This window comes from Flavobacterium sp. N1736 (assembly GCF_025947065.1).
GTDB lineage: Bacteria > Bacteroidota > Bacteroidia > Flavobacteriales > Flavobacteriaceae > Flavobacterium.
The window spans coordinates 57,672-115,342 of sequence record NZ_CP109994.1; the positions used below are offsets into that span (position 1 = coordinate 57,672).

37 protein-coding genes (1 of these 37 only partly in view) are annotated in these 57,671 nt (G+C 33.9%); 15 read left to right on the forward strand and 22 right to left on the reverse strand.

Annotation, left to right across the window (positions count from 1 at the left end; genetic code table 11):
• The 9 genes from OLM54_RS00220 to OLM54_RS00260 all read left to right on the forward strand — a co-directional run.
• Positions 1-407, forward strand: the final stretch of a protein-coding gene (locus OLM54_RS00220; RefSeq protein WP_264536614.1) for a glycoside hydrolase family 20 protein. 1,915 nt of this gene lie to the left of the window's left edge; 407 of the gene's 2,322 nt are visible here — the last part of the coding sequence; its start codon lies off the left edge, out of view; its stop codon occupies positions 405-407.
• Between the two features lie 41 nt (positions 408-448).
• Positions 449-1,933 carry an alpha-L-fucosidase gene (locus OLM54_RS00225; protein ID WP_264536615.1) on the forward strand — a complete coding sequence of 495 codons (1,485 nt, stop codon included), beginning with the start codon at positions 449-451 and terminating at the stop codon, positions 1,931-1,933.
• Between the two features lie 7 nt (positions 1,934-1,940).
• Positions 1,941-4,181 carry a GH92 family glycosyl hydrolase gene (locus tag OLM54_RS00230; RefSeq protein WP_264536616.1) on the forward strand — a complete coding sequence of 747 codons (2,241 nt, stop codon included), beginning with the start codon at positions 1,941-1,943 and terminating at the stop codon, positions 4,179-4,181.
• A 13-nt stretch (positions 4,182-4,194) separates the two neighbouring features.
• Entirely contained in the window at positions 4,195-6,855 is a 2,661-nt protein-coding gene (locus OLM54_RS00235) for a glycoside hydrolase family 3 protein (RefSeq protein ID WP_264536617.1), read from the forward strand.
• A gap of 253 nt (positions 6,856-7,108) precedes the next feature.
• Positions 7,109-10,204 carry a SusC/RagA family TonB-linked outer membrane protein gene (locus OLM54_RS00240; protein ID WP_264536618.1) on the forward strand — a complete coding sequence of 1,032 codons (3,096 nt, stop codon included), beginning with the start codon at positions 7,109-7,111 and terminating at the stop codon, positions 10,202-10,204.
• Between the two features lie 27 nt (positions 10,205-10,231).
• Positions 10,232-11,833, forward strand: a complete 1,602-nt coding sequence (locus tag OLM54_RS00245) for a SusD/RagB family nutrient-binding outer membrane lipoprotein (protein WP_264536619.1) — start codon at positions 10,232-10,234, stop codon at positions 11,831-11,833.
• Between the two features lie 129 nt (positions 11,834-11,962).
• Positions 11,963-13,300 carry a sugar MFS transporter gene (locus OLM54_RS00250; RefSeq protein WP_264536620.1) on the forward strand — a complete coding sequence of 446 codons (1,338 nt, stop codon included), beginning with the start codon at positions 11,963-11,965 and terminating at the stop codon, positions 13,298-13,300.
• A gap of 76 nt (positions 13,301-13,376) precedes the next feature.
• Positions 13,377-14,420 carry a sialidase family protein gene (locus OLM54_RS00255; RefSeq protein WP_264536621.1) on the forward strand — a complete coding sequence of 348 codons (1,044 nt, stop codon included), beginning with the start codon at positions 13,377-13,379 and terminating at the stop codon, positions 14,418-14,420.
• Between the two features lie 390 nt (positions 14,421-14,810).
• Positions 14,811-15,788: a M20/M25/M40 family metallo-hydrolase gene (locus OLM54_RS00260; protein ID WP_264536622.1), complete on the forward strand. Its 978-nt coding sequence runs from the start codon at positions 14,811-14,813 to the stop codon at positions 15,786-15,788.
• Positions 15,789-15,943: 155 nt separating this feature from the next.
• Here the strand turns inward: OLM54_RS00260 and OLM54_RS00265 are convergent, their stop codons facing one another.
• The 6 genes from OLM54_RS00265 to OLM54_RS00290 form a co-directional block, all read right to left on the reverse strand.
• Positions 15,944-16,453 carry a hypothetical protein gene (locus OLM54_RS00265; RefSeq protein WP_264536623.1) on the reverse strand — a complete coding sequence of 170 codons (510 nt, stop codon included), beginning with the start codon at positions 16,451-16,453 and terminating at the stop codon, positions 15,944-15,946.
• Positions 16,454-16,459: 6 nt separating this feature from the next.
• Entirely contained in the window at positions 16,460-21,136 is a 4,677-nt protein-coding gene (locus tag OLM54_RS00270) for an RHS repeat domain-containing protein (RefSeq protein WP_264536624.1), read from the reverse strand.
• Between the two features lie 50 nt (positions 21,137-21,186).
• Positions 21,187-26,436, reverse strand: coding sequence for an RHS repeat domain-containing protein (locus OLM54_RS00275; RefSeq protein WP_264536625.1), 5,250 nt, complete (start codon positions 26,434-26,436; stop codon positions 21,187-21,189).
• A gap of 16 nt (positions 26,437-26,452) precedes the next feature.
• Positions 26,453-26,974, reverse strand: a complete 522-nt coding sequence (locus OLM54_RS00280; RefSeq protein WP_264536626.1) for a hypothetical protein — start codon at positions 26,972-26,974, stop codon at positions 26,453-26,455.
• 67 nt (positions 26,975-27,041) lie between these two features.
• Positions 27,042-27,575, reverse strand: a complete 534-nt coding sequence (locus OLM54_RS00285; protein WP_264536627.1) for an OmpH family outer membrane protein — start codon at positions 27,573-27,575, stop codon at positions 27,042-27,044.
• 252 nt (positions 27,576-27,827) lie between these two features.
• The gene (locus OLM54_RS00290; protein WP_264536628.1) at positions 27,828-28,277 is read right to left on the reverse strand and encodes a DUF1810 domain-containing protein; all 450 of its coding nucleotides are present in this window, start codon (positions 28,275-28,277) and stop codon (positions 27,828-27,830) included.
• A 361-nt stretch (positions 28,278-28,638) separates the two neighbouring features.
• On the opposite strand from OLM54_RS00290, the gene OLM54_RS00295 reads away from it, so the two are divergent.
• Complete coding sequence (locus tag OLM54_RS00295) at positions 28,639-28,794, forward strand: hypothetical protein (protein WP_264536629.1); 156 nt, start codon at positions 28,639-28,641, stop codon at positions 28,792-28,794.
• On the opposite strand, the gene mug is transcribed toward OLM54_RS00295, so the two are convergent.
• The 9 genes from mug to OLM54_RS00340 all read right to left on the reverse strand — a co-directional run bounded on the left by mug (position 28,773) and on the right by OLM54_RS00340 (position 39,095).
• Positions 28,773-29,276: a G/U mismatch-specific DNA glycosylase gene (gene mug, locus OLM54_RS00300; protein ID WP_264536630.1), complete on the reverse strand. Its 504-nt coding sequence runs from the start codon at positions 29,274-29,276 to the stop codon at positions 28,773-28,775. The two genes, OLM54_RS00295 and mug, sit on opposite strands and share 22 nt — an antisense overlap.
• Positions 29,277-29,406: 130 nt before the next feature.
• Positions 29,407-30,015: a DNA-3-methyladenine glycosylase gene (locus OLM54_RS00305; RefSeq protein WP_264536631.1), complete on the reverse strand. Its 609-nt coding sequence runs from the start codon at positions 30,013-30,015 to the stop codon at positions 29,407-29,409.
• A 243-nt stretch (positions 30,016-30,258) separates the two neighbouring features.
• Positions 30,259-30,612, reverse strand: coding sequence for a helix-turn-helix domain-containing protein (locus tag OLM54_RS00310; RefSeq protein WP_264536632.1), 354 nt, complete (start codon positions 30,610-30,612; stop codon positions 30,259-30,261).
• Positions 30,613-30,690: 78 nt separating this feature from the next.
• A complete protein-coding gene (locus tag OLM54_RS00315; protein ID WP_264536633.1) occupies positions 30,691-31,452 on the reverse strand; it encodes a phosphatase PAP2 family protein in 762 nt (253 codons plus the stop codon).
• A gap of 309 nt (positions 31,453-31,761) precedes the next feature.
• Positions 31,762-32,640 carry a diacylglycerol/lipid kinase family protein gene (locus tag OLM54_RS00320; protein WP_264536634.1) on the reverse strand — a complete coding sequence of 293 codons (879 nt, stop codon included), beginning with the start codon at positions 32,638-32,640 and terminating at the stop codon, positions 31,762-31,764.
• Positions 32,641-32,643: 3 nt separating this feature from the next.
• Positions 32,644-34,602: an LTA synthase family protein gene (locus OLM54_RS00325; RefSeq protein ID WP_264536635.1), complete on the reverse strand. Its 1,959-nt coding sequence runs from the start codon at positions 34,600-34,602 to the stop codon at positions 32,644-32,646.
• Between the two features lie 75 nt (positions 34,603-34,677).
• A complete protein-coding gene (locus OLM54_RS00330) occupies positions 34,678-37,068 on the reverse strand; it encodes a TonB-dependent receptor domain-containing protein (protein WP_264536636.1) in 2,391 nt (796 codons plus the stop codon).
• 91 nt (positions 37,069-37,159) lie between these two features.
• Complete coding sequence (locus tag OLM54_RS00335; RefSeq protein ID WP_264536637.1) at positions 37,160-38,425, reverse strand: sensor histidine kinase; 1,266 nt, start codon at positions 38,423-38,425, stop codon at positions 37,160-37,162.
• Positions 38,418-39,095 carry a response regulator transcription factor gene (locus OLM54_RS00340; protein WP_264536638.1) on the reverse strand — a complete coding sequence of 226 codons (678 nt, stop codon included), beginning with the start codon at positions 39,093-39,095 and terminating at the stop codon, positions 38,418-38,420. The genes OLM54_RS00335 and OLM54_RS00340 overlap by 8 nt, the downstream gene beginning before the upstream one ends.
• Before the next feature lie 340 nt (positions 39,096-39,435).
• Between OLM54_RS00340 and OLM54_RS00345 the strand changes: the two genes are divergently transcribed.
• The 4 genes from OLM54_RS00345 (at position 39,436) to OLM54_RS00360 (ending at position 45,642) form a co-directional block, all read left to right on the forward strand.
• On the forward strand, positions 39,436-40,671 hold the full coding sequence (locus OLM54_RS00345; RefSeq protein WP_264536639.1) for a DUF4856 domain-containing protein: 1,236 nt from the start codon (positions 39,436-39,438) through the stop codon (positions 40,669-40,671).
• 69 nt (positions 40,672-40,740) lie between these two features.
• Entirely contained in the window at positions 40,741-41,862 is a 1,122-nt protein-coding gene (locus OLM54_RS00350; protein WP_264536640.1) for an imelysin family protein, read from the forward strand.
• Positions 41,863-41,864: 2 nt separating this feature from the next.
• On the forward strand, positions 41,865-43,232 hold the full coding sequence (locus tag OLM54_RS00355; RefSeq protein WP_264536641.1) for an HTTM domain-containing protein: 1,368 nt from the start codon (positions 41,865-41,867) through the stop codon (positions 43,230-43,232).
• Entirely contained in the window at positions 43,171-45,642 is a 2,472-nt protein-coding gene (locus OLM54_RS00360; RefSeq protein ID WP_319802300.1) for a TonB-dependent receptor domain-containing protein, read from the forward strand. The genes OLM54_RS00355 and OLM54_RS00360 overlap by 62 nt, the downstream gene beginning before the upstream one ends.
• 135 nt (positions 45,643-45,777) lie before the next feature.
• Here the strand turns inward: OLM54_RS00360 and OLM54_RS00365 are convergent, their stop codons facing one another.
• The 7 genes from OLM54_RS00365 to OLM54_RS00395 all read right to left on the reverse strand — a co-directional run bounded on the left by OLM54_RS00365 (position 45,778) and on the right by OLM54_RS00395 (position 56,306).
• On the reverse strand, positions 45,778-47,187 hold the full coding sequence (locus tag OLM54_RS00365) for a di-heme oxidoredictase family protein (RefSeq protein ID WP_264536642.1): 1,410 nt from the start codon (positions 47,185-47,187) through the stop codon (positions 45,778-45,780).
• A gap of 71 nt (positions 47,188-47,258) precedes the next feature.
• Positions 47,259-48,437: an imelysin family protein gene (locus OLM54_RS00370; RefSeq protein ID WP_264536643.1), complete on the reverse strand. Its 1,179-nt coding sequence runs from the start codon at positions 48,435-48,437 to the stop codon at positions 47,259-47,261.
• 363 nt (positions 48,438-48,800) lie between these two features.
• Positions 48,801-50,297: a hypothetical protein gene (locus OLM54_RS00375; RefSeq protein WP_264536644.1), complete on the reverse strand. Its 1,497-nt coding sequence runs from the start codon at positions 50,295-50,297 to the stop codon at positions 48,801-48,803.
• 71 nt (positions 50,298-50,368) lie between these two features.
• The gene (locus OLM54_RS00380) at positions 50,369-52,180 is read right to left on the reverse strand and encodes a T9SS type A sorting domain-containing protein (protein ID WP_264536645.1); all 1,812 of its coding nucleotides are present in this window, start codon (positions 52,178-52,180) and stop codon (positions 50,369-50,371) included.
• 488 nt (positions 52,181-52,668) lie between these two features.
• Positions 52,669-53,082 carry a two-component system response regulator gene (locus tag OLM54_RS00385; protein ID WP_264536646.1) on the reverse strand — a complete coding sequence of 138 codons (414 nt, stop codon included), beginning with the start codon at positions 53,080-53,082 and terminating at the stop codon, positions 52,669-52,671.
• The gene (locus OLM54_RS00390; protein ID WP_264536647.1) at positions 53,079-55,466 is read right to left on the reverse strand and encodes a PAS domain S-box protein; all 2,388 of its coding nucleotides are present in this window, start codon (positions 55,464-55,466) and stop codon (positions 53,079-53,081) included. The genes OLM54_RS00385 and OLM54_RS00390 overlap by 4 nt, the downstream gene beginning before the upstream one ends.
• A 51-nt stretch (positions 55,467-55,517) precedes the next feature.
• A complete protein-coding gene (locus tag OLM54_RS00395) occupies positions 55,518-56,306 on the reverse strand; it encodes a LytR/AlgR family response regulator transcription factor (RefSeq protein ID WP_264536648.1) in 789 nt (262 codons plus the stop codon).
• A gap of 514 nt (positions 56,307-56,820) precedes the next feature.
• Here OLM54_RS00395 and OLM54_RS00400 point away from each other — a divergent pair.
• Positions 56,821-57,084, forward strand: coding sequence for a hypothetical protein (locus OLM54_RS00400; RefSeq protein WP_264536649.1), 264 nt, complete (start codon positions 56,821-56,823; stop codon positions 57,082-57,084).
• The last annotated feature ends 587 nt before the right edge of the window (positions 57,085-57,671 follow it).

Below are 57,671 nucleotides of genomic sequence, written 5' to 3' on the forward strand. Positions count from 1 at the left end.
ATAAGGGTGATGGAAAATTTACAATGGTCAATACGATTCGAGGTTCAAAGAATTTTCATGACGGACAATGGCAAGCCTGGTTGGTAAACGATATGGAACTTGTGGTTGATCTTGAAAAACAGGAAAGCATTCAGGAAGTGATCATTGGAACTTTGGAAAGTCAGGGCGCAGGAGTTAATTTCCCGACGCAGGTAAAAGTTTTGGTTTCAAATGATGGATTGACCTATAAAGAAGTTGGAAAAATAACACGTCCGTATGCTGCAAATGTGAGCCCGGAATTGAAAGATTTTAAAATAAGTTTTGAAAAACGCAATGCAAGATTTGTAAAAGTAATCGCTTATAACCTGAAAAAAAGCCCAAAAGGCGAATCTTCATGGTTGTTTGTTGATGAAATTGTCGTGAATTAAACAAAAAATCAAAAAAATAATAAACAATAAACAGATTAAAGATGAAAAGAGGAATATTCATAATCGCAATTTTATTTTCGGTTCAAATGTTTTCGCAAGCCATTTACGAAGATGAGCGCTATGTACCGGAAACGGATCCGCTGGTGTTGAAAAACTTAGATGAATGGCAAGGCAAAAAATTCGGATTATTAATGCACTGGGGAACATACAGTGAATGGGGAATTGTAGAATCATGGTCTATTTGTCCTGAAGATTATGGATGGTGTGAGCGTAAAAAAGGAAGTAATCCGGGCAATTATAATGAATATGTAAAAGAATATGAGGGATTGAAAAAAACATTTAATCCGGTGAAATTTGATCCTGCAAAATGGGCAAAAGCCGCTAAATATGCGGGAATGAAATACATGGTTTTTACCACAAAACACCATGACGGATTTAATATGTACGATACTAAATATTCTGATTATAAAGTAACTGACAAAGAATGTGCTTTTAGTACAAACCCGAAAGCCAATATTGCGAAAGAAATTTTTAATGCTTTTAGAGCCGAAAATATTTCAACGGGAGCTTATTTCTCTAAACCGGACTGGCATAACGAAAATTACTGGGATCCGTATTTTCCTCCTTTTGACAGAAACGTAAATTATGATCCGTCTTTATATCCTGAAAAGTGGCAGAAATATGTTGATTTCACGCACAATCAAATCTTAGAATTATTATCTGATTACGGAAAAATCGATATTTTATGGTTAGATGGCGGATGGGTTAGAAAAAGAGACCAACAAAACTTAAAAGAAAACTATGATGAAAAGTTTGCTGAAAACGAATCAAAAAATGGTTTTATCAAACACAGAGTTGTAGATCAGGATCCTAAAATGGACGAATTGGTTGTAAAAGCACGCCAGAAACAACCGGGATTAATTGTTGTGGACAGAGCGGTTCACGGAAAAAACCAAAATTATTTAACTCCGGAAGGTCGTGTTCCGGCTAAAACGCTGCCTTATCCTTGGGAGTCTTGTATTACTTCCGGCGGAGGCTGGTCTTATTCTCCAAATGCGACTTACTTAACAGGAAGACAAGGAATTCATATGTTGGTTGACATTGTAGCAAAAGGCGGAAATTTATTACTGAACGTTGCTCCAAGTCCGGAAGGAGAATGGCAGCAGGGCGCTTATGATTTATTGACAGCTTATGGCGACTGGATGAAAGTAAACAGTACGGCGATTTACAACACAAAACCGATTGAACCTTTTAAAGAAGAAAATATTTGTATGACGCAAAACAAAACCGGAAACGTATTCTTGTTTTATTTGGCGAAAGACGGAGAAGCTAAAATTCCTGCAGAAGTGACAGTGAAATCGATCAATCCAAAAAAAGGAACAAAAATTACTATGTTAGGTTCTAATACTTCCTTGAAATGGACCAAAGAAGCAGCAGGATTTAAAGTTGTAATTCCGGAAAGTTTAAGAAACAATTTGCCTTGTAAAGAAGCATGGACCTTAAAAATCGAAGCTATTAACAGATAGAAAAAATATGTTTTCAATAAAAAAAATATTCCCAAAAACAGCATGTACTTTTTGCATGCTGTTTTTTAGCATAATCATTTTTGCACAAGAACCCGCAGATTTTGTAAACCCATTTATTGGAACTTCTAATTACGGAGCCACTTTTCCGGGACCAATTGCGCCAAGAGGAATGGCGAGTATTAGTCCGTTTAATGTTGCTGGCAAACAAAATAAATTAGAAAAAGACAGTCAGTGGCTTTCTAATCCGTATGTAAATGAAAATAATTTTTTAACCGGATTTAGTCAGGTTAATATAAGCGGCGTTGGCTGTCCTGAACTGGGTGTTTTATTATTAATGCCAACAACGGGAGCTGTAGAAACCAATCATTTAAAATACGGTTCAACGTACAAAAACGAAGTTGCAAAAGCAGCGTATTACAGCGTAGATATTGATAAATACAATGTAAAAGCAGAGTTTACAGCATCAAAAAGAGTGGGTGTAAGCAAATTTACTTTCCCAAAAGGGCAATCCAATATTTTACTGAATCTTGGTTTAGGTTTAACCAATGAAGAAGGCGCGATGGTAAAAGTGGTTTCGTCGACAGAAATTGAAGGAATGCGTTCTGTAGGTTCGTTTTGTTATAACAGTCCCGAAGATGCATATCCGGTTTATTTTGTAGCTAAATTTTCGAAACCGGCGAATAAATTCGGCGTTTGGAAAAAAACATCAAAATATGAAGGTGTCGAAGCGCAATGGATGGGATATAACGGCAAAACCAGAATGATGGATAATACCATTAAAACGGTTGTTGGCGACAGTATTGGAACGTATTTTACATATCAGTTTGATAAAAAAGAAAGCGTTGAGGTAAAAATTGGAGTTTCGTACGTAAGCATTGCAAACGCCCGTGAAAATCTGGAAAAAGAAACCGGAAACAAATCGTTTGAAGCCGTTTATAAAGACACTTACAACGAATGGAACGAAGAGCTTTCGAAGATTATGGTTGAAGGCGGTTCAAAAGATGAGAAAACAATTTTTTACACGGCATTATATCACACCTTAATTCATCCTAATATTTTAAATGATGTCAATGGAGAATATCCGGTAATAAAAAGAAGCAAGATTGAAAAAACCGAAGGCACGCGTTATACCGTATTTTCTTTGTGGGATACGTATCGAAACATGCATCCGTTAACGTCTTTAGTATATCCAAAACAACAATCGGATATGATAAAAAGCATGTTGGAAATGTATGATGAAAACGGCTGGCTGCCAAAATGGGAATTAAATTCAACAGAAACATTCACCATGGTTGGCGACCCCGCAAGTATTGTTATAGTCGATGCGTGCTTAAAGGGAATTCAGGATTTTGATATTTACAAAGCGTACTATGCGATGTTAAAAGGAGCAGATCAAATGGAAGAAAATCCGTTGCGTCCGGGACTAAAAGAATATGTCGAAAAAGGGTATTTGTCGACTAATTACCGTGGTCCCGTTTCTACAACTTTAGAATATAATACGTCAGATTATGCGATTTCACTTTTGGCAAATGCTTTGGGTAAAAAAGACGATTACAAGCGTTTTACGAAACGTTCATTATCCTACCAAAAATTATTTGATAAAGATTTAAAATTGCTTCGGCCAAGAACCGCTAACGGAAAATGGTATGAACCTTTTGATCCTGACTCAGGCGCAAATTTTCAGGAAAATGTTGGTTTTATAGAAGGCAATGCGTGGCAATATGCTTTTATGGTGCCGCATGATATAAAGGGATTAATGAAATTAATGGGCGGCGAAAAAGCGTTCTCTGATCAATTACAAAAAGTTTTTGACAGCAAACAATTTGATATGGCAAACGAGCCGGATATTGCTTATCCTTATTTATTTAATTATGTAAAAGGAGAGGAATGGAAAGCACAGGAAATGGTTAAAAAACTGGTGAACGAATATTTTCAAAACAAACCAAACGGATTACCCGGAAATGACGATACAGGAACAATGTCTGCCTGGTTGGTTTATTCCATGATGGGAATTTACCCCATATCGCCGGGAGACCCAATTTATACCATTACAGCACCAATGTTTCATAGAGTAACGATCAAATTAGATCCAAAATATTATAAAAAAGAAAGTATTGTAATTGAAAGACAAATCAATAATGATGGAAAAATCAATTCGATAGAACTAAACGGGAAACCACTTAACAGCTTCTTTATTTCGCATGATGATTTTGTAAATGGAACAATGCTAAAAGTGATTCAAAATTAAAAACAACACAACTATGTTACAAGTAAGAATTAAAAAAACAGCCATTATTCTCGTAATGGCTGTTGGTTTTTTTAACCAAAGCTATGCGCAGAAAAAATATCCTTATCAAGATGCAAAATTACCTGTTGAAGATAGGGTAAAAGACTTGTTAAGCCGAATGAGTCTGGAGGAAAAAGCACGCCAGATGGATATGTACAAAGGAGAATTTTTTAAGGAAAAAGAAGATTTCTCTAAATCAAAATCAGATGCCAAAATTGGAAATTTAGGAATTGGAGCGATTCATGATCTTTATCCGCGTTCGGCAAAAATGATCAATGATCTTCAAAGTGAGGTTATTAAAAATAACAAATGGGGAATTCCTGCGCTTATTATGTGCGAGATGCTGCACGGATATCTGGATGACGGAAGCACGGCTTTCCCAATGAATATTGGTTTAGGCGCAACCTGGGATACGGGCATAATGGACAAAGTAGGTAAAGTAATTGCTACTGAAGCCAGAGCACACGGCGTTCATTTTGGTTTAGGACCAAATTTAGATCTTGGTCGCGAACCACGTTGGGGAAGGGTTGCTGAAACTTTTGGCGAAGATGCTTATTTAAACAGTGAAATTGGTTTGGCAATGATTAAGGGAATGCAGGGCGATGATTTAAAATCAGATCGTACTATCATTTCAGAACCAAAACACTTTGCCGTTCACGGGATTCCGCAAGCGGGAGGAAATTCGTCTCCAATTTTGGTGGGAGAACGTTCGGCTCGTGAAGATCATCTTCCATCATTTGAAAAAGCATTTAGAAAAGGCGGTGCGTTAGGAACTATGTGCGCTTATTCTGAATTAGACGGTATTCCGTGTGCAGCAAATCATTGGTTACTGACTGATGTTTTAAGAAAAGAATGGGGTTTTAAAGGAATTGTAGTTTCAGATTTAGGGGCGATAAAATACCTGCAAACAACGCATTATGTAACTAATTCTCCAAAAGAAAGTGTGAGAACTGCAATTGCTGCGGGAGTTGACATGCAGTTTTATGATTTTACAAATGAGTTTTGGCAACAAAGTATCATTGAATTGGTAAACGAAAAAAAACTGACAATGGAGCAAATTGATCGTGCTGCCGGCGGTGTTTTAAGACTTAAATTTTTATTGGGATTATTTGAAAATCCGTACACAGATAAAAACTTAATTAAAGAACGTTTTCATACAAAAGAAAATCAGGATATCGCTTTAGAAGCGGGTCGTAAATCTATTATTTTATTGAAAAATGATAACAATATTCTGCCTTTAAGCAAAGATATAAAAACAGTTGCTGTTATCGGACCAAATGCTGATGCGTCAAGATTAGGCGGATATGCGGTAAAAAATAAAGTAGGAACTACGGTTCTGGAAGGTATTAAACAAGTTGCAGGTGCAAAAACAAATATACTTTATGAAGAAGGTGTTCCTTTAATTGTAAAAGGACAAATTATTCCGTCGAAATATTTATTTACGCCCGATGGATCTCAAAACGGGTTAAAAGGAGAATATTTTAATAACAGAAATGTTGAAGGAAATCCGGTATTGACGCGTATTGACAGTCAGTTAGAATTTGACTGGCCGTGGTCTCCGGGCGATGGCGTTACAGATGATGATTTTTCTATTCGCTGGACGGGTTATATTCAATCAGAAAAAGCATTTGACGGCTGGTTGGGTTTAAGTTCTGATGACGGAATCAGAATGTGGGTTGATGATCAGTTGGTTATTGACAACTGGACGAAAGGTGCTACAAGTATGGTTACGACTCCAAAAAATATCGAAGCCGGAAAAAAATACAAAGTCCGCATAGAAATGTGGGAAGGCGGCTGGGGAGCCAGAGCGCACTTGCGTTGGAATCTTGAAAAAGTAAACTTTCAGCCGGCGATCGATATTGCTAAAAAAGCAGATGTTGCGATTGTGGTTTTGGGAGAATCAAATGAATTGGTGGAAGAAAACAGAGATGTTGCAAGTTTAGATTTACACGGAATGCAGCAGGAACTGATCGAAGCGATTCAAAAAACAGGAACTCCGGTAGTTTGCGTGTTGTTAAACGGACGTCCGCTTTCGACAAACTGGATCAGCGAAAATATTCCGGCTCTTGTAGAAGCGTGGTTTCCGGGTGAAGCAGGAGGAAGAGCTGTTGCCGATGTTTTGTTTGGAGATTATAATCCGGGTGGAAGATTACCCATTACAGTTCCAAAATCTGTTGGGCAGCTACCTATATATTATAACCAAAAACCATCTGCGATTCACAGATATGTTTCAGAGAGTGAAAACCCGCTTTACACATTTGGTTACGGTTTAAGTTATACCAAGTTCGAATATTCAAATTTCGCCATCAATACCAAAGAAATTAAAACTGATGGTGAATTAAAAATAAGTGTTGATGTTAAAAATACAGGAAACTACGACGGCGATGAGGTTGTACAATTGTATATCAATGATGTTTACAGCAGCGTAACAACTCCAAAGAAAACATTAAAAGGTTTCAAAAGAATTTTTATCAAAAAAGGAGCAACGCAACATGTAGAATTTACATTGACTTCTGACGAATTATCGATTTGGAACAGGGAAATGAAAAGGGTTGTTGAACCTGGAGACTTTGAAGTTATGATTGGTGGAAATTCTACTGATTTACAAAAGTTAAATTTTAATGTAATCGATTAACTTTTCGATGAGCGGTACCGAAAAATATTTAGTGTTTTAAGTGTTTTGATTAGAATTCTTTTATGAAATTAACAAAACACAAAGATTAATAACATGTAACCCAAGAAAACGTAAGGATTTTAATAGTAAAATAAGGTGTTTTAAGCAAAAGTTTGACCAACACCTTTTCAAAGCTGTCATTTGTCGAAATAATGATTTAGTTAACAACCGGATCCTTAAATTTAACATGTTATTAACTCAAAAAACAACCTATATGATTAAAGACGTACTAAAATTATTGTTGGTAGTTTGCTTGTTTGGATTCCAAACTATTCAGGCACAAACTTCAACAGTAAAGGGAATGATAACAGATGCTTCAAGCGGAATTCCGATCCCTGGAGCAAATGTTGTCGTTAAAGGGACAAAAACAAGTGTATCTACAGATTTTGATGGTAAATACAGTATCAATGTTCCAAATCAATCAGCAGTTTTGATTTTCTCTTATGTTGGTTCAGCATCAAAAGAGATTCCGGTTTCAGGACAAACTACTCTTAATGTAACTTTAGGTGCAGATACGCATCAGTTGGGCGAGGTAGTAGTAACTGCTCTTGGTATTAAAAGAGAGAAAAAAGCGGTTACTTATTCGGCTCAGAACATTGACGTAGCCGAGGTTTCTCAGGCAAGGTCTTTAAACGTTGCCAATTCACTTTCAGGTAAAGTTGCGGGACTTAACTATTCTACTACTTCAAATGGTGTAGGTTCTTCATCAAGAATTACTTTAAGAGGTAACAGGTCTCTTAACGGTAACAACCAGCCTTTATATGTAGTAGATGGTGTGCCAATTAGTAACGGAACTACAACTGGTAATCCTGATATTGATACAGGAGGAACAACTCAGCCAGACGGTATTTCGAATATTAACCCTGAAGATATTGCTTCGATGACTGTTCTTAAAGGACCATCTGCAGCTGCACTTTACGGAAACAGAGCGAGTAATGGTGTTATCATTATTACTACTAAATCAGGAAAAGCAGGTAAAACTTCAGTTTCGTTGTCATCTAATTTTATGGCTTCTACGGCTTACAATTTAACAAATTTCCAAAACGAGTATGGTCAGGGAAATGGAGGCGTTTACAATCCTATTTCTGTATCAAGCTGGGGAGGAAAGTTAGACGGAAGTCAGGTTTCGGCATGGCAATTAGCTCGTAATCCTAATTATGCAGGACCAGCGACTACAAGTTATTCTCCGCAGCCAAACAACGTTATTGACTTTTACAAAACAGGTTATAACTTAGCAAATACATTGTCTATTACTACAGGAAACGAAAAAGCGCAAGGGTATTTCTCTTACACAAACACTCGTGCTGAAGGTATAGTTCAGGGTAATGCTTTAGACAGACACAATCTTAACTTGAGATTGACAAGTAAATTATCTGATAAATTCTCTTTGGATGTAAAAACAAACTACATCGTTCAAAACATTGATAATTTATTAAGAACTGGTGAAGAATCTATTGGTACATCTGCTTATTTATTACCTCGTAGTATTAAATTTAATGAGTACAGAGATTTTGAATATACAGATCCTTCAGGTCAATTACAAACCAATTATTTTATTGACGAAGCCGGTTCTCCGGGTGGAAACCCTTACTGGTCTGCATTACGTGATGATTCGCGCGATGATAAAAGAAACAGATTTATTGGTCTTGCCTCTCTTAAATATGATATTACAAGTACTTTAAGTTTACAGGTAAGAGGTGGTTTAGATCAAATGACGAACAAAAATGTTAGAAACAGATATGCTACAAGAGCATTTAACAACAACTTAGGTTCTTATAGCGAATCTACAGAATTGGTAAGTGAATTTAATACGGATGCATTACTTTCTTACAAAGAGAAATTTGGAGATTTTACAATTGGTTTGAATGCCGGTGCCAACATGTTGAAACAGTCTAGTTCTGCATTAACATCTGGTGGAGTTTTAAGCAAAAGAAACTATTTTTCTTTAATCAATGTTTCGACTGTTACATCTACTTCAACAATGTCAGAGAAACAAGTTAACTCTGTTTACGGATTCTCTCAAATTGGTTTCAGAAACTATTTATTCTTAGATATCACAGCCAGAAATGACTGGTCATCTGCATTGCCTGAGCAAAACAGATCTTTCTTTTATCCATCAGCAGGTCTTTCAGCAGTAATCTCTGACATGGCTACATTGCCGGAAGTTATTAGCTTTGCTAAAGTAAGAGCTTCTTACGCAAAAGTGGGTAACGATACAGATCCTTACCAAACAAGTTCTCAATTATCATACATTGGTGGTAATGGCGGTATGTTATATTCTCAAACTACAGCTGCAAACCCGAACCTGAAACCAGAGATGTCAAGTTCATCAGAGTTTGGTGCAGATGTTAGATTCTTTAAAAATCGTTTAGGATTAGATTTCACGTATTTCCAGACAAAAACGTCAGATCAGATTTTCTACATCAACACGCCGGAATCTTCTTCAACATCAAGAGCGGTATTAAACGGAGGAGATATTCAAAACAAAGGTATTGAGCTTACGCTTACTGCAACTCCTGTTCAAACAGAGAATTTCTCTTGGGATATTATGGCGAATTATGCCTCTTATAAATCAAAAATCACATCTATCTATGATAACAGACAAGAATTGGTTATTGGTGATGGAAGGTTAGTTAGAAGCAAAGTAGTTTTGGGTGGAGAATATGGTGATTTATACATCAAAGGATTCCAAAGAACTGCAGACGGACAAATGATTGTAAACTCTGCGGGTATTCCTTTAGCTACAGATGATTTTAGTGTTCGTGCGGGTAACTTTAACCCGGACTGGACTGCAGGTTTTAAAAATAATTTCAAATACAAAGATTTTTCACTAAGTTTCCTTGTTGATTTTAGAATTGGTGGAGAAGTTATTTCTTATACACAAGCCAGAGAAGCAGGTTTAGGTGTAAGTGATGTGACTTTAGCAGGCAGAGAAGGCGGAATTGTTGTTCCCGGGGTTGTTGCAAGCGGCGGAACGTATGTTCCTAATACGACAAGTATTACTGCAGAACAATACTGGACAGCAATTGGACAAAGAACTCCTGTGGCAGAACCTTTTATTTATGATGCTACAAACATCAGATTAAGAGAACTTGTTTTCGGATATTCATTACCAAAACGTATGTTGCTAAATACCGGATTTGCAAGTATTGATTTTTCAGTAGTAGGAAGAAATTTATTCTTTTTCCTTAACGAAGCTAAATACTTTGATCCTGAAGCAGGAGCAGGTACAGGAAACTTGCAGGGTATTGAATCTTTCAATATTCCTTCAACAAGAGAGTATGGTGTTAACGTAAGGTTTGGATTTTAATTTTAATTTAAAAAAGAGAGATATAATATGAAAAATTATAAAATTAAAACAATAGGAGTTGTCATGTCGATGCTCGCTGTTTTTTCAAGCTGTACACAGGATTTTAATGATATAAATACCAATAAAAATACCTTAACAGAAGATCAGTTAGACCAGACTCTTGCAGGTCCGGCGTTTGCATCAGCATTATACGCCGGAATTCACAACGGTTCTTATTCTTCTCCCGGAGTTGATGATCAGGGAACCTGGGGTATTGCAACAGGTATTTTGCCATCAACGTTTACACAATATCTTAGTTGTGGATACGGTACAGAAAGAAATGCTTTCGTAAATGGTTATGAAGGTCGCGGATGGTTACGTTTTTACACCGTTGCTGTACCGGCATTAAACAATGCTATTAAAGCAGCTGAAGGAAATGCTGAAGCACTTGCCGTATTAAAAATATGGAAAGTATTCATGTTCAATCAAATGGTAGATGCTTACGGTCCAATTCCTTATACAGAAGCTGGAAACAAAAAAGAAAAAGTACCTTATGATAGTGTACAATTTATCTACACAGACTTTTTTAAATTGTTAGACGAAGCAAATGCTACACTTAACAGTACAACTGCAACTACAGTTTCTATATTACAGCCAAATGACAGAGTATATGGTGGAAATGTTGCAAACTGGAAAAGATTTGGAAACAGTATGAGATTGCGTTTAGCATTAAGAATTTCAGACATTGATCCTGCAAAAGGAAAAACTCAGGCAGAAGCTGCAGTAGCAGCGGGAGTTATAGAAACTAATGAGCAAAGTGCTACTTTTAAAGTTAGTAATATTACACCAAACAACATGAACATGATTGTTAATGCCTGGGGTTACTACATGACAGCTTCTATGGAAAGTTTACTTGTAGGATATGATGATCCTAGATTAGCAAAATGGTTTGCACCGGTTAATCCTACAGCTTTACCGGCAGATCAAATATATAGAGGCCGACCAGTTGGAGGTTTAGACGGACAATTTGGTACAACAACTTTCTCTATGTTTAATAACGATGTATTAGGAAGCGGTTCTAACGGAACTCTTAGCGAAACTAAAAACATTGAAATCTTCATGGCATCTGAAAATTATTTAAGCAGAGCCGAAGGAGCATTGAACGGATGGAATATGAACGGTACTGCACAAGGTTTATACGAGCAGGGTATTGCATTGTCATTGAGACAATGGGGCGTTACAGATGCAAATGCAATTGCTGATTATATTGCAGGAACATCTACACCGGCTATACCAAATGCTGCAACTATTTACCCAACTTTAGGTTTACAAACAGTTCCGGTTACACTTCCTGTAGCATGGGATGCTTCTGTAGCAAACCAACGTACGCAAATTGCAGTTCAAAAATATTTAGCAATATTCCCTGAATCTTGGGAAGCATGGGCTGACTTACGCAGAAGTGATGCAAAAGTAATCTATCCGGTACTTAACACAGATAATGTTGATCCAGGAGTAGGGAAAAGCTTAATGAAACGTGTAATCTTTGTTACAAACGAATATTCTTCAAACAGAGACGCCGTTACAGATGCGATCACAAAACTTGGAGGTCCGGACTCTGGAGGAACAAAACTTTGGTGGGACATCAAATAAATAAAAATTAAGTAAAGATAAAGAGATTCGTTACTTATAGATAAAAGGAGAGGTAACTCTCCTTTTGTTTTATACGTCTATTTCTAAAATAGACAAACACAAACAATAAGAACAAAAAATAATACATAAATGAGTATCTCAAAAACAACATCCTCATCAAACCAAACCAACACATTAATACCAATACTAATTATTGCCGGACTATTTTTCATTTTTGGATTTGTAACCTGGATTAATGGCGCATTAATCCCGTTTATGAAAACGATAAACGAATTAACATCTGCACAATCACTTTTAGTAGCATCGGCATCTTATATTTCATTTGTTGTTATGGCTTTGCCGGCATCTTATATTCTCACAAAAATTGGATATAAAAAAGGAATGTCGTTAGGATTATTTGTCATGGCAGCGGGAGCTTTAATATTTATTCCCGCTGCAGAAGCAAGAACATACTGGATGTTTTTGACAGGAATTTTTATTCAGGGAACCGGAATGACATTATTGCAAACGGCATCAAATCCATATATTACCATTCTTGGCCCAATTGACAGCGCCGCAAAAAGAATCGCTATTATGGGAATTTCGAATAAAATTGCAGGAGCTTTAGGTTCCCTTATTTTTGGCGCCATTTTATTATCAGGAATAGACGAAATTCAACAAAAAATAAGCGTTGTAAGTGCCACAGAAAAAGGACAATTATTAAACACAATGGCAGACAGCGTTGTAACTCCATACCTGATAATGGCTGTCGTTTTAGTTATTCTTGGAATATTAATAAGAAAAGCACCGTTGCCGGATGTTGAAGCCGCACCAATTGAAGAACCAAAAGAAGGCGAAACCACAAAAACAAGTATTTTTCAATTTCCGCATTTATGGCTCGGTGTATTAACCTTGTTTATGTATGTGGGTGTTGAGGTTATTGCAGGCGATACGATTATTGCTTATGGTATTTCGTTAGGATTTCCTGCTGCCGATGCTAAATTTTTTACAACATTTACATTAATGGCAATGGTAGGAACTTATATTTTGGGTGTATTTTTAATTCCCAGATTTATCACTCAGGCATTAGCTTTAAGAGTAAGTGCCATTTTAGGAATTGTATTTTGCTTTTGCATTGTTTTTACCGAAGGTTTTATCTCCATACTTTTTGTAGCTGCATTAGGAATTGCAAATGCACTTGTTTGGCCCGCAATATGGCCGTTAACGTTAAAAGGTTTAGGGAAATTTACCAAAACAGCTTCGGCATTATTAATTATGGCAATTTCCGGAGGCGCAATAATTCCGCCTTTATACGGTAAAATAGTAGATTTAAATAAAGCCGACATGATCGCTTTTGGAATCAATGATACTTTTGCAACCGCTCATGCAGCTACAGACGGATACTGGATTTTATTTCCATGTTATGTCATCATTTTATATTATGCCGTTTGGGGACATAAGTTGGGCTTAACAAAAAACAAAGCGTAGTAATTAAAATTAAAAATGAAATCTGAACTACATAATTATTCAGATTTCACCACTTTAATAACTTTTATAATACACAATGATTTCAAAAATTAATTCGATATTAATATTTCTTTTAGCATGCGTTTCCTGTACTTCGGTAAAACAGAAACCGCAAGCATATAATATCACAAATACCTTTATAACAGAAAAACCGGTTACGACTAATAGTCATGCTGCAACTTTGGTCGAAATAAAACCAAACGAAATCATGGCGGCATGGTTTGGCGGAAGTTACGAAGGAGCGAAAGACGTGGGAATCTATTTTTCGACCTATAAAAATAAAACATGGTCTGCACCTCAAAATCTGATAAAACCTTTAGTAAAAGAACGAGACACTTTAGCGTGTTGGAATCCGGTTTTATTTAAAGCAAAAAGCAAAACCTTGTATTTATTTTATAAAGTGGGGAAAAATCCAAGAGAATGGTTTGGCGCTATGATTGTTTCTAAAGATGACGGAACAACCTGGAGTAATCCCGAATATTTACCCGAAGGTATTTTAGGTCCAATAAGAAACAAACCAATCGAAGCAATTCCCGGTGTTATTTTATGCGGAAGCAGTACAGAAAGTGTCGAAAAAAACGAATGGAGAAGCCACGTTGAAACCTATACGGAAGCAACCGGAAAATGGGCCAAAATAAACATAGAAAACAATCAGAATTTTGATATAATCCAGCCCACATTTTTAATGCATTCAGATAAAATTCAGATGTTGTTTCGAAGCAAACACAATAAACTAATAACAAGCTGGTCTCCCGATAAAGGTCAAAATTGGAGTCAGACAGATAGTATTAATGTTGTAAATTCAAATTCAGGAATTGATGCTTTAACAATATCAAAAAAGTCTTTTTTATTGGTTAATAATCCGCTCAAACAAGGAAAAGACTGGTTTAACGGACGCAATGTATTAGACGTAGAACATTCTAAAGACGGAATTCATTGGCAAAAACTTTTCGACCTCGAATATCAGCCGGAAGGCGAATTTAGTTATCCCGCCATTATCCAGACATCAGATAAAAAAGTACATATTTTATATACTTATAATAGAAAATACATCAAACACGTTTCGTTTGAGTTGAATTAATTATGTAGTTGGCGATTTTTTTTTAACACATAGAAACATAGATTTTTTTTAGATATGAATAAAAAGAGAATGTAAAAGAAACCGGTTTCTCACACATAGTCCCGAAGCCTCGGGATGTGTTAATATAAGTGAAACGCCTTTTTTAAGCTATAAAAACTATGTTTCTATGTGTTAAATTAATTGCATTCAAGATTTTTAAACACATAGAAACATAGTTTTTTTTTAAGATATGAATAAAAAGAGAATGTAAAAAGAAACCAGTTTCTCACACATAGTCCCGAAGCCTCGGGATGTGTTAATATAAGTGAAACGCCTTTTTTAAGCTATATAAACTATGTTTCTATGTGTTAAAAACAATTAAACCTAACGGATTAAATAGTAAATCAAATTATGAAACTCGATCAAAATTTAAAATTTAAGATCTTATTAATATTTACAGTATTTGCCAATATAGTAGTTAATGCTCAAAATGATATTAGTGCTAAAACTTTTTACAAACACGATAAATATCTTTCTTCGGATAAAATGCAAGGTCGTTTTCCCGGAACAAAAGGCAATAATGAAGCAGCGGCTTATATTGAAAAACATTTTAAAAAATACGGTTTAAAAAAGTTCAGCGATAGTTATTACCAATCTTTCAATCTTTTTGTAAAAGAAGGATTGAACAAAGTAAAATCAGACAGTGTTAAAACTCAAAATGTTGTCGGTTATATCGAAGGTTCAGATGAAAAACTAAAAAATGAATACATGGTAATTGGCGCTCATTACGATCATTGGGGCTGGGGCGGACAAAATTCCGGGAGTAAAAAGAAAGATGAATTCGCTATTCATAACGGAGCAGATGATAATGCATCCGGAGTTTCGGCTTTGCTTTGTATTTTGGAAGAATTATCGAAAGCTAAAATTAAACCAAAACGAAGTATCATATTTATTTCCTTTAGCGGAGAAGAAGAAGGATTATTAGGATCTAAATATTTTGTAACCCATTTACCTGTCGAAAAAACTGCCGTAAAAGTAATGCTCAATATGGATATGGTAGGAAGATTAAATGCCGAAAAACAAATCTACATGGGAGGCGCCGGAACTTTCCCCGAAGGAGTCGAACTAATGAAAAAACTAGGAGAAAACAGCGGACTTAATCCCGTTATTCATGCCGGAGAAGTCGGCGGTTCTGATCATGTTTCGTTTTACAAATCCGGAATATCCGTTATAGGTTTCCATACCGGAGGACATCCGCAATATCATACTCCGGAAGACGATATTGATTTGATTAACAGTGACGGAGGGGCTTTGGTTGCGAGGTATATTTATAATGCTTTGGTTGAGATTGCGGATTACCCGGAGCTGTATTTTATTAATCAGGGTTAGACAAGTTATGAAATCAAAAAAGCAACTCTTTGAGTTGCTTTTTTGATTTTTGTTTGTGTATTAGTTTTAAGTGCTGAAAGTTAGGAGATATTGTAAAGTGTTTTATAAAGAACTTTTTGCTTTCTTCTGATTAGATAGCTGTTATTCTTATTTACCTAAAATGCCCAAAAAGTAATTCTCTTTTCGTTTGAGTTAAATCTTTTACAAAAAATATTTTCAGTACACTTTTCAGTATTCATCAACCATTTTTTTTGTCCCGAATTTAAATTATTAAAGTTTTTTATATGATAAACAAAAGTATTATCATCTACTATCATCTCAATCACATTTTCATTATGAACACTGCCATTTAATTTTTGTATGTTTAATGACTTAAAACATTTAATAAGATAATCTAACTTATTTGTGTTTACAATTATTGAAGTGTCTTTAACTAAACTACCATCTTCTATTTTATAAACATTTATTGTTTTATTATTTTTATAAAAATACTGATATTCATTGGTAGAAATAAGGAAACCGCCCCCTCTTGCTTCCATATCATAGCCATATAAATTTTTTATATAACTTTCCTTATTATAAAAACTATGGCATACATCTTCATTGTTTACTTTATTACAAAAAGTAAACAAGAAACAAAATAAATAAAAAATGTACTTTTTCATAATCTTTTAATGTTGATATATTATAGTTTGCCATTTACCATCAATATAATGTGTGTTATACCCTGTATGTATTGCTCTTTGGTCTGCTGCTGAATCTCCAAAAAAAGTAATTCTTTTGTAGAAAGCATCATCCCTAGGAGAATATTGTGAATTTTGATATTTGCCATTCCAAAAACCATTGAATTCAGAACCAAATTTAACATCTCCCCATGATATTCCAAGTTGTGACATAGATTGTGCCCAAGCAAAATTTCCAGCATCAGGATTATTGTATGCTATACCATTGAAAACATGAAGTTTTTTAGAGTAAAAATTATCTATATAGTCTAGACTTCCTCCACCTTGACTTTGGTAATAAATATATTTATACTTATCGATTATGCCTAGTTCTTTAGCAGGTCCAATCCCTTTGTCAATCATTCCTTGTAAATTTTCTTTGAAAAAGTTGAGATCTATTCCTGAAAGATATTGATAGTCTTCTTTGTCTAACTCAAATCTTGCAGCATCATCTTCATCATTGAATCTAAAGTTTACCCATTTATTATTTCCGCCAGCATATTGACCTCTACTTCCAAATAATAAGTTGTGCCACCAAACATCATGATCTACTCCAATATAATCTCCTGATTCATTAAAACGAATATTTTTAGCGCCATCAGGATCAACTCCAGAAATAGGATTGTTACCCATCCCTAAATAAAGAGATGCATATTGACCAGCGGGGTCAGTAGACAGCCATCTTCCAATTCTACCATCCCAAAGACGCAACTTAAAAGCTTCCATCCCAGTTTCCTTGTCAAATTCTTGCCCCTGAAAGGCGTAACGATAATTACTTAAAGAGTTGCGAGTTGGTAATTGCTCTCCAAAAGGGTAATAATCAGCATAAGATTTAATTACCGGGACAGCACCTTGTTTTTCTATTACCGCTCTTACATTGCCTAAGTGATCTGTAATTTCATAACTGCTTTTAGCACTTGGTTTATTATACACGCCTAAACGACTTAAACCATAAATTGGTAAATCGGTTTGAGTTATACTTCCTCCGGATGGCAGGTTATAAACAGCTATTGGATTCCCTGATAAGTCCACTGCATAAAAAGTTGTATTTTGTAAGGTAAAGTTTGTTGTATCATAACTTTCTTTTGCAATTCTCTGTCCTCTTTCATTGTAAAAGAACTTTACTAAAGTATTTGGACCTTTTTTCACTTCTGTCACTAATCCTTTCGTATTGTAAAAATAAAACAAATTTTCAGAAACATTTTGTCTTAATTGTCCAATATTATCATAAATATAATTTCCTTGTGCCTGATTTTCAATATCATTCACATCGGCAGTTACGGCTGCGCTTTCGGTAATACTATTTAGTTGGTTTCTGCCTGCATTCGTATAATTATAAGTCAAATTATCTACAACAGTTCCTGTTTCGTTGGTGCGTTGCAGTGTTCTTATATTTCCATTGGCATCATAGGTTAAGCCCTTTTCGGCTAAACTCGACGCAGGACTAATGGCAGCAGTTGCTGAATTGGTATTTCCAAAAGTAGCACTTGTTAACCAATTGTTGCGGTCATAATTATATAAATAGCCTTTTTGATTAGCAGAACTTCCAGAATAATCGCCTGCTATTCCTTTATTAGCCCAACGACTCGCTTTGATATTACCGTTATAATCGGCTCCAATTGTTGGCGAGGACGTGATATTTTTGCCTGTTCTTAAATAGTCACCATTATAATAATCTAATGTTAAACCAAATACATCGTTTGAGTCACCTCCGGGATCTTTACCGGCTTCTAAACTTGGATGATTAATACTTTTTAGCTGACCAGTTAGTGTATACACATAATCTAAACCTTGGGCTCCCTGAGCAATGTTTATTCGTTTTAGCTTACCAGTTTTGTAATAACTATAGTCAGCTTGTGTTGTAAAATTAATATTATCTGTTGAGGTTTCTACTTTTATTAAGACATTGTTTAAATCATAACTATATTGATGAACAAACATTTCATCTGCCTTGTTTTTATGAAACAGTGCTTTTTTGATATTGCCTCTATAATCGTATTCATAATTAATGGTTTTTGCTCCTAAGCCTTCATTATATTGCACTATCCATTCAACTCTGCCATAAATATCATAACTATACCAGGTAATTGCAGAAATACCTGTTGCGGATGATGTGTAAGTTACTGCAACATTTCCTGAAAGATTATTTTGAGGAGAATACTCCCAGATTCCAATTCCCTGAGATCTAAGAACCGCCGTTAAAGTTAAATTAGTTGGTAATTGAGATATATCTTCACTATCATAAATTGTATTAGATCGCTCTGATTTTCTATAGGAAAAATAACCCGGATCCTCAATTTCGGTTGTTAAGGGCCAAATACCATCAAAATTAATGACAGCTCCACGATCATTAACATTATTATATACACCACTTTCTACTGGTCTTCCCATGCTATCATAATCGGTGTACGATGCAAATTGATTGTTTATCGCCTGAAGCGCATTTTGAGAGAAACGTATTTGTCCATCTTTTCTATAGGCAAATTTACTAATACCTGCGTCCGGACTGGAAGTCTCGATTAGTTGCCCTAAGGCATTATATTTATAGGTAGATACAAAGTCTGTAGAAGTCATGTGTGTAGGCGTTCCTACAACATTACTAGTAGTTGTATAACCATTTGGCTGTATAGATCTAATTAATTGACCGGTTTTGTTATAAACATTAACAGCAAAATCATAATAATTTACGCTGTATGATATTCCTAAACCGCCGCTTTGGCCGGCTACGCCTCCATCAAATTGAATTATGTAGGTGTCGTAATCTTTAACAGGAGGATCAATTGCTACAATTCTATAGGCATTTCCTCCAACAAATGAAGAACTTGTTATTGGAGTAATCTCCAATCCTGTTTTTAAATCATAAGCTTTGTAAAGTGAATTATTTTGTATTAGAGATATTTGAGAAGATTGTATTCCTTTTGGAATATGTACATCTACATAACCCTGTGTGCCTATAAGGGATACAACGGGATAACTTGTTGCTCCTCCGGAACGAGCAGTAGCTAAAGGTTTCCCTTCACCATCAGTAAAAGTAACATTCTCATTTCCATTTGGGTCAACTGTAACTGTTTTAAAGTATTTACTAATAACTATTTCTTTACCACCAAATGTATATCCGTCAAAATAATCAGACCCATATACATAATACATTTCTTGTGCCGCAGGAACAGTGTAGGAGTAACCTGTTCTCCAGTCTCCATTTATTTTATTACCACTTACTGCATTTATTACATTTCCGGGATTTAGATTATCATAGTTTTTTTGAATAAAGGGCTGAGCTGCTGTTGCCTGATACGGTTCATCTGTATTATTATCACTATAGTAATTGCCTAAATTTGTACTAAGCGTATTATCCGGAAAGGTCATAGATGTGGCCGTAAAAACACCGCCACCTGTTGAAGTGGCATTAAATCCATCTTGCAACAAGATTGTTTTAGCTTTAAAACTCACTGTTAAACCTGGATTTATAGTAGAAACGCCCAAAATAAAATCACTTGCCTGTACCGTTTTACTAGTAGTAGTAGGACTTGTAACAGTTAATGAATTTGGTAATACGCTGGCACTGATTTCTTCAGGTGTTTTAAAGAAATTCGTTTTATCAAAAGTAGATAGGGGTGATGGAGCTATAAAAGATATTTTATCCGGTCTGGCAAAATTATCATAAGTAATCTCTGTACCCCAAATTTTATTAGTAACATAATCTTTAGATAAACTTACATTTGATTTTGCTAAATCATCAAAATAGGATCTGTTTTGACTTATTATATTTCCTTTACTATCATAGGATACATCGTGAATCCAGTTATTAAGTTTGTCATTAGGAACATCTAAAGCTAAACGTTCGTTAAGGTCTCTTGAAACATTCATGGAACAATTTCCAGGAAGGATAGGAGTTGTGTAGGTGTAAAAAACTAACCAGTTAGATTCAATTTTGGCACCAAAATTAGTGTTGTTTCCGTTATATTTTATAGTTCCTAAATCTGTATTTGGAACTATAGTACTTCCTAAACTTACAATTTGACCAGTTTTAAGTACGCAGTTTGCATCCCATCCTCCGCTTAAAGTAAGTGTTGCTTTACTGTAATGGATGTCGATTGTACCACCGGCACTTCCGCCACCTGAAGGGCTACAGGTGAAAATTCCCTGAAAAGGATAAGAATAAACTGCTCCATTAAGTGGACCTGTTCCATCAGGAAGATCTGCAGAAAGCGTAGTATTAACACCCGTAAAGTAAAAGGGAGAATAAAAAACCAATGCATTATTTTCAATTTTAGCATAAAATCCATTAAATGTCTTTCCGTCTGCCAATGTTATTGGTCCCAATTCCATATTTGGAACAGTGGGTGAAACATTTAAATTTTTTATTACGCCCACTTTCATTTGTTGTGGAGACCACGAACCTATTAATGTAAGTGTAAGGATATTATTTTTTATAGTTAAAGTTCCGCTACCCGCCCCAGATGTTGTTTTAATTAAATCTGAGGTCACTAAATTAATTGTAGTATCAGGATAATTGACCTGATCTGTCAAATGATAAGACATTATTTCTTTATTCCCCTCTGGTAAAGAAGGATTAGCAAAAACAATAACAGGTAATAAAATTAAATAATATATAAATATTTTCATCTTTTTAGAGTTAGTTTGAACATCATTTATTGAATATTTCATTCTTAATTTTACAAATACTTGTTGTTATAAGTGTTTGATTTTACTAATTTAAATCCTCCCATAACATTGTTTGCAGGATCTTCTATAACTTCAATATAAGTTCTGATTAATCTTCCGGCTGCGTCATATTCAAATCTTGTAGCGAGACCATTATTGCCAATAATGTGTGTTAATTCATCCCACTCATTATAGACATAACCAGCTATTGAAGATGATACAGGACGTATCATTAAGTCGTCAAAATACACTTTAGTTGCATCTGTTGAACTTAAATAGATATTACATGCACCTGCAGGAATTGGCAAGTAAGCTGTTTTAAGCTGCCAATTTGCTGCGGTGATATTATCAGAAACAAAATCATAAGCAGTATTGTCTACTTTAATAATAGCTTTTGCGGCATTAGATTTTTCTACCCAGACAGATACTTTATACTTTCCGGCTCTGTGTTCTAAATTTTTCATTGAAACCGTTATCATAGATGCAGACGTAGTTTCAATTGATTTTTTTCCGGTATGGAAATAAGTGCTGTTTTGCTGATTGGCGTTTGTAACTGAAATCTCAGGTTCCAGATGCGTTGGAAAATTAGCAAAAGGATTATTTTCGGCTCCGCAATAAAACATTTCACCATAACGACCATTACCATTAACTGTTGTTTTAGTATCATTATCTCCCATTTTAGTTGAAGCATAGTTACCATTACTGTCTTTCATTTCTAATGGTGCTGAAAAATGATCATAAAGTGTTACTTCAGATATTTGTTTCCACTTTGAAGCCTGCGTAACATCTATACCAACCCCAGAAGGAAGATCCCAGTTAAAACCATCATCAGTAGCACTTACATAACCAGTGAAGATACCATCAGAATCTTTGGTTCCATTCCATATATAAGATTTGTGCTTTCTCCATATTTTTTCTTTTATCACGTTTGGAGTAGCAACAGATCCGGCAATATTTTTATATGCCCAGACATTACTCCAGGTGGTGATGCCAACGCCGGTTTCTTTCCATGCGCCGCCATTAGGACCATTAAGAATATAAGAATATTCGGCAGCTGTTTGAGACAGCATATTCTTATTATTAATATTATCTCCTTTGCTACCCATATCAGCATATTTTAAATAGGCAGGTACAGTTCTTGTTTTATGAGATTGGCCATCACTTGATTTTGATGTTGTTTCTGTTACCTGACCGGTAAGGAAATCGTATTTATCATAATAAGTAGTGTTTGTATAGCCTCCGCTGGTAGTTGATGTACTTTCTAAACGATTAGGAAAAACAACTTTACTTACTGATGTATATAAATACCTGCTATCTAATTTCCAGGATTGATTTTGATTAGCATCATAAATAATTTTCCAGCTTTGTATTCGCTTTATATTTTTATAACTCTCCTGTGTTATACCGTTTTCTTTTGAATCATTATCAAAAAGTTTATAATTGTTTACCGTTTTTGATATAAGCTGATCTTTACCATTATAATTTTTTAATGATATTAAACTTCCAATATTAGAAAATTGATCATACATGATTATTTTATCAGAATGATACCTTTTGTATGACCAGTCTGATAAATTATCTCTTCTGTTTGTTCCTCCAAAAAATTTGATATTAAATTGATTTCCAAATTTATATTCAAATTCTCCCAAATTAGGATCACTAAAAGTTATGTCATCCATAACTTTGAAATTATAAATAGATTTACTGTATACCTGCGAACTATTTTTTATGGAAGTAGTTACATATTCATATAAAACTTCTGGTGAAGGAATTTCTTCAACAGCTTGAATATTATCAATTTCTTTGGAGTCATCAGTAGGTTCAAAAGATGTTACTCCCGAAACGTAATTGGTATAAGGATTCATATAATCATACTCAACCGCCATTTCATTAGAATTATCAAAATTAGATGTTGCAATTTTGTGAACCCTTATTCCACCGCCTTTTTTACCGGTTCTACCATATTGACCGGTTATAACATTATAATTAGCAACTACTTTAAAACTATAAGCATACTCATTTTGATTTGTTATAGAAGGAATATACCCAACTCCACTACCAGGAGTATTTGCCGGATCAGTATAACAAAATGGCCCCTCAAAGAAGGAAGAGTGTAAAGTTAAATTGGTATTTTCATTGGTTCTTAAAGTCAGTTTTTTATTGGCATCATCAATCCCTATTACGGTATAATAAGTACTATAATCATTTGATTTTAGTTTATAGCGGTTATTAGTAAGTTGTAAAAAACTAAAATTCAGTTTTATTTCAGAATTTAAACTAAAAATATTGCTCAAATTATCATTATAAAAGAAATTCGGATCGTTAGTGTTTAAAGTTACCGTGTTATTTAGGATTGTATATTTTACAGGTATATATACATTGTTTTTTGGTCCAACATAAAAAGGGCTTGATTCTTTTATATTTTCAGTGTGATATGCAGCCATTTTTCCAAAAGAATCAGATTCATATTCTACCTTGATCTTTGTTCCAATTGGTGTTATTATTTCATTTAAACTCCAGGCATCAGGTTGATCCTTGACATATCCCCAAACATCAGAACCGTTAAAGTTATATGGTGTCGTACTTTTTGAATAATTAAATCTATACGGAGGTATAATTTTATTATTGCCTTTTCCATTAATTTCTAAATTTCTTAAGGCTAATCTTCCTGAACTGGCATTTGGTAAACTTGTTCCCAGCGAATAGTCATATCCTAAATTAATTACTTTTTGTGCCTTAGATTCTATATTAAATCCTTTAGTAATATTAAATGCGGCAATATCATCTTTGTCCAGAATATTTTGATCTGTATTGATATCCGATTTAATTACATTATAAGGATTTTTTCGTGCATTTGCGTCCGGTAAACCATCAAGAATAGCAATGGCCTGCATTCCATAATCAAAATAAGTGTAACCTGTTTTTCGATTTGTTCCGGTACCCAAATTTTTAGCGACATTAAGCTGATCGCTATTTTTAACTAAAATTATTTTATCTAATTTTAAGCTTAAATTTTCAGGAAGATCTACATACTTATAGGTTTGCTGCCTGTAATTTTGCTGACTATAGTTTTTTAATGTATAGGTATTTGTTGGCTTTTCATCATAATAGCTTCCAACCTCGATAGGTTTTTTTAGCTTATTAGAAAATGCTTGCGTGATATTCGCGGGCATTGGACCAGATGCGTATTGTCCATTTTTATATTGTAAAGGAGTACTCTTATCATCATTTCTAACAGATTTTACAAAAAGAGCAGTATGAGTTCTTGTTTTAACTTTATCCAGATAATAAATTTCTTTTCGTCCCCAAAAATATAAGTACTTCTCATTGTATGTTTTTGCACCCGTTTTTGGTGTTTTCCATCCATAACCATCAGACCATTTTCCGTATTCAAATTGTACCCAGTAACCATAGTCACTTTCGTCGGGTGTATTATTATTGTTAACGTCAACATAATCCGGACCTGTAATAGCGGTTAATAACCAATGCGTTGCGTATGGTTTTGTTTTAACTGTTTCTAAAAATTTATCATTTTCATTTAGATTATTAGAATAATTTTTATAAACTTCCTCATAGTTATAAACAGGGAGAGAAAAATGATATGTTTTTCCATCTATTGTTGTTACTCTGTAAGCTCCGATACCATTCTCGGCAATATTTTTATAAGCTTGTCTATTATATCCGGATACTTCAAAAAACATTCCATTGGTATTTCCTTCAGTAATCTCTTTATTTGTAAAAGCTTCAATAAAACTGCCGTCACGCTTTCTGTTTCCCGTTTTTGTCAATAATCCATCTTTATTGTATGGCGATGAAAAAGTATTATCGGTATCAGTAAGTATGGTGTTAACAAGTTTACCATCTCTTGTATTTTCACCTGATTCAATGTCGGGTATGTTTAATGGTTTAAAATCACCAGTTTGGGTTCTTAGAAATGAAGAATTTACATTGTCAAGATTAAAGAAAAATTTATTATTTAATTTATAGGTTGCGTCAGTTGCTTCAACAGGTTTAGTTAAAAATAATTCATCTTCAAATTGAGTTGTTTTTGTTACCAGATCCGGTGCTTTAACTTCGCTGCCTTTTCCATATAGTAATAATTCATCTTGAATTTTAGGTGAGAATGATGCAAAAATTCCTTGTGCACTTACAGAATAATTGTCATAATTTGGTAAAACAACATTTACGAATGTTAAAGGATAATTTGCAATTGGATAATCCGTACGTTTATTTTTATCAATTACTAGATGCGACCTAACATCCATATAACTCCTGTTGTCTTGAACATAAGATGATTCATTTTTTGAATCAAAAATATTTAGAGTCCCCGAAATGTAATTTGGTGTAAGTTTAAACAGAGAATATTTAACATTAGTATGTTGGTATCCAACCCAGAAAAAACCATTAAGATTTATGTTAAAACCATTGGTAGAAGTTTTTTGATAATAGTCTCCTTGTGATGCTGATGAACTTAAACTTGTCATCGATGAACCATTATAAGATACCGACGTTCTTTTTAAGTCAGAACTGAGTGAAATTCCTACCGCATTTCCTTTAATATTTGTAGATAAGGATTTAGAATTTAAATCATAACTTAAAGAACCTTGCAAAGAAGCTCCTCCGGAATTTGATGATAAACCGTAAGATATACCTACGCTAGCGCCCCCATTACTGTTCATATTCAAGCTAAATGGACCGGCATTTACGCCCATTCCCATTTCAAAATTACCATCTGTATCAAAATTAGCAGTCATTCCACCATAACCTACTACACCTCCCCAAGCTTTATGTGCTCCCCAGGATCTACTCATACCAATTGTTACACCATTTGGTAATGTACCACCTATAGAAAAATTATAATAATCTAATGACTCTCCCTGATCATATAATAATTCAGATAATCTGGTTTTATCCCAATCATCTGGCACTCCTTTAACCGATCTGTTTATTGCACCTGGATTTAATGTCCATCCAAGACCTACCCATGAAGCTTCCTGATCCATTGCAATACCTGCATGATATGATAAAGACAAAGGATATCCTCCCTCGGGACTAGGCACATTCAGCAAAGGCAAAACATAAGACATGTCTCCGGTTGCTAAGTTAACCATATCCGTGGAGTCGACAGGCTCAAAACTAGTTGCTTCTGGAGCAACAGGTCCATTATTCGAAGCAAATAAATCGCTTGGAAAAATAGTTGGAAAAAAAATCAATAAGAAAAAAGTGGCAATAATACGATGGCGCTTGTGGTATTTGGTCATGGTAATAAGTTGGTTTTTAGAAACTTAGTTGTGGTTCGTTTGTTAAGGCTTTGGTATCTATTTTAAATTTGATATCTCCTGTTTGGAGTCCTAAATCTTCAATAACAAAATTTAGGTACTTTTGATTCATATATTTTGGGTCTCGAGGATATACAACCATAATAGAGGTAGAATTACTCATACCATACATTCTGGGATAAACAAAATCGGCAAGGGCTAATGTGTCTTTTGTTGGAGAATAAACATGAAGTTTTTCTTCCATGCCAAAAGCTAATTCATTGACCATTTTTCCAAATTTAGCCTGATCCTGGGCAACACCATTTAATAATTCCTGATTGTTTTTTGACATTGACAGATTAAAATACAGGTATTGACTGTAATGCTTTCTGAATTTTTCGACTTTATCCGGATTGATATCATCACCTAATTCCTGTTTTACTAATAAATCCGTTGGTCGGTATTGTAAAACATAATCAACATCGGCAACGGTTTTTTTATAGTGGTATCCGTTGTCTTCATTTTGTATATAATTACTCATTTCCTCTTGTGTATCAAAAGTTTTGGTACAAGAGGAAATAAATAATAATAAGATAAATGGTAAAAGTTTATTTTTTATCATATTCAGCATTAAGGCCTTTTAATACTTCTTCAGTTAAGTCAGTAGATTCATCAGCATACATGATGTTTCCTCCACCGCTTGCGCCAAATATGATTTTGTAGTTATGATCTTTTCCGTATTCTTTGATATAATCGTTAATATCATTAATTACGGTTTGCGTTACTTTTTTGTCTTCTTCCTCAATTTTTTTCTGGATAGCTTCCTGATAACCATTTATTTGCTGTTGCTTGTTTGACAACAACTCTTGTTTCAGTTTTAATTCTTTTGGAGATAAACTACCTCTTTCTCTTTCGTAGTTTTTTAATTCGTTTTGCCAATTACTAACTAAGGAATCAACATTAGCTTTCATCAAAGTAGCTTTTTTATCAAATTCTGCCTTAACAATTTTTGTTTTGTTATAACCTGTAATTAGTTTATTAACGTCTACATAGACTAATTCTGAACTGGATTTTGCAAAATATATTGCAATAACGCTTAACACTACTGCTAAAACAGCAGCATACAAAGGGATTTTTTTCATTTTTACTTGTTGGGAAAATTTTAACAATAATATTAATTAGTTGTTAATTTAACAAATTATTAAAGAATTTTATGTCAGAAAGTTTTTAACAAGGTCGATTTATTGGTAAGTAATCTGTTATACTTTGCCTTACAGCGTTACTAATCAGTATAAAATTTAAAAGCAAAAAAAATGAAAAAGAGGTTATTTGTAGTGTAAGTATATTCTTAAATTACTGTGATTAATTTGAAAATTTCTATTTTAATATAGTTTTTACGCCACAGCAAGTTTAGTAGTAGAATTAATTAACAATAAAGTTTGCATATCTACTTCACCGGCAAAAAAGGTATCCAAGAGTTCTTTAAATACCGGATCGGCATTTTCAACTTGAGCAAAAAGGCTCATTGATGAACGTAGTTTGCGGGCATCTAAATCGCCTAAAATAGATTCGATTGATTTTCTTTTGAAAGTCAGTAAAAGCTTTGAGATTTCTATAAGATGTTTTGCCAAAACAGGATGCTGTAAAAAATCACTTGCTTCTTTAAGATCATTTATGGCATAATAATTTGCAATACTACTCGTACCAAGTCCTTTTATTTGCGGAAAAATAAACCACATCCAATGTGTTTGCTTTTTGCCTTTTTTAATTTCTGAAAACGCAGTAAGATAAAGTTTATTTTGTGCATCTAAAAATCGCATTAAATCAGTATTTAAGTAAACCATCAGTATTTGAATTTATAAAGATTTATAAAAGTTTTTGGGGTGTTCCTGTGCTTAGTTTAATTGAATAGTATCTTATTCGCTTAATTTTTAGTACACTCCAAAAGTAATAATGAAGGGTATTTAAAGTTTATATAATTTTTTTCATTTATTATATAATAACAACATTGTGTAGTTTTAGAAAGAAGTTTAGACATGATTTTGCATGATTTAAAGGTCTGCAAGACTACTATATCTAAACATAAACACAATAAAACTTCCTATTTATTTTTCAATTCTTTAGCTTTGATTGATTTTACCGTTATAATTAGAAGATTTAATAACGTTTACAAACTATAACATAAAAATTTTATAAACGAATAAGATGAAAACTTTTTCACTTTCAAGACATAGCAGGCTTTTCTCCGTACCTGAAAGTAGTAAAGACTATCTTTTTGTTGGGTCAGGAGATCATCCGTATCACGAAGAACCTTATCGCGCAGAAAGTTATGCGATTGCTTATATTTTTGAAATAACCTGATATAATTCAGCATAATGAGTAACAAGATCTGCAATAGGAAATCCGCGGTTTAAACCACTGGGATTAGGCAGAATCCAGACTTTGGCACCACAAAAATCTTCGGATTGTAATCCCCATAAAATTTGTTTTTTACCTGAAAATGCTACGTAAGCAGCCTTCCCAAGAAAAGCAATATATTGAGGTTGATACTGCTTTATTTTATTTTTAAAAATGTCAATCGAATCTTTAAATTCATCTTTAGAAAGTTCATCTGCGCGAACTGTTGGTCTTGCAACCGCGGTAGTTAAACCATAACCAAAATCGAGAATAGTAAAGTCATTTTCAGGTTCGATTTGCTGAGGTGTAAAACCGGACTGATTCAAAACCTTCCAAAACCGATTGCTTCTTCCGGAAAAATGATGTCCGTCAAAAGCAGATTTCAAGCCGGGATTAATTCCACAAAAAAGAACCTTTAAGTCTTTTGTTATATAATCGGTTAACATTTTTTTTTAATTATTAATTGTGAATTGTGAATTGTGAATTGTGAATTGTGAATTGTGAATTGTGAATTGTCACTTTGTAACCCGCTCTTCTTAGTGAATTCTAACACATAGAAACATAGATTTTGAGTATTTAAATCTTATTTGGTTTGCTCACATATTTATTGTCTTTAACAAAAAAGCGCCAAGGCAAGAGCGCATCTTCCTGAGCGTATGCAACACCTACACGTGGCAATGCGACAATAGCATCTTCGGGATATTTGATGCCATGATCTTCGACCCAGATTTCTTCTCCGGTTAAATCTTTTTCATTAAAAGAACGATCTATTCCCAAAGCTTTTGCCGCAGAACCCGGACCGGACGAAATTGCGGGTTTTGTTGCAGACATATTGCGCCTGAATTCCATAATATCTTTTCCTACTAAAGGTTCAATTGCTCGTATCAAAACGGCGTGTGGTTCACCTTCAACAGAACTTACGATATTAAATAGATTGTGAATTCCGTAGCATAAATAAACATACGAAATACCGCCCTGGTTATATAATGTTTCGGTTCGGTTAGTGCGTCGCCCGCCGTATGCATGCGAAGCTTTATCCTGAACACCAAAATAAGCCTCGGTTTCTACAATTATTCCTGCCGTAATTTCTCCGTCGATTTGCGTGTAAAGTACTTTACCCAAAAGATCTTTCGCCAAAAAAATTACATCTTGATTAAGGTAATAGGAGAACGCTAACTTTTCCATGGTTGTTATTCGTGAATTATAACCTAAATATAAGATTGAAATTTGTTTTATTTTTCAATTTCTGACTTTTTATTTTTTTTATTGAAATGCTCTGATATCAACATTACCTCCTTATACACAATAGCAGGTACAACTTGATCCAATTAAAAAAAACCTCAGTAAATATAGATTAGCTGAGGTTGTAGTTTTTATCATTAGACTTAATTACGAAGCAGGAAAAACAGGTTTATTTGCAACAGTAGATTAGATTAATTTTATAATACCTTTCAATTTTTCTTTTAGCAGTATTATTTCCTCTTTAAGTTCTAAATTTTCTCTTTTTAGAAAGTCGATTTCTTCAAGTATATAATTTGGAATATCTAAATGAGGACTTTTTAAGTTACTTACCATTTGATTTTTTCTTGAAAAATCCTGATAAATAGCTGTTATTTCAACTTGGAGAATTTTAGACATTATTTCCCATTCCTCCATTGTTATTTTTGAAATTCCGCGCTCTTTCCTGCTATATGTCGCTTGTTTCATGCCCACTAAGTTTGCCATTTCTTCTTGCAGTATTTGCTTTTGTATGCGCATTTCATGCAGTTTTGTTTTGCTCACTTTTATCTTTTTTAACTGTTTTGGAATCAGTAAATATAAATGGGCAATTTTGATTTAATTCTGAATTTTTAACAACGGCTAAAAACTTTTTATATAATTAATCGTAAAACTTTTTCCGTCATAAGCCGGCATTATAAAAGAGGTAGATTTGTTTTCTTTTTTTCCAAACAATTTTCGTGTTAAGTAAGGATTCATCCAATAAGCTGCTTTTGTACACAAAATTCCAATTCCGGCTCCGGCCGCAACATCAGTAAGCCAGTGTCTGTTATTGTACAGTCTGAAGATTCCCGTTCCGGCGGCAACGGCATAACCCGCAACGCCATACCATATTGATTGGTCTTTATATTCCTGATATAAAAATTCGGCACCGGCAAAAGCAATCGCGGTATGTCCCGATGGAAAAGAGTTGTTAGAAGTTTCGTCCGGTCTTTCGACATTAGTTATGGATTTTAATGCAAAAACCGCAGTGGTTGTCAATATAACCGATGTTCCTAATATTACGGAACGATCCCGCATATTATTTTTGCCTTTTACACCAAAAGCATTCAACGCATAAACAGAAACTGCCGGAACATATCTGGAGAAATCATCAATAGAAACTTTACGATCAATATCTTCTGTAAATTCATCACGAATCTGCGAATTAAAACTTTTAATCTGACCGCTTTCCATTCCCCAAAATCCGTAACCAATAAGAACTGCCGGAATAATTAGCTGCTTGTAGTTGAATTTGATATTTTGAACAGTATCCAATTTTATACTGTCATTTACCTTTATGTTTTGCGCTACAGCATTAAAAGATATCATTAGTAAGAGTGCAAGGATGCTGATTTTTCTCATTTACAAAGTATTGCAGGATGAAACAATTTATTTAAAGCTTTCTAAAACAACTATTTTTATTGCTATCAATTCTAAAGATATTAATTTTCTGTTTAAGTTCTAATCCATTAGGATTAAATGTTGGCAGCAAAAAATTATTGACAGAAAGGTTTCAAAGTATTACCAAAAGAGATAATCCGTTAAGATTTAAATATTGGCAGCAAAATAAAGATGCATCAAACAAAAAATTCCTTTTTTTGAATGTTTAGCCTAGTTTGTGAAATAATTAATTTCACCAACTAATTCGTGAAAATTTGTGCAATTCGTGTTTTAAACCAATACTTGTAAACCATTTGAGAGTATGCCAACGTTTATAATATTGCTTTTTAAATTGCGCTGTTCACCATCAATCTGGGCATCAATAAATATTTTTGAAGGCATTTCAATGTTTACCTCTTTTACTAAATAATGCTTTGCTTTTTTGAATTTTTCAATTGTATTTCGAAGCACATTAAATCCTAATAGCAGTTTTTCGATAAAAGACAATTCGGGAATTATCACCATATCCAAAACACCATCTTTAAGGCTTGCTTTTGGTGTTAAACTCATATTATAACCCATTTCGTTTGAATTTGAAATAAACAGCATAAACGGATTAATCTCTATTTTTTGATCCTGAAAACAAACAATAGCCGACTTGGCTTTGTATTGAAAACTTGAAGAAAGTGCCGCTTTTACATAAGAAGATAAAGTTCTGTTGCCGGAACGTTCGTATTTTTTTATAATTAAAGCATCAATTCCAATTCCCATATTGCTAAAAAAATAAAACTCGTTTATTTTCCCGACATCCATAAAAGTTGTTTTTCCATTCTTGATAATGTCAATTGCTTTTTTAAAATCTCTTGGAATATTTAAATTTGATGCAAGACCATTTCCTGATCCTACGGGAATTATTCCTAAAATAATTGACGTATTTACCAAACAGGATGCAACTTCATTAATAGTTCCGTCTCCGCCACACGCCACAATATAGTCAGGATTTTGTTTTACGGCAGCTTTGGTTAATTCAACAGCATGCGATTTATGATTTGTATAATCTACTGCAATTTTATATTCTCCAACAGGAAAATGCTGAAGAATATAGGAAGCAGCCAAATTATGTTTGCCGTTTCCTGAAATAGGATTTATAATAAAATGAATGTATGTCATTACTTATTGTAAAAGTTTATTTGTAAATAGATAATCAGCAGTTTGATACCACGAAATCGTTTCTTCGAGAAATGATTGATTCATTGGTATCGATTTTAAGCTGTTATCTTGTTTATTCCAGGTATAAAATGCCTGCTTTTTTTGATCGGAAAGAATCATCACTTTTTCTTTTTTCATCAACACAAGCTTACGATACGTTCCCATAAGGGCACGTTCTTCAAATTTTGGATCTAAGACGTTTTTTCCAAAAAAATCAGATTCGTAATTCCAGTTAAAAATGGAGAATAGCGTTGGCCAAAGATCAATTTGGGAACATTGTTTGGAAATTTTTTGATTGTATTGCTGTGGTAAGTTTACAATAAAGGCGGGAATATGATAATTGGCAACATCAATTTCGTCTTTCCCTGCACTGCTTGCGCAATGATCTGCAATGATGACAAATATAGTGTTTTTAAACCACGGTTTTTTACCTGCTTTTTTAAACAATTGTTTTAAGGCAAAATCAGTGTATTTTACAGCACCCTGACGGCTTGTTCCTGACGGAATATCAATTTTTCCTTCAGGATATGTATAAGGTCTGTGGTTTGAAGTTGTCATTACAAAATTAAAAAAAGGCTTTTTGTCTTTGTATTGTGCATCGGCAACTTTAAGCATTTTATTAAAAATATCCTCATCACAAATTCCCCACGCATTTTCAAACGTTACTTCGTTGTCATTTATATTATTTCGGATTGTTTTAATGGCATCGCTTAAAACACTTCCACGTCCGCGGTCATAAATAGTAAAGCCATTTCCACCAAAATACGCGTTCATATTATCAAAATAACCGTCGCCGCCGTAAAAGAAATTGCAATCATAATTTCTCGATTTAAAAACGCTGCAAACCGTATAAAGATTTTGATTTTCAGGTCGTTTTACAATCGATTGTCCGGGAGTTGGCGGGATGCAGAGCGTAACAGCTTCCATTCCGCGAACAGTTCTTGTGCCTGTTGCATAAAGATCATTAAAGAAAACACTTTTCTGAGCCAGACTGTCCATAAAAGGCGTTATGTTTTCCTGGTTTCCAAACTCCTTCAAAAAACTTCCGCTAAGGCTTTCTACAAGAATAAATACAACATTTTTATTTTCCAGAGAGGTCGTACTGTCCGTAATAGTTCTGTGAATAGAATATCCTTTAGAATCGAATTTGGAGTTAGAATCGGCTAATTTATTTTTAATAATTCCGAAAGCCTTGTTGTTATCAATCGACGTATAAAAATCGACATATTTCATCTGATTGTTTCTAAAAGCAGCAAAAAACGAATAAATTCCTGATTTTGAAATTTCAGAATTATAACGGTTCGAAGACCATTCTGCCTGATAATTAGAAATAAAAAAGCAAAAAAATAATGCGATCGCAGCAAAACCGGACAATATAAAGAGTCTTGTTTTTACAGAAGCTTCGTAAATAAAAGTATCGGCGAAAGCATTCTTCTTATAAAAAATAAAAAGAAAAACAGCCGTTAGCAATAACACGCCTCCAACTAATATTGGCAACGGATAAGATTGCTCAATATTAGCGACAACTTCATGTGTATAAATTAAATAATCGACGGCGATAAAGTTGAATCGGGTTTTAAATTCATCCCAAAACGTTAATTCGGCAAAAAAAGTAAAGACTAATATAAAGGTTGTTAATGCGGTAAAAAAGGAAACAAATATTTTATCAACCAAAGAACCTATCCATCTGTTGGGCATTAAAGTATAATAGATTATTCCTGATAAAGAAATAAAAGAAATCGTTCCGATATCAAAAAATAAGCCGGTAAACAGCGTTTTTAATACATCAAAAATGTTCCAGGAAACTTCGTCATATTGCCAGACAAAAAAAGAGAATCGTAAAATTTGTGACAGGATTAAAAACCAGATCATAAAATGAAACAACAGCGAATATCTGCCGAATCTAGGTGATAATATACTCATAATTGCATAATATTGTGGGGCAAATTTTACAATGCAATTCTGAATTAAAACTGAATTTTGGTTTTAATTATGAAATTAAAATTTGTAGCTGTAACCAAATCTAATTACCTGTGTTTCATAATAATCTTTGCTGTGGTAGGCAAAGTCTGAACCCTGAATTTCTTTTTGTATTACAAGTGTATTAAAGATGTCTGTAGCGTTTAAAAAAACTTCTCCTCTTCCTTTCTGAACGGTCTTTTTTAACCCTAAATCAACAGAAAATCTGGAATCGATTTTTCCCTGCGGAATAATGTCCGGAGCCAGATAAATTACTGAAACCTGTGTTTTTAGACTTTTGTCTAATTGTAAACTATTGTTTAGTTTCAGGTTTCCTGATACTATTTCCTGACTTTCACCATAATAAGTGCTTGGTACAGGATATAAATTGGTCACTGTAAAAGCATCTATGGTATTTTTATACAGGTTTCCGTTTATATTAAATGAATACCATGACGTAACTTCTTTAGAATAAACAGCTTCAATCCCGAAAGAACTGCTTTCATCTGCATTTTGAAATACGTTATAAATAAGCGTACTTCCCGGAACTGTTGTCGCGATACGGGTTATAGTTCCGTTAACTACTCTGTAATATATTGACGAAGTAAAATATCCTTTTACGAGATTCCTTTTATAACCAACTTCAAAAGCGGTGGTAAATTGAGGATGAAGCGCTGGATTTCCTACTTTAATAATTTCGGCATCGTCATATTTAGGAAAAATACGAATATCGACTTCGCTTGGTCTGTCGACTCTGCGGTTGTAAAAAGCCGTTAATTTATTCTGATCGTCTATTTTATATCCAAAACGAACACTCGGAAAAGGTTCTGTATAATGATAACCATTACTTTTATAGGTAGGATGATTTGGGTTTACGTCATATTGCAATTTTACATATTCATAACGAAGTCCAAGTTCTGCTTCGATTTTATTGGTTTCGTAGATATAATTAGAATATAAGGCAGGAATAATTTCTTTATAATTTGCCCAACCGCCGGCATTGGCATCAATAGGAGAGTTTTGTCCGGGAAAAAACTGCATGTTGGTTGGAATTTCTCTGTTTCTAAATTTGAAACCGGCTTCAAAACGACCGTATTTTAAAGGTTCGACATAATCAAAATTAACATCAACCACTTTTTCGTCTGAAAGTAATTTAAAGGCATCTTTTCCTGTAAAAGAAGGCAAAATATTGGTAAAGAAATATTTTTCGTCTTCGCGGTGATACGTATAATTAATTCCGGCATTTAATTTATGACCTGCTTCTTTAAACTTGTGTTCGTAAGATGCGCTTGCCATAACGGTTGTTTTAAGTTCATCTTCAAGAAATTGCCAAAGACGCAAACGCTGCGAATAATCGTGATTAAAAAACGGTTCATCGCCGTTGTCAAGAATTTTTTCACTTCCAAAAAGTCCCGAAAAAGCAAATGTATTATGCTCGTTATAATTCCAGTCTATTCCGGTTTTAAGCGTTGTAAAATGCGTATTTCGATTGCGTACCGTTTGTTGGTTTATAATCGTTCCGTCATCGTAAGTTCGTGTTACAAACTCATTTTTATTAAGCGTTTCTGTGTAGAGATAATCTGCTTGCAGATAAGTGTTTACTTTATTTTTGCGATAGTTTAATGAAAACGAAGGATTCATTTTTGGCGTTACTTCGTATTGCGGACGTATTGTTGGCAGGTTTGATTTTCGTTGCCAAAGCGCGCCATATCCGGAACTGATTCCCACCTTTCCGTTAAGTCCTTCCTGCTTGTTTTTTTTGTAAATAATATTGATGATGCCCGCATTTCCGTTCGCATCAAATTTGGCAGAAGGATTGTTGATAATTTCAATTTTTTCGATGGCAGAAGCCGGAATATTATCCAAACCGGATTGATTTCCAAACCCGGTTAAAGCCGTTTGTTTTCCATCAATTAAAATCATGACTTTATCATTTCCTCTTAACTGCACTTTTCCGTCGTTTATGGTAACGCCCGGAAGACTTTGCATCGATTGTAAAACAGATCCGCCGCTTTGCGTAATATTATCTGCTACAGAAAATACTTTTTTGTCCATTTTTGAACTTGCTTCCGTGGCTTTTGAATTTATTACAACTTCAGATAATGCATTAATATCTTCATCAATATCAATCGTATTAAGATCAAGATATTCAGATAATGTACCAACAAATACTTTTTGCGATTTTGTTTTATAACCTATAGAAGTGATTTCCAGCAAATAGTTTCCAGAAGCGGTATTAGGAAGCGTAAAACGTCCTTCTTCATTAGTAACTGTTCCTGAAATAAATTTTTGATTTGCCGCCAATTTTAAAACAACATTGGCATAAGAAACCGGCTGTTTTGTGTTTTTATCTTTTACAAGTCCGGAAACTGCTGTCGAATGGTTTTGTGCTGTTATAATGAAAGCTCTCATTGTTAGAAATGAAAGCATTAGAATCATTTTTAATTTCATTGTATTGGTTTTTATAATAAATAAAATGCAATACAAAGTTTAAAATGGATTCTGTAGGAAGTCTGAATTTTTAAAACTTGATGCTAAAACTGTGCAAATCGTTGTAAAAAGAATAGTCGATTTCCCATTTATTGAGTTCTGCAATTTTCTTTACAATCGCCAAACCAAGTCCGTTTCCTTGTGATGAAGGACCACTTTTAGAAAAACGATTAAAAAGCTTGTCCATAATAAGCGGTGTTTTTTGTCCTGTATTCAAAAATAATAATTCATTTTCGAGCGTGGTAATAATGATTTTGCCATTTTTTTCGTTGTGGCGAATCGCATTCAAAAACAAATTATTGATTAATACTTCTGTTAAAGCAGGATTACTGTTTATTTTCAAATCTGCCGTAAATTCTGTTATTACGGTTAAATTTTTTGACGAAGCCTGTTCAGTAAAAAAGTCAAGATGTTTTTTTAAATACTCATTAATGGAAACGTCACTTTTTTCAAGATAAATTTCATTATCAATTTTAGAAAGCAGCAGCAAATTTTTATTAAGTCGGTTTAGTCTTGAAACATCTTTACTTAAAGAACCCACAAGATTAGATTGTTCTTTATTGAGTTCAAGCTGCGATAATGTATCTATTTTTGTTTGAAATAAAGCCAGCGGCGTTTGAAGTTCATGCGCGGCATTTTCGACAAATTCCCTTTGACTTTTATAAATAGCGGTATTTTTTTCAATAAGCTGTTCCAGACTTTTATTCAAACGGTCAAATTCGTCAATATCCGTAGCAATAAAATGAGGCGGTTTGTTTTTATCAATTTCAAAATCATGAATCTGATTGAGGGTGTTATAAAATGGTTTCCATAATTTTTCTGAAGTAGTTTTAGACAACCAGATAACGCCGGTAAGCAATATTATAATAATGAAGAAAAACATAGCGGCTACACTAAAAACCATTCCTTCCATTTCCAGCAGATTAATTTTTTCGGTATACGTATATCTTTTGCCATTTATTTCTACGGGAGCATAAATAAGATAAAAAGGTTCTTCTTCGCCGGCGGTCGCATCAAACATCATTTTACCAATAATAGAATCTTTGGTAATGCCGATATCAGGAACAATCATCACGTCGCGATTGTATTTGTTCCAGGCAGCAATATCTGCGGGCGTAAAATTTTTATGGCTTTCTTTTACAAATTCGCCTTTGTGCATGAGTAAAACTTCTTCCGTTTCATAAATATAAAGCCATTGGCTGATATAATAAAAAACAGGAGCAGAAATCAAGAGAATGATAACCGCAAAAACAAGAAAGCTTCTGGTTGTTTTATGAAGTAATTTTTTTTTATTCATTTTCCCATTTGTATCCCAAACCATACACCGTTTTAATATAATCGCCGCCGCCCGCCTGACTCAGTTTCTTTTTCAAATTCTTGATATGTGCATATATAAAATCGTGATTGTCCAGCATATCTGCCATATCTCCCGAAAGATGTTCGGCAATCGCAGCTTTAGATAAAACTTTATCCTCATTACCAATTAAAAATAATAATAAATCTAATTCTTTTTTGGTAATATCTAATTTTTGATCGTTTACCGTAACCGTTTTAGAGAAAATTTCAATTACAATTTCGTTAAAAATAATACTGTTATTGCCTTTAAAATTCTTGCGGCGAATTAATGCCTGCATTCTCACTAAAAGTTCTGCTAAATGAAAAGGTTTGGTAAGATAATCATCTGCGCCAAGATTAAAGCCTTCAATACGGGTTTCCAGTGTTTCTTTGGCAGAAATAACAATTACGCCTTCGGTTTTATTTTTATTTTTAAGTTCTCTTAATATATCAAAGCCATCACCATCCGGCAACATAAGATCCAGCAAAATGCAGTCATAATCATAACTGTCAATTTTGTTTAAAGCCAATTTGTAGTTTTCGGCAGTTTCACATTGAATACCGTTGGTTTTAAAGTAATTTTTAATGTTTTGAGCGATTTCGCGCTCATCTTCGATAATTAAAATTTTCATGCTGCAATTTACGATAGAATTTTGAAGAAAAACTGAATATTTTTTTGATGCCGGGAAAATCTATAAATGGCTTCACTTTAAAAAGAAAGCTTATATTGTTTTGTAATTCAATTTGTTACTAAAATACTTGAGTTAAAAACAGGCAAAATATTTTGGCAAGTTATACTTCAATTTTGAATTAATTTTGAATTTTTTAGAAAAAACCTACAAATATTTTAATATTTTTTTAGTAATCTTTTTTTGATAAAAAAGTACCGATTTTATTTGGTTCACAGTTTTTTTTGATTTTATATTTGCATGAACAATTATTTTAATTGAATCTAAATAAATCAGAAAAAAGATGAATTTAAGAAGAATAACATTATCTGCTTTGCCAATTTTAGTGTTGGGTTTTGCATCATGTTCAAATGATGATAACAATACGCCGGAAGAAACTTTTAACTATACAGTACCTGCTACTTATGTATTTGACAGAAACGCTGCAACAACAATTGATTTTTCAGGACAAACAGCCAGATTAACCATGCTGGATGAAATGGGAAACCTTTATAAAACCAGTGCTACTGCGGGAACGGTATTAGATGATAACATTTTATCTGATATGTTTGCCAATACAAACAATCGTTTTGCAGGAGCAGGCTTAAATGCGTCCGGAAAACAATTAAGAGACAAAACAGCGGGTTCTAAAGATTATTTTACATTATTATTAGGCGGCGGAACAACTGCTGAACAAGTGAGTGTTCGTGCTTTTTTTGAAACACAATTTGATAACGGAAACATGGCTTCTAAAGGTGCTGCAGCAGCTCCCGAAGTTGCAGGTATTTACCTTGACGGAACTACAAAACGTTTGTATGCTGCAAACGGTTTAGAGCCACAACAGGTTTTGTTAAAAGGAATGATGGGTGCAAGTTTGCTGGATCAGCTTTGCAACAATTATTTAAGCGTAAACAAATTAGACGAAGCGACTAACAAAGCTGACAATACGAAGAAAGTTTTTGTTACCGGAACTAATTATACGGCAATGGAGCACAATTGGGATGAAGCTTACGGATATGTTTACGGTGGCGATAATGTAACTGTAACTCCTAATGTATTTAAATACTGGAGCAGTTATATCAATCAGGTTGCTGCAGATACTGATTTTAAATCTTTAAAAGGAGATATTGATTTAGCGTTTCGTACCGGTAGAGCGGCTATTGTAGCAAATGATTACAAAGTTCGTGATGCTCAAATTGACATTATCAAAGCAAAAATTGCATTGGTTCCTGCGGTTCGTGCAGTATTTTATCTTCAGGAAGGAAAATCTAAATTAGCAGCCGGCGATGGCGGAATTAAAGCTTTTCACGCTTTGTCTGAAACCTATGGTTTTATTATGTCATTAAGATATACCAATAAACCGGGAACAAATGCTCCGTATTTCTCTAAAACAGAAGTAGATGCAATGCTTGCTACTTTAGTAAGCGGACCAAACGGATTATGGGATATCGATAATCTTTCTCCAAAATTGGATGCTTTGTCTACACAAATTGCAACAAAATTTGGATTTACAGTTGCTCAGGCAGCTACGGTAAATTAGTTTAAATAAAAACAAGGCAAGAGATATAACTTCTCTTGCTTTTTGTATTTTTGTGAAAATTCTTCAAAAATGAAAAAAATAATTTTAGTTTTAAGTTTTATAGGTTTGATCGTTGCAGCAGCTTGTTCTTCAGGCAATGACGGTGGTGACGATAACGGAGGAAGTAATTATGATCGTAAAGCTTTATTGACCAATTGGGCTGATAATATTATTATTCCAGGTTATGTTAATTACCAAAGCAAACTGCAAATTCTGGTTACCGCCACAGCTACTTTTAATACAACTGCTACTGTAGCAAATCTTCAAAGTGTAAGAACAGCCTGGTTAGATGCTTATAAAGCCTATCAATATGTGGCGATGTATAATATTGGTAAAGCAGAAGAAACCAATTTTAATATGACCGCCAACACATACCCAACAAGTACTACAGGAATTGATGCCAATATCGCTTCCGGAACTTATAATCTTGCCTTATTATCACAATTTGACAAACAGGGTTTACCGGCACTTGACTATTTAATTAATGGTTTAGGAGCAGATGATGCAGCAATTGTTACTTTTTATACAAACAATGCCAATGCGGCAAATTATAAAAATTACTTAACAGCTCTTGTTACAAAATTAAAAACAAGTACAGACGCCATCGTTACGGATTGGGCTACTTATAAAACCACTTTTATTGCAAACAGCGGAAGTTCTGTGAGTGGTTCTGTAAACATGATGACCAATTTATTTGTTAAACACCTTGAAAAAGATGTTCGAAGCGGTAAAATAGGAATTCCTGCAGGTTTATCGTCTGAGGGAGTTTTGTTTCCAACTAAAGTAGAAGCATACTATAAAAATAATGTTTCAAAAGAATTGTTACTTGCAGGGATTCAGGCAAGTCAGGATTTTTTTAATGGTAAACATTTTGGAAGCGCTGCAACCGGAGAAGGATTAAAAAGCTTTTTAGATTTTGTTAATGCAACCGGAGACGGTAAAAAGTTAAGTGATGTTATCAATGCACAATATACTGCCAGTCTACAAATTAGCGGAACTTTAAACAATAGTTTATCTGAGCAGATACAAAGTAATAATACACTTATGATTAACGCTTATGATGTATTACAATTAAATGTAAAATACACCAAACTTAATATGATGCAGGCTTTAAATATGACCATCGATTACGTAGATGGAGATGGTGATTAATCATGAGTTTTAGCGTGAAAAGATATTTAAATAAATTTTCAGAAGCCTCAACGCTAGCTTTTTTCAGGCTAGCGTTTGGTTTTATGATGGTAGGCAGTTTAATTCGTTTTGTGAGTTATGGCTGGGTAGATAAGTTCTATATTCAGCCCATGTTTCATTTCACGTATTATGGATTTGACTGGGTAAAACCGTTTGGTAATTATACATATCTGTTGTTTTTTATTTGTGGTTTGGCTGCTCTTTTTGTGGCAATTGGCTATAAATACAGAATTTCGATAATCGTATTTTTTCTGAGTTTTACCTATATAGAATTCATGGATAAAACCACCTATTTAAATCATTACTACTTTATTTCTGTAGTATCTTTTATCATGATTTTTTTACCTGCCAATGCCTATTTTTCTGTTGATGCCTATCAAAAACCGGAAAAAGCTTTTCAAAAAATACCCTCGTGGAATATTGATATTTTAAAGTTATTGCTGGGAATCGTTTATTTTTATGCCGGACTCGCCAAACTTAATTCTGACTGGCTTTTTAAAGCGATGCCATTAAAAATATGGTTGCCCAATAATGCTAATTTGCCCATTTTTGGACCATTATTAAATCTCAATTGGGTACATTTTGCCTTTAGCTGGACAGGCGCTATTTATGATCTGACGATTCCGTTTTTACTTTTAAATAAAAAAACCAGAAATTTTGCTTTTATTCTGGTTGTTGTTTTTCATGTGCTTACGAAAATTCTTTTTCCAATAGGAATTTTTCCATACGTCATGATTGTAAGTTCATTGCTGTTTTTTGATGCTGCATTTCATAAAAAATGTCTTGATCATTTGGGTAAATTATTGCGTTTACCAATTGATTTCTTTGAAAATAAAAGAGAAAAAAAAGAAGTTTTTGCCGGAATTCACAGCATTAAATGGGCAATTGTTACCTGCTTTTTGTTTTTCCAGCTGCTGTTTCCTTTTCGCTATTTATTATATCCAAAAGAATTATTCTGGACAGAAGAAGGATTTCGATTTTCATGGCGCGTTATGCTGATGGAAAAAGCAGGATATACAGAATTTTTTGTTAGAGATGCTAAAACCAAACAGGGTTTTATGGTTCATAATCATCATTTTTTGACACCTTTTCAGGAAAAACAAATGTCGTTTCAACCTGATTTTATATTGCAATATGCGCATTTTTTACACGACTATTACCAAAAACAAGGCGTTTCTGATCCAGAGATAAGAGTAGAAAGTTACGTTGCTCTTAACGGAAGATTAGGCAAACCCTATATTGATCCAAAAATAAATTTAGCCAGACAAAATGAAAGTTTCAAACACAAAACATGGATACTTCCCTTTAATGATGAAATTAAGGGATTTTAGTTTTATCCTATTTTTATTATTTTCGATACAAAGTTACGCACAATATAAAATTTCGGGAGTTGTACAAGATGATCACGGTAATCCTGTATCGCTTGTAGAAATCTATAACAAAACAACCGGAAGCAAAGACATGTCCCAATCTGATGGAAAATTTTCTATAGAGGTTGAAAAAGAAGGAGAATATGAGCTTGTTTTTTATAAAGAAAACTTTAGTTTAATCGAAAAAACAGTAAGTACTTCTGATGCTCAGATTACGATTACTTTAGAAAAAGTTACGGCACTTTCAGAAGTTGTAATCAACAAACAAAAAGATAAAATTTTTGCCCTCAATAAATTAAAAGATATTGATGAAACCGCGATTTACGCAGGTAAAAAAACCGAAGTCGTTTCGCTGAGTAAAATTACAGCCAATAAAGCAGCCAATAATGCCCGACAAATTTATGCTCAGGTTGTGGGTTTAACCATAAACGAAAGTTCTGATGGAGGTTTGCAGCTAAGTATTGGCGGCCGCGGACTTGATCCTAATCGTACGGCTAATTTTAATACACGCCAAAATGGTTATGATATTAGTGCCGATGTTTTGGGATATCCCGAAAGTTATTATGCAACGCCCACAGAATCTCTCGAAGAAATTCAGATTGTTCGCGGTGCAGCTTCTTTGCAATACGGAACTCAGTTTGGCGGATTGGTTAATTTTAAAATCAAAAGTCCAAGTACAAAACCTATTGAGTTTTTAACTAGAAATACGGTTGGTTCTTATGGTTTGTATACCAACTTTTCATCTTTAAGCGGAACGGTTGGAAAATTCAGTTATTATACTTTTTTCAATTACAAACAAGGCGACGGATTTAGACCTAATTCTCATTTTGAAAGCAAAAATTACTTTGCCAATCTAAATTATCAGTTTACCAAAAACACATCGATTCATTTTGATTATACGTATTTTACTTATCTGGCTCAGCAAGCCGGGGGTTTGACCGATAAAATGTTTGATGAAGATCCAACTCAGAGTAACAGAACCAGAAACTGGTTTGCCGTAAACTGGAATTTATTTGCACTGCGATTTAAGCACCATTTTGAGCATGACGCCGATTTCTCATTACAACTTTTTGGACTTGACGCCAACAGAAAAACGGTTGGTTTTAGAGATAACCGCGTCGACAGACCGGATGATCTTACCTTGCCACGTGATTTAATTGTGGGAGATTTTATCAATTGGGGAGCAGAGGCACGTTATTTAAAAAAATATAATATCAGAGATAATTCAAGCGCTTTTTTAATTGGAGCTAAATATTATCAGGCAAGAAATACAGGATTACAAGGACCCGGAAGCAATGGAACTGATGCTGATTTTAATTTGCATACAGATGAATTTCCGTATTATGCCAACCAGTCCGATTATGTATATCCGAATTTAAATTTTTCTGTTTTTGGAGAAAATATATTCAAAATATCATCAGCTTTTTCTATAACACCGGGCTTTCGATATGAAAAAATCAGAACAAAAGCGGAGGGTTATTACCGAAAAATTAATCTTGACGGAGCCGGAAATGTTATTTTAGATAAAGTTGTAGAGGAGAATAATGTCAAGGATCGTAATTTCTTTTTATTTGGTGTTGGGTTAAGTTACAAACCTAAAAGCGGTATTGAATTTTATGGAAATATTTCGCAAAACTACCGTTCAGTAACTTTTAATGATATTCGTTCTGTGAATGCAAATCAGAATATTTCTCCTGATATTACAGATGAAAAAGGATTTACTTCGGATATTGGTATTAGAGGACAGCTTAATGATAAAGTTAGTTTTGATTCCAGTATTTATGCTTTGTATTATAATGATAAAATTGGTGAATACTGGACAGAAAACAGCGGAGGTATTCCAATTATTTTAAGAGACAATATAGGAACCGCCTTAACGTATGGTTTTGAAACCATGATTGACTGGAATCTTGCCAAGACTTTTATGGAAAATAATGATAATTTTCTATGGAATGTTTTTGGAAACGTAGCCATTACAGACTCTGAATATTTAAAATCTCAGGCACCTCTTGTTAAAGGCAATAAAGTAGAATTTGTTCCGCTTTTTAATATAAAATCAGGAAGCAGAGTAGGATATAAGAATTTTTTAGCCAGTGTTCAAATCACTTATTTATCAGAACAATTTACAGATGCAACCAATTCTCCAGCAACTACACAAGGAATTATGGCAGGAATTGCAGGACCAATTCCGTCGTATTTTATAGCTGATTTTTCTGCTTCATATAAATGGAGAAACTGGAAACTGGAAGCCGGAATTACCAATTTTACAGACAATAGTTATTTTACCCGCAGAGCAACAGGATATCCTGGTCCGGGTATTATTCCATCAGATCCGAGAACGTTTTACACCACTTTAGAGTTTGTGTTTTAGAATGTTTTTGCGCATAGTAAACCCGACAGGTTTTTAAAACCTGTCGGGTTTCGAGAGCTAACGAAATGACAATAAAAAAAGGGCTGAAAACAAAGTAATGTTTCAGCCCTTTTTTATTATGAATTATAATTAATATTAAAGAGAATTTATATAAGCCAATAAATTTTCACGCTCTGTTGCGGATAATTTTTTGTATTTTTCTTTAGCATTCTGTGCTTCTCCGCCATGCCATAAAATTGCTTCTTCAACATTTCTGGCTCTTCCGTCATGCAGTAAATTGGTATGTCCGTTTACAATTTTAATAAGTCCGATTCCCCACAAAGCAGGTGTTTTCCATTCAGATCCTGTGGCTTTAAAATCCGGTGAATTATCGGCAAGACCTTGTCCCATATCATGCAATAATAAATCAGTAAACGGACGAATAGTCTGATTGCGTAATATTGTTATCGGATGTGTATTACTGGTTTGAATTTTCGGAATATGACAGCTTGTACATTGAATAGTTTCAAATGTTTTTTTGCCTTGGAGTACATTTTGATCCGTATAATTACGACGCGCAGGAACGGCAAGTGTGCTGGAATAAAGTACCATTCTGTCTAAATTAATATCTGTAATTTCTGGAGTTCCACCATTTGGAATTGTGCTTAAATCAAGTCCCGTAGGCCCACTTTCGTTAGGAAACATGCTTGAAGTAATTCCCATATCACCAATTAGGGCAGAAGAGACTTGTTGTTTTATATTGGGTTGATTCGCTTTCCAGCCAAAACGTCCCAATTTTATTGAATTTGAAGCAAAATCATAAACATAATTTGGTCTTCCGGAAATTCCATCTTTATTAGCATCATTTTCATCGGCAAAACCTAATATTGTACTTTCAGAAATAGCTTCAAGAAGTCCCAAACCAATAATCTGATTGGCAACTCGCGGTGAAATTAGCAAAGATGACGCTAGCGGACCGTAACCCAAATTGTTTATTGTATAAATTGGTTTTTGCAATACAACAGAAGTTCCATCAGCAAATGTTTCCGTTATTGGCTGATAACTTATGGTGTAAAGACCTTCGGCAGACTGTCCTAAAATGGCATGATCTTGTAATTGATTTCCGTAAACCGGATCAGGAAAACCAATTCCGTTTGCATCTTGTCCGGCAATATTTAATCGCAAAAGTAATCCGGCTCTGTCTTCTCCATCAAAAGCAGGTGGTCTTCCGCGGCCGTCTTTAAAGTGGCAGCTTGAGCAGGAATGTGCATTAAAAAAAGGTCCTAAACCATCACGCGCAGTAGTAGATGAAGGTGCAGAAACCCAGCTTTGTCTAAAAAAAGAATTTCCAACCCCAAAATCAGATTGTTGCTCAAAAGTAAGTGCAGGCGCAAAAAAACCGAAAGCTTCTTCACTGGTATTAAAAACAGTTGTTTCTCCGCCGGAAAGCTGTTCACCTTCTTCCGCAGTTAAAGGAACATAAGAATCTGAATCATCGCTGTTGTCACTGCATCCCTGAAGACCGAAACAAACCGAAATAAGCAAAAAAGCAATTAAATTTTTCATTGTATAATACAGAAAAAGTGTTCTGCAAAAGAACACTTTTTATTTTAATTTTTTATCAGAACTGGTTAAGATTAGCCGTTAACGATAACGCCAATTTTTACAGCACCAGCCAATAAATTCGCTCCGGAATTTAATAATTGCTGTACTGCTACTTTTACTTTTGCACCTTCCGTAGAAGTTGGTCCGCCTGAAATTGCTAAATCAAATGGAATCAAAATTGCAGCAACTTTTGTTGTAGAAGACTCTAAAGATGCTTTTGTATCATTATAAGTTGCAACATCAGCCTGTTGTACTAAATCTTCTAAAGAAGGTCCGTCAATTGTACCGTATTTTCCTTGATAAACATTGATAACTCCTTGTAAATTAAGAGCAATATCTCTGTGTGTATTATCACTGAAACAAGAATGCTCATCTTCCTGATTTGCATTTTCTACTGCAGTATTCATACGTTCAATTGGTAATTCAGCTGAAATTAAAGTTGTAATTCCTAAATAAATATTTTTAATTGCGTCATTTTCAGACAAAGCAAGGAATTTAGTTCTGTATACACCGCCAACTTTCCATTGGTCTACTAAATAGCTTAAATTATCAGTTAGTAAATCGGTACAAAATTTAAGGTAATCGCCACGACGTTTTTGGTTAGCAGCTGTTCCGCCTACAACATAATCTGTGTAAGGTCTTTGTCCAGGCAGTTTTGCAGATGGCGCAGTAAGATCCTGACCCCATAATAAAAACTCAATTGCGTGATATCCTACACTTACATTTAATTCATCTTCGTCAAGCGCATTTTCATCTGCCAAAAGTTGTTTGCTTAAAGTAGGAAAATCTGTTGTGTTGTTAATAATTCCCGCATTTGAGCTTCCCTCTACATAATCAATAAAGTTTTCATCCAGCGGCCATGAATTCATCAGTCCTTCAGGACCATTATCGTCTCCGTCAATTGGTCCGTTGGCAAAACGAAATGCTTCGGTAGTACCATAACTTTCTCTTGATGTTTTCCAAGCTGTTTTTGCCGCAGTAAAATTAGCATCTGTTGGAGTAGCAGTAAAAGTATTTATTGCAGTTTCTAAAGCTACGGCATCGTCATAAGCTTTTTTGTAATTAGCATAAACGATGTCTGCATAATTTGCGATAACTTCTTTTTTGGTAACAACTTTTTCTTCATTGTTATTATTGTCATCATTATTGCAGGCAAAGAATGCCATAGCAACAAACAGGATAGCGCCTGCTTTTAAATATAGATTTTTCATTAAGGTTTATTTAGAATCGTTAAACATAGCAAATATATGTAATTCGTTGCTATACTTTATCTAAAGACTATAATATTTTTAGAATTAAGCTAATCTTAAGAATGTAACAATGTAGTGCGCTAAAAATAGTGTTACTTATTTATAATTTTACTCAGGTCAAACATTGGCGCATACATTGAGACCATAATAACGCCCACAAATAATCAAAAATTAATATTCACAAATTAAAAAAGAGGCTTCCCAAAGCCTCTTTTTTTAGTAATGTTTTCCATTTTCTTTACCATTTTCTATTTTCATTTTGGTCTGCATTATCGAGATGTTCATTACATTAATTAATGACTCAAACCGTTTTGTTAGGGAAATTTATTTTATAATTATTGTCATATTTGAAACAAGAACATCGGCGCCGTCGTTGCCACTATAACGCTGAAGATAAAAGTCAACATAATCATTGGTATTTAATTCAATGGAGGCATTAATTGGAAGGGTGATAATGTCACTTGCAGCATTTCCTCTGCCATAAAATTTAAATTGCGGTACTGCTACGCCATTTTTATATAAGTGAACAATATAAGTCCCTGCTGATGGAACCTGAAAATTTACAGCTCCTGAAACCTGAAAGATTCTTTTCTTTTTACCAACATATTTTAACCTGTTATAAGTTGCATCAGTCGAAAATCGAAATAAATTGCTGGATATAGTAGGAATTGATGCTGCATATATTCGTAAGTTGGTACTTGGAGTTCCGGCACTCATATTAAGTGGTATAGCACCGCCTGTTTCTGCATCCATAGAAAAATCGCCGGTTGCATTTGTATCTGCTTCATTCGGAATCCCTGCGGCTCTAACTGTCCAGGAATTACTAAAATTATAGCCTGTGTAAGTGGCAGCCGGCGCATATGGTTTAACATAATTTGCAGCTGTAGCACCAGTAAAAACTACAGATTCTAAAACAGCATCACCACTAATGGCAAGACCGGCAGTAGAAACATCGAGACCATATGCTCCGGGACCTACATTAGAGAAACCTCCCTGCTTTTCTATCAGAGTAAAAGTTCCTGTAAATTTTTCGTATGTACCGGCATTATTGACAAACCATGCCTGATTACTCAATAGTAATTGACCTATATTATTGTAGGTTATACCATTTGTATTTCCTGAAAAATTAACAATACTCAAAAAAACTAATCCATAACCTGATATAGTTCCAATATTTGTTGCATTTGCAATGATAGTATCTCTAAGTAAGAATGTTGAGGTAGAGGCTGCGGCATTTAAATTAAAAACAGTTGCGCCCGGTGCTAAAATGGTAACACTTCTAATACTGCCGCCCGTGTTTCCGTCAAAAAGAATTCCTGATGTTTTATAAATAATATCTTCATTGGCATCTAAACCCTGAATATAGGCATTATTGATGTCTATAGGAAAATTAAAAGAGACTGTACCATTAATTTCATACAATGTATTCGAAGTCAAAACATATTTAGCACCGCCGCCGGCAGCAAGTTCTGTGGCAAGTACAACGGCTAAATTATCAGTTGATCTTATACGCTTAAAATTTAATCTTGAAGTTCCGCCGCTATTAATAGCGACCCAGGCCGCCGCACTGTAGTAATAAAATAATTTTAAATCGGTATCATAAACAATCAATCCTTCAGTGGGTGTAACTATAGCGATTCTTTGAGCAGTTGTCATACGTGGAGTAAGCATACCCTGAGTAGTAGAAACGATATCTAAAACTGAACTTGCATTTGGTGTAACAGTTCCAATACCAACTTGTGCATTCCCCAGAATTGTTATAAAAAAGAACAGTAACAGCAGTATGGTTTTAGTATTTTTTGGGGTAGATGTAGTTACCATAATTTCTAATATTAATTAATTGAAGATTTGAAATGTTTTTGTGCTAATAGCTTGTAATTAAAGACTAATTGCTATTTGATAAAATTTGAGATAATAATTTTTTGGGTAATTTTTATATTTTCATCTGTAAGGAATGTTGCGATGTACATTCCGGAACTTATTCCCGAAGTTGAAAAAGTATAATTTTGCTCGACTCCTAAATTTTCTTTAGAAATTACTGCTCTTCCAAGAATATCATAGAGCACAAATGATTTTACTATTACATTGTTTGGATTCAACGCTTTTAAGAACTGGTTTTTATTATCCTGAAAAATAAAGAAATCAGTTTTTATCTCATCATTTATTCCTAAGGTTTCATTGGTAAAACTTATTTTAAAGCGTTCCGTATAAGTTCCGGGAGCGACTTCGACTTCGTATGTGCTATTTTTAATATCGTGATAAGACATATTTAGCGAATCGTAGATGTAAATATTTTGCGATTCATCGAAATCTGCAGTTTCAGATATATAGAATTTAAAAACGGTACTTGTAGCCGCTTTTACCGAAAGTGGAATTTTTTTAGAAAAATCCAAAGTAACGCCTTGAATAACATAATTTCCATTTTCAATCCAGAATGACACATCATTAGGCAGATCATCATCCATATTTTTAGCATCAACACCTCTGTCGATGCCGTCAGTTGCATCAGCAACAAAAGCCAGTGCAAGCTGTCTTGTAAACTCTTTGTTTATTATAGTGTTTAATTTTAAATAAATGAGTGCAGAAGGAGGTACGGGAGGACCATCTTCATTATCATTTGATTTTGCACTTAGGTTTCTTGCCGGTTTTTCGAATTGGGATAAACCGCTATTTTCTTTGTAAAATACACGATGAGAATTTTTAAATGTTACGAAACCGTTCGAAGTGCCATTTATCAAAAAACCCTGCCCAATAGGAAGGTATTTTCTTGCTACTACAGGACTTGTTCCTGTTGGAGGATTATTATTTACCGTTCCGTCACCGTTGTATGATCTAAATGTCGCAGCTACATAAACGCCGTTAGATAGCATATCAATAGGAGAATATGCGGCATAACCGCCTCTGTAAGCAGATAGAAAATGAGAGTTAACATTTTTGTCCTGCTGCCAAAAATAAGCGATACCGGTTGCCGAAGTATTTGCAGGATCTAAAAGAAAAGCGTTTAAATGCAGTGCAGACGGATATGGATTACCTGTTAATGTTGCTGCATCATTAGAACCAACAGCCACACTGATATTTCCATCGTTGGGTTTTCCTCTAAAATCATATCTTTGTGCACCAATGCCTGGGTTATTTACAATTCCGGTTCCTTCCGGGTCAGTGTTGTCAGAACCGCTGGTTCCCTTCATTGTAAATCCTTCTCCCGGTGCAATTGCAGAGGTACTTCCCACTTGTACCCACTGCGAATAGTTATTTGCATTTATTAATTTATAAATCCAATGTGATGCAATAGTTAGCGGATTGGCTGATCCATTGTAACTGCCAATAGGTAATATCACAGCAGTAGAAGATACCGTTGAAGTCGCAGGCTGATAAAGTTGTGTAATTCCAAAATTATTATTGACAGAAGTTGCAATATTGCGCCCAACGGGAGAGCACCAATAATTATAATCAAAATTATCAGAAGTTCCTTCCTGATAAATCGATATAATTCCTGTTCCGGTGTTTGAAGTAAGCCCTGTTGTACCTTGTACTAATTGAGAATTGTTTCTTAAATAAAGGTTTGAATTTGATGCTAAATTTATATTCTTTCCTACGTACAGTACCTGATTTTTTACATAGACCGGTGTATTGGCACCGATTGATACCTGGGCAAAGTTTTGAAAAGAAATTAAAAGAGATAATAATAGTAAAGTTTTTTTCATATTTCTTTTGGTTTAATCATTACATTAAAACGCGTACAAGCTGTTTATGAATTGAAAAGGTGCATCTACTTTTTCTTGAATATAGTATAACCCCCAAATAGAATACCGGCCGTAAATAATACAAAAATCATAGAGTTAATAGGTACTGCTACAGGATCATCGGGTAAGCCCGGCGGAGGAGGATTTGATGAAAAAACGGCAATTGGTATAAGTAAAATCAAACATGAAGCTAGTTTTTTCATTATTTTAAATAAGAATTAATGTGGGGATTTTTATTAATTATATTTTTTGCTTACTAACTTATAGCGTAGTTATTACTTTGGTTAGTGAACATTTGTCGTGTGCAAATTAAGAGGAAGGGTTTTTAAATTAAAAGGGAGAAGTAATAAGTGCCTTTTATTAGGCATAACCGTTTATTAGAAATCAGCAGGTTATTTTAAAAGATTATGATGAGAATTGAAATTTCATCATCAAAAAAAGAGAGGTTTTTACATTTTATTAAAAATTCTGTCAAGAAATTCTTTGGTGATCGGTTTAACATGAAAAGAGACAACATTTTTGTTATTGCTAGATCGATCGATGTCTTCGTTGTCAATCGTTGAGGATATAACATACACTTTTGTATAATTTTTTAAGGAATCCGGCAGTTTATCAAACGCTTCCAGAAATTCGAATCCTGACATAAGAGGCATGTATATATCTACAAATATTATTTGAGGTAACTCAGAAATAGTATCCTGATTATGCTGAAGATATTTTATAGCTTCTTCGGCTGTGGTATGTAGTAATACTTTATTTCCAAAATTGTTTTGAGTAATCATACGTGATGCAATATAGAGGTCAATCATATTATCATCAATAATCATCACGGTCTCAAATTTTGCCGGTTCTTCTGTGCTCATGGTTTCAAATTTTTTAATGTGATAATAAATGTCGTTCCTATACCTTTTTCTGATTGTATTTCTATCGAACCCTGCAATAGTTCTATGGCATCTTTCACGATATATAAGCCGATACCCGAACCGGCTTTTTTACCTGAAATTCGAAAAAACATATCATATATTTTTTGATGATATTCAGGATCGATCCCAATCCCGTTATCGGCGATAGTAATTTGGAGGTGCTCATGGCCTGAATTTCCAGTTATCTTTATATATCTTCCGGCTGCTTCTTTCTTATGGTATTTTATTGCGTTAGAAATAATATTCTCTAAAATGGTATTAAACCGAAGCCTGTCTGTATAAAAGGTATGTTCTTCTTTAACTTCAATTTCATATTGTATTCCTTTCGAATCTCTCATACTTTGAAGCGAATCTACCGTATTGCGTATTGACTCATTAACCGAAATTTTTTCCACATCCAGACCTGTTCGGTTGTTTCGTGAGTAGTTTAAAATATTTTTAATAAAATCATCCAGGCGATTGACGCTAGCCCGTATCATTTTAACGTGTTTAAGGGTATCTTTTTCCTGGGTTTCTGTTTCAATAAATGAAAGCAGACCCAAAATAGAGGTTAGGGGAGAACGTAAATCATGAGATACACTGTATACAAATTTATCCAGTTCAGAATTGGTTTTGATAAGTTCTCTGTTTCTTTTTTCGAGATTTATTTCTGCTTTTGTGCGATCTGAAATATCATTCGAAAGAATTAATCTGGCAGGTGATCCTTCATAGACAATATCATGCGCAATAATTTCAACAGGAAAAATAGTTCCATCTTTTTTTACATGATTCCATTTTCCTCTATTGTAATTTGATTTGTTAATATGTGAAGTATTACTGAATGTAATGAATAGATTTTTATCATCGTTTGGTCTTATATCTACCGCAGTCATCGAAAGAAATTCTTCGTGGCTATAACCATACTGCATAATAGACATTTTATTTACATCCAGAAATTTAAAAGTCATTAAATCGATAATCCACATTGGCATTGGATTGTTATCAAAGAGGTATCTGTATTTTTTTTCACTTTTTTTCAGCTCTTTTTGTGCCAGTTTCGTTTCTGTAATATCAACAAGAACAATAACGCTTCCGGTTATCTTACCTTCAGCATTTCGAACATGAACAGGGTATGGCAATACATTACGCTTATCTCCGTTGGGGCGTTCGATAATTATTTCCTTACCAACACTTGATTCATCTTCAGTAAGTGCTGTCGCAAGCGAACATACACTTAGGGGGTCGCGATTATTTTTACTATTGTATTTATTCCATGAATAGTGCCATAAATCTTCTCCTATTTCAGGTTCTCTCCCCCATAAAATAGCGGCAGCCTTATTATAAATTAATATACGTCCGTCACAATCGCATGAATAAGTAGCAATAGGAAGTTTGTGGATAAGATCCTTATACATTTTTTCCCGATCTTCAATCTTTTTTCGAGATAAAACCTGTTCTGTAACGTCATTAGCAAAGAAAAGAATACCATCAATATTGTTATCGACATCCCTGTGGGCTTGATAAATGAAATTTAAATAAGTATCAACTATTCCTTTTCCGCAACGATCAAATTTTATTAGCTTTTCATTAGCATAAAACGTTTCACCCGTTTTATAGACAGTATCTAAAATTTCAAAAATCCCTTGTGTTTCAAGTTCAGGCAATACTTCTTTTAAGGTTTTTCCAATAATATCCTTTTTATCGATTAATTGCAGATAAAGTTTATTTGCCAATTCATAGACATGATTAGGACCTTTTAAAATCCCCATACATGAAGGTGCCTGAGAATATAAATTATAGAACCGGCGTTTTTCAACTTCAAAAGCTTTTTGAATGTTTTTTTTCTCATTAACGTATACATCAATGCTGTCTTTTTGTTTATCAGATACTTTTGGTAATCGTGAGTTTGTAATGTTTGATGTATTGTCTGTATTAATGTTTTCGTATCCGTTTATCTGGTACGTTTTGCATTCTTTTTTAATGTGTTCCAGAGCGCATTTAACCTTTTTAGATAAAGTAGTAATGTTCTCTTTTAATACTAAGTCGGTCACTCCGGTTTTTATTAATTTTATGGCTTCTTCAACATCTATGTTTGCTGCAATAAAAATAAAAGGTGTTTGCGGAGCAAGTCTTTGTTTTACATTAAAAAGTGTCATTCCGTCGAAGGATGGAAAAACATAATTAGAAAGAATAAGGTCAGGTTTAAAATTATGAATTGCCGCTTCATAATCGTTCACCGAGTGAACAATGCTCACAATACAATCAATGTTGCCAATTTTCAACTCGTTTTCGATTGACTTGATAGCAGCAGCGTCTTGCTCAACAATTAGTATTTTTGTTTTCATAGCGATTATTCCGTCTGTATTACTTAGAATTAAATTAAAATAGCAATTTGTTTATTCTTTAAGTTTAATAAATTTGTTAAAGTCATCTTGCCGTCTTTTAGCGATTGATATAATTGCTCCATTAGAAAGTTCACAGAAATAGCCGTCTTTTTTTGAAATTTTAGCGATATGTCGAAGATTGATAATGTAGGAATGATGTATTCTGAAAAAATAACTGTTGTCGAGTATATTACTATACTCTCCCAAATTTCTGCTTGACATTATTTTACTGCCATTTGTAAGAACAAAAATGGTGTATTTTCCATCTGCCTTGCAAAAAACAATATCTGCCATTGGTATTAGTTCTATTTTTTCTAAGGATGCAACAGCAACATAATCATTTGATTGATTTACAGAGTTTAGCATATTAATGCTGTTTATTTTTTGATTTTGATAAGAGCGTTCCATTTCTCTTATTTTAATTACTTTGTAAACAGCTAAAATTATCGCATTAAAATCAATGGGTTTCAATAAAAAATCAATGGCATTGTGCTTAAATGCTTTGATTGCAAAATCTTTTTGATCTGATATAAATACCAGTTTTGGAATACTGAATTTTAATTGTTCCAGCATTTCAAAAAAAAGATCATCCTGTAGCAGCATATCAAGAAAAATAACATCCGGTTTTTTTGATTTTATAATCATTGTCCCCTCAGTAATACATTCTGCATCTCCAATTATTTCCATAATCATAGAATTCTCTTCGGCAAATTTTCTTAAAATTAGCAGAGTTTCTTTTTCTTCTGATATGATAATGGCATTAATGGGAGTCATAGTTTTTCTAGTGTTTTGTTGACGCAACTGGTGATTTAATAATAAGGATGTTTTATAATGTGCTGATTTGTAATTATTTAATTTGCTAATTATTACTGCATTATAAAATATAATTTACAGAAACATAACTAATACTTTAAACGATCCGGAGCGATTTTTAATGAAAGGTAATAAGTGTGCTCAATTAAGTATAAGTGGGTAAAATTGATCGTATTTGTTATATGGATATTTTTTTATATCCGACTGGTTTAAAAATACAAAACTGCTTAGATTCTTATTTGACTATTATTTTGTAGTAATTATAATCAAAATATAAGGCGTGGAAATTGTTCGAGGTTATAAAGATAAAAGCTATATAGCATAATATTGTTATATCATTATGGTTTTAAATATTATGATTAACAGTTAATTATGTAATTTTTGTATTTGAAATGAAATTTTTGTTCTGTTTTTACATGTTGAAAAACCAAACTAAATAAAAATTTGGCATTCCCATATTTTGATTTAATTCGCATTAACAAATATTTAACAAAGTCACTATATGCTTCCAGATATACAAAATCTTCATAACGTTTGGCAGTCTAATAGCACAGTTGAAAGTACAAATGCGAAAATATCTTTCAATGAACTTACCAACTCCATCATGAGTACAGGTCCATTTTCGTTTTATATAATAGATTTTTACGATATTTTGCTCTCATATATTAGTCCGTCTTTATATGAAATGCATGGATTTAATCCGGAAGATTTAACGTTTGATGATATATTAGGTGCAATCATCCTGATGATATTGATTTTGTACTAAAATCAGAAGCCCTTTTGATTAATTTTTTTATAAAAATATTGGACGTGAAAAGTTATTGACTTATAAAATAAGTTATAGCATAGAGGAAAATATAAAATTTATACGCACCAAATATAGGAGACTAATGTTTGGAATTCATTATCAGGAAAACTAATAGTTATTTTTTAGTGTGTGATGCTTTAATACGAAGATTTATCTATAAAAGAATCATTTTTGCACAATTTTATAAATATAAAATCTAAATGAAGATCTATATATAAATCTATATAGATATATTGGTATATGTATAGAAACCTATAGAAATCTATATAGATATATGAGGTTAACTATAGAAATCAGTATTTTTTTTATAATTTATTGATTTATAGGTATATGATTACATATGTAAAATTTAAAATTTATCTTTGGTTCAAGCCGATCAATGCTTGAAGCAGGGAAGCCTTTAGTTCAACTAAAGGCTTCCCCTTCTTTTAGAGGGCTTTTTAAAAACAATTTTATTGCTTATTTGATTCAACGCAAATGCTTATATTGTTCTGTTAAATTTTCGATACCAATTTAATAGGCAGTATGAAAATCTAGTTTCGTAC

Coding starts and splice junctions, on each gene's coding strand:
- OLM54_RS00225 (WP_264536615.1), top strand. CDS start 449: ATGAAAAGAGGAATATTCATAATCGCAATTTTATTTTCGGTTCAAATG.
- OLM54_RS00230 (WP_264536616.1), top strand. CDS start 1,941: ATGTTTTCAATAAAAAAAATATTCCCAAAAACAGCATGTACTTTTTGC.
- OLM54_RS00235 (WP_264536617.1), top strand. CDS start 4,195: ATGTTACAAGTAAGAATTAAAAAAACAGCCATTATTCTCGTAATGGCT.
- OLM54_RS00240 (WP_264536618.1), top strand. CDS start 7,109: ATGATTAAAGACGTACTAAAATTATTGTTGGTAGTTTGCTTGTTTGGA.
- OLM54_RS00245 (WP_264536619.1), top strand. CDS start 10,232: ATGAAAAATTATAAAATTAAAACAATAGGAGTTGTCATGTCGATGCTC.
- OLM54_RS00250 (WP_264536620.1), top strand. CDS start 11,963: ATGAGTATCTCAAAAACAACATCCTCATCAAACCAAACCAACACATTA.
- OLM54_RS00255 (WP_264536621.1), top strand. CDS start 13,377: ATGATTTCAAAAATTAATTCGATATTAATATTTCTTTTAGCATGCGTT.
- OLM54_RS00260 (WP_264536622.1), top strand. CDS start 14,811: ATGAAACTCGATCAAAATTTAAAATTTAAGATCTTATTAATATTTACA.
- OLM54_RS00265 (WP_264536623.1), bottom strand. CDS start 16,453: ATGAAAAAGTACATTTTTTATTTATTTTGTTTCTTGTTTACTTTTTGT.
- OLM54_RS00270 (WP_264536624.1), bottom strand. CDS start 21,136: ATGAAAATATTTATATATTATTTAATTTTATTACCTGTTATTGTTTTT.
- OLM54_RS00275 (WP_264536625.1), bottom strand. CDS start 26,436: ATGACCAAATACCACAAGCGCCATCGTATTATTGCCACTTTTTTCTTA.
- OLM54_RS00280 (WP_264536626.1), bottom strand. CDS start 26,974: ATGAGTAATTATATACAAAATGAAGACAACGGATACCACTATAAAAAA.
- OLM54_RS00285 (WP_264536627.1), bottom strand. CDS start 27,575: ATGAAAAAAATCCCTTTGTATGCTGCTGTTTTAGCAGTAGTGTTAAGC.
- OLM54_RS00290 (WP_264536628.1), bottom strand. CDS start 28,277: ATGGTTTACTTAAATACTGATTTAATGCGATTTTTAGATGCACAAAAT.
- OLM54_RS00295 (WP_264536629.1), top strand. CDS start 28,639: ATGAAAACTTTTTCACTTTCAAGACATAGCAGGCTTTTCTCCGTACCT.
- mug (WP_264536630.1), bottom strand. CDS start 29,276: ATGTTAACCGATTATATAACAAAAGACTTAAAGGTTCTTTTTTGTGGA.
- OLM54_RS00305 (WP_264536631.1), bottom strand. CDS start 30,015: ATGGAAAAGTTAGCGTTCTCCTATTACCTTAATCAAGATGTAATTTTT.
- OLM54_RS00315 (WP_264536633.1), bottom strand. CDS start 31,452: ATGAGAAAAATCAGCATCCTTGCACTCTTACTAATGATATCTTTTAAT.
- OLM54_RS00320 (WP_264536634.1), bottom strand. CDS start 32,640: ATGACATACATTCATTTTATTATAAATCCTATTTCAGGAAACGGCAAA.
- OLM54_RS00325 (WP_264536635.1), bottom strand. CDS start 34,602: ATGAGTATATTATCACCTAGATTCGGCAGATATTCGCTGTTGTTTCAT.
- OLM54_RS00330 (WP_264536636.1), bottom strand. CDS start 37,068: ATGCTTTCATTTCTAACAATGAGAGCTTTCATTATAACAGCACAAAAC.
- OLM54_RS00335 (WP_264536637.1), bottom strand. CDS start 38,425: ATGAATAAAAAAAAATTACTTCATAAAACAACCAGAAGCTTTCTTGTT.
- OLM54_RS00340 (WP_264536638.1), bottom strand. CDS start 39,095: ATGAAAATTTTAATTATCGAAGATGAGCGCGAAATCGCTCAAAACATT.
- OLM54_RS00345 (WP_264536639.1), top strand. CDS start 39,436: ATGAATTTAAGAAGAATAACATTATCTGCTTTGCCAATTTTAGTGTTG.
- OLM54_RS00350 (WP_264536640.1), top strand. CDS start 40,741: ATGAAAAAAATAATTTTAGTTTTAAGTTTTATAGGTTTGATCGTTGCA.
- OLM54_RS00355 (WP_264536641.1), top strand. CDS start 41,865: ATGAGTTTTAGCGTGAAAAGATATTTAAATAAATTTTCAGAAGCCTCA.
- OLM54_RS00360 (WP_319802300.1), top strand. CDS start 43,171: ATGAAAGTTTCAAACACAAAACATGGATACTTCCCTTTAATGATGAAA.
- OLM54_RS00365 (WP_264536642.1), bottom strand. CDS start 47,187: ATGAAAAATTTAATTGCTTTTTTGCTTATTTCGGTTTGTTTCGGTCTT.
- OLM54_RS00370 (WP_264536643.1), bottom strand. CDS start 48,437: ATGAAAAATCTATATTTAAAAGCAGGCGCTATCCTGTTTGTTGCTATG.
- OLM54_RS00375 (WP_264536644.1), bottom strand. CDS start 50,297: ATGGTAACTACATCTACCCCAAAAAATACTAAAACCATACTGCTGTTA.
- OLM54_RS00380 (WP_264536645.1), bottom strand. CDS start 52,180: ATGAAAAAAACTTTACTATTATTATCTCTTTTAATTTCTTTTCAAAAC.
- OLM54_RS00385 (WP_264536646.1), bottom strand. CDS start 53,082: ATGAGCACAGAAGAACCGGCAAAATTTGAGACCGTGATGATTATTGAT.
- OLM54_RS00390 (WP_264536647.1), bottom strand. CDS start 55,466: ATGAAAACAAAAATACTAATTGTTGAGCAAGACGCTGCTGCTATCAAG.
- OLM54_RS00400 (WP_264536649.1), top strand. CDS start 56,821: ATGCTTCCAGATATACAAAATCTTCATAACGTTTGGCAGTCTAATAGC.